The sequence below is a fragment of the Streptomyces sp. NPDC006309 genome, assembly GCF_040613095.1.
GTDB lineage: Bacteria > Actinomycetota > Actinomycetes > Streptomycetales > Streptomycetaceae > Streptomyces.
The window spans coordinates 285,003-342,673 of record NZ_JBEXRO010000001.1 but is presented as its reverse complement, the minus strand read 5'-3'; the positions used below and the strand labels follow the sequence as shown (position 1 = coordinate 342,673).

50 protein-coding genes and 2 tRNA genes (2 of these 52 cut by a window edge) are annotated in these 57,671 nt (G+C 71.4%); 34 read left to right on the top strand and 18 right to left on the bottom strand.

Annotated features, from left to right (window positions below; genetic code table 11):
- The 5 genes in view from ABZ117_RS01550 to ABZ117_RS01530 are tightly spaced (each overlapping or abutting the next) and all read right to left on the bottom strand, a layout consistent with a single transcriptional unit that may run on beyond the window.
- Positions 1–237 carry the start of a DeoR/GlpR family DNA-binding transcription regulator gene (locus ABZ117_RS01550; RefSeq protein WP_356816336.1) on the bottom strand. The gene continues 591 nt to the left of window position 1, outside the view, so 237 of the gene's 828 nt are visible here — the first part of the coding sequence; its start codon is at positions 235–237; the stop codon falls past the left edge of the window.
- Positions 234–1,322: an ABC transporter ATP-binding protein gene (locus ABZ117_RS01545; protein ID WP_356816335.1), complete on the bottom strand. Its 1,089-nt coding sequence runs from the start codon at positions 1,320–1,322 to the stop codon at positions 234–236. Before ABZ117_RS01545 ends, ABZ117_RS01550 begins: the two co-directional genes overlap by 4 nt.
- Positions 1,319–2,143 carry a carbohydrate ABC transporter permease gene (locus ABZ117_RS01540; RefSeq protein WP_356816334.1) on the bottom strand — a complete coding sequence of 275 codons (825 nt, stop codon included), beginning with the start codon at positions 2,141–2,143 and terminating at the stop codon, positions 1,319–1,321. The genes ABZ117_RS01545 and ABZ117_RS01540 overlap by 4 nt, the downstream gene beginning before the upstream one ends.
- The gene (locus ABZ117_RS01535) at positions 2,140–3,024 is read right to left on the bottom strand and encodes a sugar ABC transporter permease (protein WP_356816333.1); all 885 of its coding nucleotides are present in this window, start codon (positions 3,022–3,024) and stop codon (positions 2,140–2,142) included. Before ABZ117_RS01535 ends, ABZ117_RS01540 begins: the two co-directional genes overlap by 4 nt.
- Positions 3,024–4,448, bottom strand: coding sequence for an extracellular solute-binding protein (locus tag ABZ117_RS01530; protein WP_356816332.1), 1,425 nt, complete (start codon positions 4,446–4,448; stop codon positions 3,024–3,026). Before ABZ117_RS01530 ends, ABZ117_RS01535 begins: the two co-directional genes overlap by 1 nt.
- 180 nt (positions 4,449–4,628) lie before the next feature.
- Here ABZ117_RS01530 and ABZ117_RS01525 point away from each other — a divergent pair, with 180 nt between their 5' ends.
- Together ABZ117_RS01525 and ABZ117_RS01520 are read left to right on the top strand one after the other, a co-directional pair.
- A complete protein-coding gene (locus tag ABZ117_RS01525) occupies positions 4,629–6,050 on the top strand; it encodes an FGGY-family carbohydrate kinase (RefSeq protein WP_356816331.1) in 1,422 nt (473 codons plus the stop codon).
- Between the two features lie 45 nt (positions 6,051–6,095).
- A complete protein-coding gene (locus ABZ117_RS01520) occupies positions 6,096–6,707 on the top strand; it encodes a histidine phosphatase family protein (RefSeq protein ID WP_356816330.1) in 612 nt (203 codons plus the stop codon).
- Positions 6,708–6,823: 116 nt separating this feature from the next.
- On the opposite strand, the gene ABZ117_RS01515 is transcribed toward ABZ117_RS01520, so the two are convergent.
- From ABZ117_RS01515 to ABZ117_RS01480, 8 genes are all read right to left on the bottom strand, one after another.
- Positions 6,824–7,471: a superoxide dismutase gene (locus tag ABZ117_RS01515; RefSeq protein ID WP_356816329.1), complete on the bottom strand. Its 648-nt coding sequence runs from the start codon at positions 7,469–7,471 to the stop codon at positions 6,824–6,826.
- Positions 7,472–7,595: 124 nt separating this feature from the next.
- Entirely contained in the window at positions 7,596–8,981 is a 1,386-nt protein-coding gene (locus tag ABZ117_RS01510) for an amino acid permease (RefSeq protein ID WP_356816328.1), read from the bottom strand.
- Between the two features lie 119 nt (positions 8,982–9,100).
- A complete protein-coding gene (locus ABZ117_RS01505) occupies positions 9,101–9,991 on the bottom strand; it encodes a TauD/TfdA family dioxygenase (RefSeq protein WP_356816327.1) in 891 nt (296 codons plus the stop codon).
- 11 nt (positions 9,992–10,002) lie between these two features.
- The gene (locus ABZ117_RS01500) at positions 10,003–11,358 is read right to left on the bottom strand and encodes an LLM class flavin-dependent oxidoreductase (protein ID WP_356816326.1); all 1,356 of its coding nucleotides are present in this window, start codon (positions 11,356–11,358) and stop codon (positions 10,003–10,005) included.
- On the bottom strand, positions 11,355–12,089 hold the full coding sequence (locus tag ABZ117_RS01495) for an ABC transporter ATP-binding protein (RefSeq protein ID WP_356816325.1): 735 nt from the start codon (positions 12,087–12,089) through the stop codon (positions 11,355–11,357). The genes ABZ117_RS01500 and ABZ117_RS01495 overlap by 4 nt, the downstream gene beginning before the upstream one ends.
- Positions 12,065–12,913: an ABC transporter permease gene (locus ABZ117_RS01490; RefSeq protein WP_356816324.1), complete on the bottom strand. Its 849-nt coding sequence runs from the start codon at positions 12,911–12,913 to the stop codon at positions 12,065–12,067. Before ABZ117_RS01490 ends, ABZ117_RS01495 begins: the two co-directional genes overlap by 25 nt.
- The gene (locus tag ABZ117_RS01485; protein WP_356816323.1) at positions 12,910–13,953 is read right to left on the bottom strand and encodes an ABC transporter substrate-binding protein; all 1,044 of its coding nucleotides are present in this window, start codon (positions 13,951–13,953) and stop codon (positions 12,910–12,912) included. The genes ABZ117_RS01490 and ABZ117_RS01485 overlap by 4 nt, the downstream gene beginning before the upstream one ends.
- 204 nt (positions 13,954–14,157) lie before the next feature.
- Positions 14,158–15,357, bottom strand: a complete 1,200-nt coding sequence (locus ABZ117_RS01480; protein WP_356816322.1) for an ROK family transcriptional regulator — start codon at positions 15,355–15,357, stop codon at positions 14,158–14,160.
- 448 nt (positions 15,358–15,805) lie between these two features.
- Here ABZ117_RS01480 and ABZ117_RS01475 point away from each other — a divergent pair, with 448 nt between their 5' ends.
- Positions 15,806–16,387, top strand: coding sequence for a biotin transporter BioY (locus ABZ117_RS01475; protein ID WP_356816321.1), 582 nt, complete (start codon positions 15,806–15,808; stop codon positions 16,385–16,387).
- Positions 16,388–16,462: 75 nt separating this feature from the next.
- Here the strand turns inward: ABZ117_RS01475 and ABZ117_RS01470 are convergent, their stop codons facing one another.
- Positions 16,463–17,881: an amino acid permease gene (locus tag ABZ117_RS01470; protein ID WP_356816320.1), complete on the bottom strand. Its 1,419-nt coding sequence runs from the start codon at positions 17,879–17,881 to the stop codon at positions 16,463–16,465.
- Positions 17,882–18,095: 214 nt separating this feature from the next.
- Here ABZ117_RS01470 and ABZ117_RS01465 point away from each other — a divergent pair, with 214 nt between their 5' ends.
- On the top strand, positions 18,096–18,584 hold the full coding sequence (locus tag ABZ117_RS01465) for a ribose-5-phosphate isomerase (protein WP_356816319.1): 489 nt from the start codon (positions 18,096–18,098) through the stop codon (positions 18,582–18,584).
- 49 nt (positions 18,585–18,633) lie between these two features.
- On the top strand, positions 18,634–19,443 hold the full coding sequence (locus tag ABZ117_RS01460; protein ID WP_356816318.1) for a DNA-formamidopyrimidine glycosylase family protein: 810 nt from the start codon (positions 18,634–18,636) through the stop codon (positions 19,441–19,443).
- Between the two features lie 103 nt (positions 19,444–19,546).
- Here the strand turns inward: ABZ117_RS01460 and ABZ117_RS01455 are convergent, their stop codons facing one another.
- Positions 19,547–20,788 (bottom strand): GNAT family N-acetyltransferase, encoded by a 1,242-nt coding sequence (locus tag ABZ117_RS01455; RefSeq protein WP_356816317.1) that lies wholly within the window; start codon positions 20,786–20,788, stop codon positions 19,547–19,549.
- Between the two features lie 159 nt (positions 20,789–20,947).
- On the opposite strand from ABZ117_RS01455, the gene ABZ117_RS01450 reads away from it, so the two are divergent.
- Together ABZ117_RS01450 and ABZ117_RS01445 are read left to right on the top strand one after the other, a co-directional pair.
- The gene (locus tag ABZ117_RS01450; protein ID WP_356816316.1) at positions 20,948–22,120 is read left to right on the top strand and encodes a PP2C family protein-serine/threonine phosphatase; all 1,173 of its coding nucleotides are present in this window, start codon (positions 20,948–20,950) and stop codon (positions 22,118–22,120) included.
- A gap of 55 nt (positions 22,121–22,175) precedes the next feature.
- The gene (locus ABZ117_RS01445) at positions 22,176–22,706 is read left to right on the top strand and encodes an HD domain-containing protein (RefSeq protein WP_356816315.1); all 531 of its coding nucleotides are present in this window, start codon (positions 22,176–22,178) and stop codon (positions 22,704–22,706) included.
- Positions 22,707–22,751: 45 nt separating this feature from the next.
- On the opposite strand, the gene ABZ117_RS01440 is transcribed toward ABZ117_RS01445, so the two are convergent.
- A complete protein-coding gene (locus ABZ117_RS01440) occupies positions 22,752–23,930 on the bottom strand; it encodes an acyltransferase family protein (RefSeq protein ID WP_356816314.1) in 1,179 nt (392 codons plus the stop codon).
- 438 nt (positions 23,931–24,368) lie between these two features.
- Between ABZ117_RS01440 and ABZ117_RS01435 the strand changes: the two genes are divergently transcribed.
- Entirely contained in the window at positions 24,369–24,563 is a 195-nt protein-coding gene (locus ABZ117_RS01435; RefSeq protein ID WP_356816313.1) for a hypothetical protein, read from the top strand.
- 375 nt (positions 24,564–24,938) lie between these two features.
- Here ABZ117_RS01435 and ABZ117_RS01430 read toward each other — a convergent pair.
- Positions 24,939–25,009: transfer RNA gene (locus ABZ117_RS01430), tRNA-Gly, on the bottom strand.
- A 161-nt stretch (positions 25,010–25,170) separates the two neighbouring features.
- Between ABZ117_RS01430 and ABZ117_RS01425 the strand changes: the two genes are divergently transcribed.
- The 5 genes from ABZ117_RS01425 (at position 25,171) to clpX (ending at position 29,954) form a co-directional block, all read left to right on the top strand.
- Positions 25,171–25,247 (top strand) — tRNA-Pro (locus ABZ117_RS01425).
- A gap of 181 nt (positions 25,248–25,428) precedes the next feature.
- Complete coding sequence (tig, locus tag ABZ117_RS01420) at positions 25,429–26,835, top strand: trigger factor (protein ID WP_356816312.1); 1,407 nt, start codon at positions 25,429–25,431, stop codon at positions 26,833–26,835.
- Between the two features lie 321 nt (positions 26,836–27,156).
- Positions 27,157–27,762 (top strand): ATP-dependent Clp protease proteolytic subunit, encoded by a 606-nt coding sequence (locus ABZ117_RS01415; protein ID WP_356816630.1) that lies wholly within the window; start codon positions 27,157–27,159, stop codon positions 27,760–27,762.
- 69 nt (positions 27,763–27,831) lie between these two features.
- On the top strand, positions 27,832–28,497 hold the full coding sequence (locus ABZ117_RS01410; RefSeq protein ID WP_356816311.1) for an ATP-dependent Clp protease proteolytic subunit: 666 nt from the start codon (positions 27,832–27,834) through the stop codon (positions 28,495–28,497).
- 170 nt (positions 28,498–28,667) lie between these two features.
- On the top strand, positions 28,668–29,954 hold the full coding sequence (gene clpX, locus ABZ117_RS01405; protein ID WP_356816310.1) for an ATP-dependent Clp protease ATP-binding subunit ClpX: 1,287 nt from the start codon (positions 28,668–28,670) through the stop codon (positions 29,952–29,954).
- A 63-nt stretch (positions 29,955–30,017) separates the two neighbouring features.
- Here the strand turns inward: clpX and ABZ117_RS01400 are convergent, their stop codons facing one another.
- Positions 30,018–30,977, bottom strand: coding sequence for a hypothetical protein (locus ABZ117_RS01400; protein WP_356816309.1), 960 nt, complete (start codon positions 30,975–30,977; stop codon positions 30,018–30,020).
- Between the two features lie 137 nt (positions 30,978–31,114).
- Between ABZ117_RS01400 and ABZ117_RS01395 the strand changes: the two genes are divergently transcribed.
- The 21 genes from ABZ117_RS01395 to ABZ117_RS01295 all read left to right on the top strand — a co-directional run.
- Positions 31,115–33,739: a valine--tRNA ligase gene (locus tag ABZ117_RS01395; RefSeq protein ID WP_356816308.1), complete on the top strand. Its 2,625-nt coding sequence runs from the start codon at positions 31,115–31,117 to the stop codon at positions 33,737–33,739.
- 211 nt (positions 33,740–33,950) lie between these two features.
- Positions 33,951–35,468: a folylpolyglutamate synthase/dihydrofolate synthase family protein gene (locus tag ABZ117_RS01390; RefSeq protein WP_356816307.1), complete on the top strand. Its 1,518-nt coding sequence runs from the start codon at positions 33,951–33,953 to the stop codon at positions 35,466–35,468.
- A gap of 7 nt (positions 35,469–35,475) precedes the next feature.
- Positions 35,476–35,838 (top strand): DUF4233 domain-containing protein, encoded by a 363-nt coding sequence (locus tag ABZ117_RS01385; RefSeq protein WP_356816306.1) that lies wholly within the window; start codon positions 35,476–35,478, stop codon positions 35,836–35,838.
- A gap of 65 nt (positions 35,839–35,903) precedes the next feature.
- Positions 35,904–36,317 (top strand): nucleoside-diphosphate kinase, encoded by a 414-nt coding sequence (gene ndk, locus ABZ117_RS01380; protein WP_356816305.1) that lies wholly within the window; start codon positions 35,904–35,906, stop codon positions 36,315–36,317.
- A 222-nt stretch (positions 36,318–36,539) separates the two neighbouring features.
- Positions 36,540–37,559, top strand: coding sequence for a rod shape-determining protein (locus ABZ117_RS01375; protein ID WP_208036593.1), 1,020 nt, complete (start codon positions 36,540–36,542; stop codon positions 37,557–37,559).
- Positions 37,560–37,724: 165 nt separating this feature from the next.
- Positions 37,725–38,663: a rod shape-determining protein MreC gene (mreC, locus tag ABZ117_RS01370; RefSeq protein WP_356816304.1), complete on the top strand. Its 939-nt coding sequence runs from the start codon at positions 37,725–37,727 to the stop codon at positions 38,661–38,663.
- A 12-nt stretch (positions 38,664–38,675) separates the two neighbouring features.
- Positions 38,676–39,353, top strand: a complete 678-nt coding sequence (gene mreD, locus ABZ117_RS01365) for a rod shape-determining protein MreD (protein WP_356816303.1) — start codon at positions 38,676–38,678, stop codon at positions 39,351–39,353.
- Between the two features lie 172 nt (positions 39,354–39,525).
- Entirely contained in the window at positions 39,526–41,784 is a 2,259-nt protein-coding gene (mrdA, locus tag ABZ117_RS01360; RefSeq protein WP_356816302.1) for a penicillin-binding protein 2, read from the top strand.
- Positions 41,781–42,977, top strand: a complete 1,197-nt coding sequence (gene rodA / locus ABZ117_RS01355) for a rod shape-determining protein RodA (protein WP_356816301.1) — start codon at positions 41,781–41,783, stop codon at positions 42,975–42,977. Before mrdA ends, rodA begins: the two co-directional genes overlap by 4 nt.
- Before the next feature lie 51 nt (positions 42,978–43,028).
- Positions 43,029–44,531, top strand: a complete 1,503-nt coding sequence (locus ABZ117_RS01350; protein WP_356816300.1) for a CYTH and CHAD domain-containing protein — start codon at positions 43,029–43,031, stop codon at positions 44,529–44,531.
- A 70-nt stretch (positions 44,532–44,601) separates the two neighbouring features.
- On the top strand, positions 44,602–46,563 hold the full coding sequence (locus tag ABZ117_RS01345) for a TIGR03960 family B12-binding radical SAM protein (protein WP_356816299.1): 1,962 nt from the start codon (positions 44,602–44,604) through the stop codon (positions 46,561–46,563).
- A 597-nt stretch (positions 46,564–47,160) separates the two neighbouring features.
- Positions 47,161–47,586 carry a WXG100 family type VII secretion target gene (locus ABZ117_RS01340; protein WP_356816298.1) on the top strand — a complete coding sequence of 142 codons (426 nt, stop codon included), beginning with the start codon at positions 47,161–47,163 and terminating at the stop codon, positions 47,584–47,586.
- A 58-nt stretch (positions 47,587–47,644) separates the two neighbouring features.
- Positions 47,645–47,956 (top strand): WXG100 family type VII secretion target, encoded by a 312-nt coding sequence (locus ABZ117_RS01335; protein WP_356816297.1) that lies wholly within the window; start codon positions 47,645–47,647, stop codon positions 47,954–47,956.
- On the top strand, positions 47,956–49,650 hold the full coding sequence (locus ABZ117_RS01330; RefSeq protein ID WP_356816296.1) for an RNase A-like domain-containing protein: 1,695 nt from the start codon (positions 47,956–47,958) through the stop codon (positions 49,648–49,650). The genes ABZ117_RS01335 and ABZ117_RS01330 overlap by 1 nt, the downstream gene beginning before the upstream one ends.
- Before the next feature lie 19 nt (positions 49,651–49,669).
- Positions 49,670–50,158, top strand: a complete 489-nt coding sequence (locus tag ABZ117_RS01325; protein WP_356816295.1) for a hypothetical protein — start codon at positions 49,670–49,672, stop codon at positions 50,156–50,158.
- Positions 50,159–50,211: 53 nt separating this feature from the next.
- Complete coding sequence (locus ABZ117_RS01320) at positions 50,212–50,511, top strand: RNase A-like domain-containing protein (protein WP_356816294.1); 300 nt, start codon at positions 50,212–50,214, stop codon at positions 50,509–50,511.
- Positions 50,512–50,532: 21 nt separating this feature from the next.
- On the top strand, positions 50,533–51,210 hold the full coding sequence (locus ABZ117_RS01315; protein WP_356816293.1) for a contact-dependent growth inhibition system immunity protein: 678 nt from the start codon (positions 50,533–50,535) through the stop codon (positions 51,208–51,210).
- Between the two features lie 634 nt (positions 51,211–51,844).
- On the top strand, positions 51,845–52,444 hold the full coding sequence (locus tag ABZ117_RS01310; RefSeq protein WP_356816292.1) for a hypothetical protein: 600 nt from the start codon (positions 51,845–51,847) through the stop codon (positions 52,442–52,444).
- A gap of 37 nt (positions 52,445–52,481) precedes the next feature.
- A complete protein-coding gene (locus tag ABZ117_RS01305; protein ID WP_356816291.1) occupies positions 52,482–53,594 on the top strand; it encodes a hypothetical protein in 1,113 nt (370 codons plus the stop codon).
- A gap of 46 nt (positions 53,595–53,640) precedes the next feature.
- Positions 53,641–54,417 carry a TIGR03936 family radical SAM-associated protein gene (locus ABZ117_RS01300; RefSeq protein WP_356816290.1) on the top strand — a complete coding sequence of 259 codons (777 nt, stop codon included), beginning with the start codon at positions 53,641–53,643 and terminating at the stop codon, positions 54,415–54,417.
- A gap of 262 nt (positions 54,418–54,679) precedes the next feature.
- Positions 54,680–57,671, top strand: the 5' portion of a protein-coding gene (locus ABZ117_RS01295; RefSeq protein ID WP_356816289.1) for an Rne/Rng family ribonuclease. The gene runs 1,886 nt beyond the window's last position; the window shows 2,992 of its 4,878 coding nt (coding positions 1–2,992); its start codon is at positions 54,680–54,682; its stop codon lies off the right edge, out of view.

Below are 57,671 nucleotides of genomic sequence, written 5' to 3'. Positions count from 1 at the left end.
CAGCCGGTACTGCACGTTCGACTCGAACACCCCGGAGGGCTGCGCGGTCACCCCGCCGCGGAACTTCCTTACGATGCCCTGCCGTTCGAGTTCGTCCAGGTCGCGGTGGATGGTCATCAGGCTCACCCCGAACCGTCCGGCCAGTTCGGCCGCGCTCGCCGAGCCCTCGGCGAGGACGCGTTCGGCCAGGGCGGCCTGCCGGGCCGCGGGTCCCTGCTGTGCTCCGGTGCTGCTCATCTCTGCTCTATCCGTCGTCCTGGGCGCTGTGGCCGGTCGGCCTCGAACACCAGCAGGTTCTCAGGCCGGACGGCCGCGCGGACCGGGTCGTCGGGACGCAGCCCGGCCGCCTCGGCGCGGGCCGCGACGAACGACAGGTGCTGGGCGCCGATGCGCACGGTCACCTCCACGGACCGGCCGAGCACCTCGGTGACGTACACGCTTCCGGCGATCCGGTGTCCGCCGCCGGTCAGCGACACGTCCCGGGGCCGCACACCGACCAGCACCCCGGTGCCGGCGGCGGCCCGCACCGGCAGCGGCAGGGTGAGCGCCCCGTCCGCCGACCGGAAGTCCCCGGTCCCGGTGACCACTCCCGGCAGCAGGTTGATCCGGGGCCGGCCGAAGGCCCGTGCGACCTCGGTGTCGTACGGCCGGTACCAGATGTCCTCCCGGGTGCCGGTCTGCACGATCCGGCCGTCGCGGATGACCCCGATCCGGTCGCCCAGCGCCAGCGCCTCCACCCAGTCGTGGGTGACGTACAGGGTGGTGGTGCGCCGGACGGCGCCGATCGCCTTCAGCTCCGCCCGCATCCGCTGGCGCAACTTGGCGTCGAGGTGCGACAGCGGCTCGTCCAGCAGGAACGCGCGGGCCGGGCGGACCAGCACCCGGCCGAGCGCGACCCGCTGCCGCTGCCCGTTGGACAGCTGCCCGGGGGAGCGGTCCAGCAGGCCGCTGATGCCGAGGAGTTCGGCGACGGCACCGACCCGGTCGCGGGCCTCGGACGCGGGCAGCCGGTGGCGCGGGGAGCGCAGCGGCGAGACCAGGTTGTCGTACACGGACCGGTGCGGGTACAGGGCGTAGCTCTCGAAGCACATGGCCACGCCCCGGTCGTACGGCTCCACGTCCCGCATGTCCCGGCCGCCGATCTCGACCGTGCCGGCGTCCGGCCGTTCCAGCCCGGCGACCGTCTTCAGGGTGGTCGTTTTGCCGGCCCCCGACGGCCCGAGCAGGCAGAAGAACTCGCCCTCCCGTACGTCGAGTCCGATCCCGTCCAGGGCGGTGGTCGGTCCGTACGACTTGCGTACGCCGCGCAGGGTGATGCTCATGACTTGACCGCCCCGAACGACAGCCCGCGCACCAGGTAGCGCTGGATGGTCAGCGCCAGCAGCAGCGGCGGGACGACGGAGACGAGGGCGGCGGCGGCCGTGAGGTTGTAGCGGGGGCGGTCGCCGCCGAGGAAGGACAGCGCGCCCACGGTCACCGTCTGGGCCTCGCGGGAGGTGAGGATCAGCGGGAAGACGAAGTTGTTCCAGGCGAAGATGAACGCCAGCAGCGACACGGCGGCGACGCCCGGCCTGACCAGCGGCAGGGCGACCCGGAGGAACGCCTGCCGGCGCGTGTACCCGTCGAGCAGGGCCGCCTGCTCCAGCTCCGGGGTCAGGTCGGCGAAGTACGACCGCATGATCCACACCACCAGCGGCAGGGTGACCAGTTGCAGCACCCACACCATGCCGACGTACGTGTCGAACAGGCCCAGCTTCTGGTAGAGCACGAACAGCGGGATGATGACGGTGAGTTCGGGGGCGAAGCGGAACGACAGCAGCGTGAACATCAGGTTCTCCGAGCCCTTGAACCGCCAGCGCGCCGAGGCGTACGCGGCCGGCAGCCCGACCACCAGCGACAGCGCGACCGCGCCCACCGACACCACCAGGCTGTTGACGAAGAACCGGGTGAACGGGATGCCCTCGCTGTCGCCCAGCACCGTCCGGTACGACTCCAGGGTCGGCGTGAAGGAGAAGTAGGTGCTGAACAGCTGGTCGGCCGGTTTCAGGGACAGGATCACCATCCAGGCGACCGGGAACAGCGCGAAGACGAAGTAGAGGATCAGGGCGGCGTCCGCGAGCCACCCCGGCAGGCGCCTTCTCACCCGGACACCTCCGCCGCCCCGCGCTGGATCCGCCCCAGGCGCCGCACCAGCACCATCGCCGCCAGGTACACCACGGCCCACAGCACGATCGTGTAGCTGATCCCGAACGAGTACCGCTGGAACCGGATCGCCTCCAGATAGGCCCGGATCTGGAGCACCATGGTGGAGTCCCCGGGGCCGCCCTCGGTGAGGGCGTAGATGATGTCGAAGACCTTCAGCGAGTCCATGAACCGGAAGATCACGGCGACCAGGACGTACGGCCACAGCATCGGCAGGGTCAGCCGCCGCAGGGTGTACCACCGGCCGGCCCCGTCCACCGCCGCCGCCTCGAACGGGGAGCCGGGCAGCGACCGCAGCCCCGCCAGCGCGAGGACCGCCACGAACGGGGTGTACACCCACACGTCCACGGCGATCGACGACAGCAGCGCCCCCGCCGGTGTGTCCGTCCACTGCACCCCGCCCAGACCGAACGGCCGCAGCAGATGGTTGACCACCCCCACGGACGGCTGGAGCATCAGCTTCCAGATGATCGCCGCGATCACCGGCGCGATCATCAACGGCAGGATAAGGATCTTCTCCAGGACCCGGCCCACCGGGGAGGAGCGGTGCAGCAGCAGGGCGACGGCCACCCCGAGCACGGTCTCCACTCCGGCCGCGCCGACCGCGTACAGCACGGTCACCCACGCCGAGTTCCAGAAGGCGTCCTGGGTCAGGAGCGTCGCGTAGTTGTGCAGCCGCACCAGGTCCGGCTGCGGCTTCGCCGCCGAGAAGTCGAACAGGGTGTAGTACAGGCCGAGCGCGAACGGGTAGAGGATCCCGCAGGTCAGCAGCAGCGCCGGCAGGACGAGCAGGTACGGCCGCAGCCCGGGGCGACGGCGCATCAGCCGACCTTCGTCCTCAGGTCACCGGCCAGCCCGTCCAGCACGGACCGGGCGTCCTTCCCGCCGTAGATCTCCTGGAGGGCCGCCGCCCAGCTGGTGGCGGTGTCGAAGAACTGCGCCTGCGGGGTGAACTGGATCCGCGTCCGGCCGGCGACCGTCTCGAAGGTCTCCAGGAAGCCGGGCAGGTGCCGCATCCGGTCCTTGTAGGCGCCGTCCTGGCTGACCGACCGGCGCACGGGGTCGATGTGGTTGCCGGTGAGGGCGGCCCTGCGCAGGTGCTCCCGGCCGGTGGCCCACTGGAGGAACAGCCAGGCGGCGCTCTTGCGCCGGCTCCGGGAGTTCATGCCGAGCGACCAGACCCACATGTTGGTGGCGAGCGAGCCGTCCGGCCCCTTCGGCCCCGGATGGAAGGCGATCTGCCCGGAGGCGGGGCTCGCGCCCTTCACGGCCTGGAAGTAGGCGGCCGTGTCGGCGTCGAAGAGCATCCCGGCCTTCTGCGCCCCGAGATCGCTGGAGCACTGGTACCAGGTGTACGACGTCCAGGACGGCGGCCCGCCCCGGCGCACCATGTCCGCCCAGTCCTCGGTGAAGGCGACCGCCCGGGGGGAGTTCATGGCGGGCGTGAGCCTGCGGCCCTCGACGGTGAAGTCGTGCAGGCCGTTGCGGGCGTACATCGTCATGAACCCGGGGTGGACGGTGGCCCAGCTCCGCGACCCGCGCACCGCGATCCCGTACATCCCGTCGTACCCGGCACCGGGTGCCTTCCGCTTGATCACCCCGGCCAGTTCGCGCAGCTCCTCGAAGGTCTCGGCCGGTCTGAGCCCCAGCTTGCGGAAGACCCCGGTGTGGTAGGCGACCACGTTGGTCTCCCAGCCCCACGGCAGCGCGTACTGCCCGCCCCGGCCGAGCGGTTCGCCCGCCTTCAGCGACCACCGGCCGGCCTGGAGGAGGTGGGGGAAGAAGTCCGACCGGTCCCATTCGGCGGCGGTGGCCGAGGAGTTGCGCATCCAGGGCCCGAGGTCCTCCAGCCAGCCCGGCGGCCCGTACTGCCACACCATGTAGGCGCCGAGCATGAACACGTCGTAGGAGGCGCGTCCGCTGGACAGGTCGACGGTGAGCTTGTCGAAGTAGTTGTCCTCGGGGAAGACGTCGTACGTCACCTCGATGCCGGTCTTCTCGGTGAACGACTTCAGGTCGGCGATCAGGGCGTCGGTGTACGGGTGCTTGTTCAGCAGCGCCTTGACGGTGGTGCCCTTCTCCCGCTTCCAGTCGAAGGACCCGGTGACGTCGTCCGCGGCCGAACCGCCGCCCTGGTCCCGCTGGTCGCCGCCGAACCCGGTGCCGCAGGCGGAGAGTACCGGGGCGGCGGCGAGGGTGCCGGTGAGCGCGAGGAAGCGTCGGCGGTCGTGCACGTGCCTGTCCATCCGGGACCTTCCGTCGGTGGGGCGGTGGGGTCGGGCGGTCAACCGTGCGAGGCGGCTCGACAACAGAGCGTGTAACGGGGACGGAAGACCGTCAATCCCTTGCGCACGGGGAAACAAGGGGGAAATCTCGGGGGAGCATGGGAAGTTCACACGGGTGGTCGCTAAGTGCGGGAGGCGGGCATGGCGTCGGCGTGGCTCGGGATCGACCTCGGCACCCAGGGCGTACGGGCCCTGCTCGTGACCGCCGACGGCCGGGTGCTCGGCACCGGATCGGCGCCGCTCGTGCGGGGCCGCCGCGAGGGGGCACGGCACGAGCAGGACCCCGGGGAGTGGTGGGAGGCGGTCCGCACGGCCGCCCGGGCGGCGCTCGACGGGGTGCGGACGCCGGTGGCCGGGGTCGCGGTGTGCGGCACCTCCGGGACCGTGCTGCTCACGGACGACGCGGGCCGCCCGCTGGGGCCCGCGCTGATGTACGACGACCGGCGGGCCGCGGCCGAGGGCGCGCGACTGCGGTCGGCGGGGCTCGCGGTCCAGGACACCTGGGCGCTGCCCAAGGCCCGCTGGCTGGCCGCCCGGCACGGTCCCGGCCGGGTCGCGCACCAGCCGGACGTGATCACCGCCCGGCTGGTCGGGCACCCGGTGCCCAGCGACTCCAGTCACGCCCTGAAAACCGCCTACGACCTGCGGCGCGACGCCTGGCCGGAGCTCACAGGCCTGCCTCCGGGCGCCCTCCCGCCCGTCGTGCGGCCCGGCACCCGGCTGGGCGAGGTCGGCCCGGCCGCCGCCGACGCCACCGGCATCCCCGCCGGCACGCCGGTCATCGCGGGCATGACCGACGGCTGCGCCGCGCAGATCGCCGCCGGGGCGCTGCGCCCGGGCGCCTGGAACTCGGTGCTGGGCACGACACTCGTGCTCAAGGGCGCGGCCACCGAGCCCGTGGCCGACCCGGCCGGCGTGGTCTACAACCATCGCGGCCCGGACGGCACCTGGCTGCCCGGCGGCGCCTCCAGCGTCGGCGCGGGCGTCCTCACCGCCCGTTTCCCGGGCGCCGACCCGGCCGCCCTGGACGCCCGCGCCGCCGCCTTCGAACCCTCGAACGCCGTGGCCTATCCCCTCGTCTCGCCCGGCGAACGCTTCCCCTTCCACGCCCCGCACGCCACCTCGCTGCTGCTCGGCGACCCGGAGTCGGACGCCGACCTGTGGGCGGCCCTCCTCCAGGGCGTCGCCTTCACCGAGCGCCTCTGCCTGGACTACCTCCACCACCTGGGCGCCCCCCTGGACGGCACCCTCGCCCTGACCGGCGGCGGTGCCCGCAGCGCCTACTGGACCCAGCTGCGCGCCGACGTCCTGGGCCGCCCGGTGCGGGTGCCGGCCCGCACCGAACCGGCGCTGGGCATGGCGGCGCTGGCCGCGTACGGCACGGGGGCGGCGCCGACGCTCGCCGAGGTGGCGGAGGGCATGGTGCGGGAGGGTACGACGGTCGAGCCGCGGCCCGGCCGCACGGAGCGCTTCACCGAGCCGTACGCGCGGCTGGTGGCGGAGCTGGAGGCCCGGGGCTGGCTGCCGGGAGCGGTGGCCGGCCACGCGCGGGCCCGGATGTAGCGAGGGGGCGGCGCGCCGGCGGGGGTGACCGCGATACTGGCGGCCATGACCCCCACCACGCTCCTCCTGTCCCGTCACGGCGAGACCGTCTGGCACGCCGAAAACCGGTACGCCGGGGTCAGCGACGTGGCCCTCACCGACACCGGGCGCGCCCAGGCCGAGGCGCTGGGGCGGTGGGCCGCCGCGCATCCGGTGGACGCCGTGTGGACCTCGCCCCTGTCCCGGGCGACCGCCACCGCCGGGCCCGCCTGCCGGGCCCTGGGCGTCACCCCGCACCGCGAACCGGACCTGCGGGAATGCGACTTCGGTGTGGTGGAGGGCCGTACGCTCGCGGAGTTCGCGGCCGAGGACCCGCGGGCGGCGGAGGCGTTCCGGCGGGACCCGGTGGCGCACCCGTTCCCCGGCGCCGAGGACCCCCGCGCGGCGGCCGGGCGCGGCACCGCCGCCCTGCGCCGCATCGCCGCCGCCCACCCCGGCGGGCGGGTCCTGGTGGTCGCCCACAACACCCTGCTGCGGCTCGTCCTGTGCTCCTTGCTGGGCATCCCCCTGGCCGAGTACCGCGGGGTGTTCCCGCGGCTGCGCAACGCGGCGGTGTCCGAGATCCGCGTCGACGGCGACCGGACCGCGCTGCTGTCGCTGAACGTGCCCTGTGACTGACGCGCGACGCACAGGAGGGCCCCCGCGAGTCACGTCCTCGCGGGGGCCCTCCCTTCATCCGCCTGCCGCCGTGAAGGGTGAGAAGACGATCACGAGGCAGGACGATCGGCGGCCGGTCAGGGCGCGAGCAGCAGCACGTCCGCGCGGGACCTGGCGGCCTCGTAACGGCGTGCGACGTCCTGCCAGTTCACGACCTGCCACATGGCCTCGATGAAGTCGACCTTCTGGTTCTTGTACTGGAGGTAGAAGGCGTGCTCCCAGGCGTCGAAGACCAGGATCGGGACGGCGCCCTGGCCGACGTTGCCCTGGTGGTCGTAGACCTGCTCCACGATCAGGCGTCCGCTCAGCGGCTCGTGGGCGAGCACGCCCCAGCCCGAACCCTGGGTGGTGGCCGCGGCCTTGGACAGCTGCGTCCGGAACGCGGCGAACGAACCGAACGACTCCTTGATCGCGTCGGCCAGTTCGCCCACGCCGTCGGCGGCCAGCGGCTCGCCGCCGCCGTCCTTCGGGCCGGTCATGTTCTGCCAGTAGACCGAGTGCAGGATGTGCCCGGACAGATGGAAGGCCAGGTTCTTCTCCAGGCCGTTGACCGAGCCCCACGCCTCCTTCTCCCGTGCCTCGGCGAGCTGCTCCAGGGTGTCGTTGGCGCCCTTCACATAGGCCGCGTGGTGCTTGTCGTGGTGCAGCTCGATGATCTCGGGGCTGATCACGGGGGCCAGCGCGGAGTAGTCGTAGGGCAGCTCGGGCAGCGTGTAGACGGGCATGGGTGATCCCCTCCGGAACCTTATTGCAAGTCGCTTGCAGGTACACGCTAGCAACAAGAACGCCCGGGCAACACAAAGGCCCCCACGTGTCGTCCGTGGGGGCCTGTCGCGCGCGGGGGCCGGATCAGCGGCGGGCGCGCACCCGCTGCCACACATAACCCGCCGCAGCCAGGACGAGCGTCATCGCGCCCGTCGAGTACAGCTGCACCCGGGTGTCCGGCTCCCGGGCCATCAGCACGAAGATCGCGGCCATGCCGGCCAGCGCGGCCCAGGTCAGCCACGGGAACGCCCACATGCGCACGACGAGCTTGTCCGGCGCCTCCCGCTCGATCCGGCGGCGCAGCAGCAGCTGCGAGACCGCGATGAAGATCCAGACCACCAGGATGACCGCGCCGATCATGTTCAGCAGCCAGCGGAAGATGTCGTCCGGACGCCAGTAGTTCAGCATCACGCAGACGAAACCGAGGACGCAGGAGGTGAGCACCGCGATCCGGGGGACCCCGCCGGAGAGCCGCGCCAGTGCCTTCGGGCCCTGGCCCCGCCCGACCAGCGAGTAGGCGATGCGCGAGGAGCCGTAGATGTTGGCGTTCATCGCGGACAGCAGGGCGACCAGGACGACCACGTTCATCAGCTGGCCCGCGCCGGGGATGCCCAGGTGGTCCAGGGTGGCCACGTACGGGCCCTTCTCCACGACCTCCTTGGAGTCCCACGGGACGAGCGTGACCACGACCGCCATGGAGCCGATGTAGAACAGGGCGATGCGCCACATCGCCGTGCGCACGGCGGACGCCACGCCCCGCACCGGGTCCTCCGACTCCGCCGCCGCGATGGTGACCGTCTCCAGGCCGCCGTACGCGAACACCGAGGCGAGCAGTCCGACCAGCAGGCCCTCGTTGCCGTGGGGCAGGAAGTCGGACAGATGCGAGGCGCCGGGGGAGTCCGTGCCCGGCAGCACGCCCGCGATGGCCAGCACGCCCAGGATCAGGAACAGGCTGATCGCGCCGACCTTCAGCGCCGCGAACCAGAACTCGAACTCGCCGAAGTTCTTCACGGCGGCCAGGTTCGCCCCGCAGAACACCACCATGAACAGCGCGACCCAGGCCCACTGCGGGGTGCCCGGCAGCCAGCCCTGCACGATGTGCGCGGCGCCGATGCCCTCCAGGCCGACGGCCGTGCACAGCAGCACCCAGAACGACCAGCCCGCCGCGAAGCCCGCCCACGGGCCGATCGCCCGCTCGGCGTGCGCCGAGAAGGAACCCGAGGACGGGTACACGGCCGACATCTCGCCCAGCATCCGCATCACCAGCATCACCAGGAGGCCGGAGAGGGCGTAGGCGATCACGATGGACGGGCCGGCCGCGGCGATCCCCGCCCCGGAACCGACGAACAGGCCCGCGCCGATGACCCCGCCGAGGGCGATCATCGACAGATGGCGCTGTTTGAGGCCGTGGGAGAGGGAGCCGTCCGTCTGCTGGTCCGGCGGCGTCTTCGTGGTCGTGCTGCTGGGCATGGGCGCGGCTCTCCCGGTCAAGGAAGGACAAAAACCCCGCCAGTCTGGGCGGCCCGTCCGCTTGCGCGAAGGGGCCGCCCACTATCCGGACATCCGCCGCACGCAGCGTGCAGGGACCGTCACGCCGCCACGGGCGTGTAGTGCGAGGCGTCGCCCTCGATCGAGTAGCTCTCCTTGCCCTCGATGCCGGCCGGGATGTCGCCGGCGACGGTCACCCGGTGCAGCCGGCGCGGCTGCCCGTCGTAGTTGTCGATGGCGTAGTGCTGGGTGATGCGGTTGTCGAAGAGGACCAGCTGCCGCTCCGACCAGCGCCAGCGCAGCACGTTCTCCGGGCGGGTGACGTACGACTGGAACAGCTCCAGGATCTTGCGGGACTCGCCGGCCGACAGACCCACGATCCGCTGCGCGAACCCGCCGACGAACAGCCCGCGCTCGCCGGTCAGCCGATGGACGCGGACCACCGGGTGGACGGTGCGGTACGTGATGGAGGTGAACCGGGCGCGCTGGGCGGCCCGCTCCTCGTCGATCTCCTCCTCCGGCACCACGTAGTCGTAGTCGTTGGTGTGCTCGGCCCACAGGGTGTCGGCGAAGCGGCGCAGCGGCTCGGGCAGGTCCCGGTAGGCGGCCGCCGCGTTCGCGATCAGGGTCTCGCCGCCGTACGGCGGGACGGTGATCGAGCGCAGGGTGCTGGCCTGCGGCGGGTTCAGCACGAACGTCACGTCGGTGTGCCAGTGGTTGGCCCGGCCCCGCTCGCTGTCCACGGGCAGCACGTTCGGGGCGCCGTCGACGGCACCGACCGTCGGGTGCGCGGTGGTCAGGTCGCCGAAGTGGCGGGCGAAGGCCTGCTGGCCCTCGTCGTCCAGGTCTCCGGCGTCGAAGACCAGCGCCTTGTGGGCGTTGAGGGCCTCGCGGAGCGCGGCGACCTGCTCCCGGGCGAGCGGCCGGGTGATGTCGACGCCGGTGACCCGGGCGCCGATGCGCGCGGTGACCTTGGTGATCTCCAGGGACATGACGGGTCCTTTCAGACGAGCGCGGGGGCGGGGGAGGAAGCGGCGGTCACGTACTGGTTGGCGGGGCGGGGCAGGCCGTAGCGCTCCCGCAGGGTCTGCCGGGGGCCGTACGCGGTGCGCAGCAGGCCCCGGGCGCGCAGGATCGGCACGACGTGCTCGACGAACGCCTCCAGGCCGGAGGGCAGCACGGCCGGCATGATGTTGAAGCCGTCGGCGGCGCCCTCGGTGAACCAGGTCCCGATCTGGTCGGCGACCTGTTCGGGCGTCCCGGCGAAGGTGAGGTGCCCGCGCCCGCCGCCGAGCCGGCCGATCAGCTGCCGGACGGTCAGCCTGTCGCGCCGGGCCAGCTCCACGACGAGCGTGTACCGGCTCTTGGCGCCCTCGACGGCCGACTCGGGCGGCAGGTCGGCGGGCAGCCGGGCGTCCAGCTCCAGCGTGCCGGGCTCCAGCTGGAGCAGGCTCTCCAGCCGGGCCACCCCGTGGTCGTACACGATGTGGTTCTCGAGGACCTGCTCGTTCGCCCGCGCCTCGGCCTGCGTGGACCCGAGGACGGGGACGATCCCGGGCAGCACCTTGACGTGCCGCGGGTCGCGCCCGGCCCGCTCGGTGCGCGCCTTGAGGTCGCGGTAGAAGGCCTGCGCGTCGGCGAGGGTCTGCTGCGCGGTGAACACGGTCTCCGCGTACCGGGCGGCGAACGCCTTGCCGTCCTCCGAGGAGCCGGCCTGGACCAGCAGCGGATAGCCCTGCGGGGTGCGCGGGACGTTGAGGGCGCCGGCGACGCTGAAGTACGTCCCCCGGTGCCGGGGCGGGTGGATCCTGCTGTCGTCGCCCCAGACACCGGCCGCCTTGTCGGCGACGACCGCGTCGTCCTCCCAGCTGTCCCAGAGTTTCAGGGCCACGTCGAGGAACTCGGCGGCTCGGGCGTACCGCTCGGCGTGCGCGGGCTCGTGCTCCAGCCCGAAGTTGCGGGCGGCCTCCGCGCCGGCGGTGGTGACGATGTTCCAGCCGGCCCGGCCGCCGCTGATGATGTCCAGCGAGGCGAACTTGCGGGCCAGGTTGTAGGGCGAGTTGTAGGAGGTGGAGGCGGTGGCGATCAGCCCGATGTGCTCGGTGGCCGTCGCCAGCGCGGTCAGCAGGGTGAGCGGTTCCAGGGCGCCGGCCGGCCGCTGGGCGAGGTTGCTCCACAGCTGGGGGCCGTCGGCGAGGAAGAGGGAGTCGAAGGTGCCGCGTTCGGCGGTCCGCGCCAGCCTGACGTAGTGGGCGAGGTCGACGTGGGCGTACGGGTCGCTCTCCGGCAGCCGCCACGACGCCTCGTGGTGGCCGGTGTCCATCAGGAACGCGTTCAGGTGGAGCTGTCGGGTGGTCACCGGTGGTCCTCCGTGACACCGAGGGCGGCCAGCAGCCGCTCGCGGTACTCGCCCAGCACCGGCTCCCGGTAGGAGCGCGGGTGGGGACGGTCGATGGTCAGGTCGAGGCCGATCCGGCCCTCGTCCAGGACGAGGACCCGGTCGGCGAGCACGATCGCCTCGTCGACGTCGTGGGTGACGAGCAGTACGGAGGGCCGGTGGCGCTTCCACAGCTCGCGCAGCAGGTGGTGCATCCGGATCCGGGTCAGCGCGTCCAGCGCGCCGAAGGGCTCGTCGGCGAGCAGTAGTTCGGGCTCGCGGACCAGGGAGCGGGCGAGTGCGGCGCGCTGGGCCTCGCCGCCGGACAGCTGGCCCGGCCAGGCCCGCTCGCGGCCCTTCAGCCCGACCTCCGCCAGCGCCGCCCGGCCGCGTTCTTCGGCGTCCTTGCCGTCCAGGCCGAGCAGGACGTTGTCCAGCACCCGGCGCCAGGGCAGCAGCCGGGAGTCCTGGAACACCACCGAGACCCTCTCCGGCGCGGTGAGCCGGCCGCTGCCGGCCACCCCGTGGTCCAGGCCGGCCACCGCCCGCAGCAGGGTGGACTTGCCGGAGCCGCTGTGCCCGAGCAGGGCGGTGAACTGGCCGGCGGGCAGGTCGAGGTCGATGCCGTCCAGGACGGTACGGCCCTCGAACGACCGGGTCAGGCCCCTCAGCCGGACGGCGGGCCGGGTCAGTTGCTCAGTGTGCGGCGCCACGACAGCACCCTCCGTTCGATCAGACGGACCACGCTGTCGGAGACGAGGCCGAAGACGCCGTAGATGAGCAGGCCGACCAGGATGACGTCGGTCCGGCCGTAGTTCTGCGCCTGGAACATCAGGTAGCCGAGCCCGCTGGTGGCGTTGATCTGCTCCAGCACCACCAGACCCAGCCAGGAGCCGGTCACCCCGAGCCGGAGTCCCACGAAGAATCCGGGCAGCGCGCCGGGGACGACCACCTGGCGGACGAAGGCGAGCCGTGACAGGCCCTGCACCTCGGCGAGTTCGACGAAGCGGCTGTCGATGCCGGACAGCGCGGCGTGCGTGTTCAGGTAGATCGGGACGTAGACGACGATCGCGATGATGGCGATCTTGAACGTCTCCCCGATGCCCAGCCAGAGGATGAACAGCGGGATCAGCCCGAGGGTGGGTATCGCCCGGTTGAGCTGCACCGTGCCGTCGATCAGCGCCTCCCCGGTCCGGCTCAGGCCGGCGGCGAGGGCGAGCAGCACCCCGGCGGTCAGTCCGATCGCGAAGCCGTAGCCGGCCCGTTCCAGGGAGGTCAGCACATCGGTGGGCAGCGTGCCGTCGGTCCACAGGTGGCCGGCGGTCCGCAGGACGGTCCAGGGCGCGGGGATCGCGCCCGGGTCGAGCTGCCCGGCGGCCGAGGCGCCGGCCCACAGGGCGAGCACCACCAGCGGTCCGGTCAGCCGGGCGGCGGGCAGCCGGCGGCCGGGGGAGAGGCGGCGGCGCCTGCGGACCTGGGGGAGTTCCCCGGCCGCTGCCGCCGGCGGCGCGGTCGTCGTCGTGGTCACGGTGGTCACCTCCGGTACTCCTCGGGTACGGCCTTGGCGGCGATGGACTCGAAGCGGTGGTCGAAGAGGGAGGACACGTCGAACTTCTTCACGAAGCCGCCCTCGGCGAGCAGGTCGGCGGTCTCCTGCTCCCACTTGACGGCCTCGTCCCAGCTGGGCGGGAAGAGCGGCTTGTTGGCGAGGGCGGTGATGGACCTGGCCTGGTCGAGGCTGAGGTTCTGCGTCTTGACGAAGAACTCCTCGTTCCACACGTCCGGGTGCTCGTACTGCCACACCTGGCCCCTGGCCCACTCGGGGATGTAGGCGGCGATCGCGGCGGCCTTCGCCGGGTCGTCCAGCACGGACTGCGGGGCCCACAGCAGGTTGAGCAGGTCGACGACGTCGGTCTTGATGGCGTGGGCGCCCTTGCCCCCGTACTGCTTCAGGTACGCCGGGGCCTGGTTGTTGGCGAGCGGGGCGATGTCGACCTGGCCGGACTGGAGGGCGGTCAGGAACTGGTTGCTGGTCAGCGGGACCAGTGTCACGTCGTCGTACTTCAGGCCCGCCTGCTTCAGCGCCCGCAGCAGGACGACGCCCTGGGCCTGCCCCTGGGAGAAGGCGAGCCGCTTGCCCCGGAAGCCCGCGACCGTGCGGATGTCGCTGCCCGGCTTGGTGGCGAAGAGGTAGTTGGGCCTGCGGGTGACGTCGATCGCGACGATCTTGGCGTCGAAGCCCTGGTAGTGCGCCTGGATCGGCGGGATGCCCGCGTTGTTGGCGACGTCCAGGGACCTGGCGCGGAAGGCGTTGATGACATCCGGGCCCGCCCCGATGTTCGCCCAGCTCGACACCGTGAACGGCAGCCGGGGCAGCTTCGCCAGCCGGAACTGCAACTGCTGCACGTTCTGGTACGAGGCGATCTTCAGACTGGTGCCGGCCGGAACCTTGCCGGCGAGCGGCTTCGTGGCCGCGCCCCGGGTGGCGGCGGTGGCCTCGCCGTCGGCGCAGCCGCTGAGACCCGCCACGGCGGCGGACGCGCCGAGCAGGGAGGTGAGAAAGACACGACGGTGCATGGGAGCACTCCCTGGGAGGGGGAAAAGAAAAGGCAGAAAGAATTCCGGGCGGGCAGGCCGGAAGAAGGAAAAACACGCAACGGAAACACGCGCTTCATGCGCGGCAATGTGTCAGCAACAGAAGGTGCGACAGCTCGTATGCGTGTCCATGACCAGGATGTTCCCGGTCATGGACGGCCCCTGTCAACATTCCGAGTTTCTGAATTAAATAGCCTCAGGTGACGCGCCCAGCGGATCCCGGAACAAAGTGTCCAGGGCCACCGAACCGCCCGCCGTCGCCAGTACGTGGTCCGGGAAACTCGTCGGCAGGACGTGCGCCGAACGGGTGGTGCCCACCGCCTCCCGCAACGCGCCGAGGCAGCCCTCGACGTGCGTCACCCCGACCTCGGTCACCACGACCGTCTCCGGGTTCAGCACGTCCAGCAGCAGCCCGGCCGCCCGCCCGGTCATCCGCGACCGCTCCACCAGCAGCCGCCGGGCCACCGCGTTCCCGGCCGTCGCCGCGGCCACCACGTGCATGGGATTGGCCGAGTCGGTCACCCCGGCCGCCCGCGCCCGCCGGCACAGCGTCCGCTCGCTCAGCTCGGCCTGGAGGCAGCCGGTACCGCCGCACGCGCACGGCTCGGTGCCGCCCGGCACCGGCAGATGGCCGATCGCCCCGGCCGCCGAACGCGGCCCGTGGTGCACCTCGTCGTTGGTGGCGAAGGCCGCGTCCACCACGTTGCCCACGAACAGGTGCAGCACGCTGCGGCTGCCCCGGGCCCGCCCGAACAGCCGCTCCCCGTTCACCAGCGCCCGCGCGTGCCCGTCCACGTGGACCGGCAGACCCGTGCGGGCGCCGAGCAGCTCCCGCACCGGCACGTCCCGCCAGCCCAGCAGCTCGTGCTCGACCACGGTGCCCGTCTCCCGGTCCACCCAGCCGCCCACCGCCACCCCGACCGCCAGCGGGCGCCGGTCCGGCACGCCGGCGAGCAGCGCCCCGAGTCCCTCGGCGGCCCGCGCCAGCACCCGGCCGGGATCGGTGCGTTCGTGCCTCAGCTCCCGCCGGGCCACCACCCGGCCGCGCAGATCGAGCAGGGCGACCGTGGTGTACGGCACGGCCACGTGCACCCCGGCGACCAGGAAGCGGGCGTCGTCCAGGTCGACGGGGACGTGCGGCCGGCCGACCCCGCCCGAGCGGCGGGGGGCGGCCGACTCGCGGATCAGGCCGAGGCCGGTGAGCCGGGCGCAGTGCTCGGTCACCGACGCGGGTGACAGGCCGGTCAGCCGGGCGATGGTGCTGCGCGCCACCGGGCCGTGCTCCAGGACGGAGCGCAGCACGAGGCTGGCGCTGGTGCGCCGCCGGTCGCTGTCGGCGGCACGCGGAACGGGGGAGACAAGGGTGGATGCCGCACTGCGGGGCATGGAGAACCGTCCTCGGGAACGGGGCCGACACGTCACGGAGGACAGGGGCGTGCCGGGGCCCGTCCCTATCCGGGACGGCGACAGGTGGCCGTGCCCTGGCGTCGCAGGTCGACATAGCGACGCGAGGTGAAGTACCGGGCCTGGGCAACCATGGGAGCGAAGCTAGCAAAACGCCCCCGCGCTGCCCAGACGCCGACCGACGGGCGAGACGGGGACCCCGACGGCTTTTGGTGGATCCCTACAGTCGACGGCCCGGGCGGGCGAGTGAGCGAAGCTGCCCTGCCTCAGTGACCGGTATCACGCCCGCACAGGTGTCGGCGGCCTCCTTTGTGCGAAGCGCACCAAGCGGCCGTTCCTCCCTTTGTCGAGCGCCGACGGTGATCGGCGCGCGGACGCTGGGATAGCGTCGCGGTGTCCCGACATGTCCACACCACCTCGCGGAGTCCCCATGAGCACCGCCACCGCCATCGCCCGCCCCGGCGCAGTCCTCGCCGACCTGCTCCCCGCGTCCCGCGTCCGCGACGCGGCCCTCGTCCTCGGCGGTGCCGCGCTCACCGGCCTCGCGGCCCAGCTGTCGGTCCAGGTGCCCGGCTCCCCGGTGCCGGTGACGGGCCAGACCTTCGCCGCGCTGCTCGTCGGCACCACGCTCGGCGCCCGCCGCGGCTTCCTCTCCCTCGCCCTGTACGCGGTCGCCGGTGTGGCCGGCGTGCCGTGGTTCGCGGGCGGTGCCTCCGGCACGGGCCTGGTCTCCTTCGGCTACGTCCTCGGCATGCTGCTGGCCTCCGCCCTCGTCGGCGCCCTGGCCCGGCGCGGCGCCGACCGCTCCCCGCTGCGCACGGCGGGCACGATGATCCTCGGCGAGGCCGTCATCTACGCCGTCGGCGTGCCGTACCTGGCCCTGGCCGCCCACCTGTCCGCGTCCCAGGCGGTCGCGGCCGGTCTCACCCCGTTCCTCCTCGGTGACGCCCTCAAGGCGGCCCTGGCGATGGGCGCGCTGCCCACCGCCTGGAAGCTCGTCGGCGAGCGCTGAGGCACCGGGAACGCGGCAGGGCCGCACCACCCGGCGCGAACCGGGGGTGCGGCCCTGCCGCTCGTGCTGCCGGGGTCAGCCGACGGACACCTTGTCGGACGGCGCACCGGCCGCCGCGGGCGCGCGGCGCGCGGCGAGCCGCTCCTTCACCAGGGCGATCACCAGCACCACGGCCGCCACCAGCAGCGACAGCAGCACGGTCTCGCGGCCGTCGTGCTCGGTGTCGAACAGCATGTAGATCAGGACACCCACGATCAGCGTGGCCGTCGCCCAGGTCAGGTACGGGTACAGCCACATCCGCACGATGAGCTTCTCCGGCGCCTCCCGCTGGATGATCTTGCGCATCCGCAGCTGCGAGAAGCAGATGACCAGCCACACGAACAGGGCGACCGCGCCGGAGGAGTTGACGAGGAAGAGGAAGATCTTGTCCGGGGACAGGTAGTTGAAGAAGACGGCGACGAAGCCGAACACCACGGACGCGAGGATCGCCGTCAGCGGCACGCCCCGGCTGTTGACCCGCGCGAACGCCTTCGGGGCGTCACCGCGCTCGCCGAGCGAGAAGGCCATCCGGGAGGCCGTGTACAGGCCGGAGTTGAGACAGGACAGCACCGAGGTCAGCACGATGACGTTCATGATCTCGCCGGCGTGCGCGATGCCCAGCGAGTTCAGGGCGGCGACGTAGGAGCCGTCCTTCGCGATGGACGCGTCGTTCCACGGCAGCAGCGTGACCACCATGAGGATCGAGCCGAGGTAGAAGACGCCGATCCGCCAGATGATGCTGTTGGTCGACTTGGTGACCGCCCGCTGCGGGTCCTCGGACTCGCCGGCCGCCAGGGTCGCGATCTCGCTGCCCATGAAGGAGAAGACGACCAGCAGGACACCGGTGAGGATCGCGCCGGGGCCGTGCGGCAGGAAGCCGCCGTGCGAGGTGAGGTTGCCGAAGGATGCCTTGTCGGCGTGGACGCCCGGCAGCACGCCGAACACGGCGAGCAGGCCGATGACGATGAACGCGCCGATCGCCACGACCTTGATGCCGGCGAACCAGAACTCGAACTCGCCGTAGGAGCCGACGGAGACCAGGTTGGTCGCGGTCAGCACGGTCATCACGATGAGTGCCCAGCCCCACTGCGGGACGGCCGGCACCCATCCTTCGAGGATCTTCGCGCCGGCGGTCGCCTCGACGGCGAGCACGACGACCCAGAAGAACCAGTACAGCCAGCCGATGGAGAACCCGGCCCAGCGGCCCAGCGCACGGTCGGCGTGCGCGGAGAACGAGCCGGAGGTCGGATTCGCGGCGGACATTTCGCCGAGCATGCGCATCACCAGCACGACGAGCGTGCCGACGAGGGCGTAGGACAAGAGGATGCCGGGGCCCGCGGTGGCGATACCGGAACTGGAGCCGACGAAGAGGCCGGCTCCGATGACGCCACCGATCGCGATCATCGTCAGGTGGCGGTTCTTGAGTCCTGCTTGGAGGCCCGAACCAGGGGTCATGGACGGATTTCCTTTGCGCCAGGTGGAGCTGCCCGTACGAGCGGTGTACGAGTCGGTCCAGTGAATCTGAGGCCAACCAAATCGGGAACCTCTGAATCCGGATTGTTACCTGAGGTTTCCTTGAGGTTCTATGGTGTCCCTCACAGTTCCGGGCCCTCTTCGCACGCCGGCACCCGGGGCTGCTGCCCCGGAAGGGGCGTGTCACACTCGTGGCATGCGCGTGTACCTCGGCTCCGACCATGCGGGCTACGAACTCAAGAACCACCTCGTCGAGTGGCTGAAGGCCGCCGGCCACGAGCCCGTCGACTGCGGGCCCCACCTCTACGACGCCCAGGACGACTACCCGCCGTTCTGCCTGCGCGCCGCGGAGAAGGCGGCGGCCGACCCGGACGCCCTCGGTGTCGTGATCGGCGGCTCCGGCAACGGCGAGCAGATCGCCGCGAACAAGGTCAAGGGCGTGCGCGCCGCGCTGGCCTGGAGCGAGGAGACGGCGTCGCTCGGCCGCCAGCACAACGACGCCAACGTGGTGGCCGTCGGCGCGCGCATGCACAGCACCGAGGAGGCGACCAGGTTCGTCGAGGTCTTCCTCGCCACCCCGTTCTCCGGCGACGAGCGCCACATCCGCCGCATCGACATGCTGGCGGCGTACGAGACCACGGGCGACCTCCCGCCGATCCCCGCCCACCACCCGCAGCAGGACTGAACGCTCCCCGGGAGCAGGCGGAACCTCAGGAGGGGAAGGAACGGCGACCGTGCCAGAGGGGCACACGATCCACCGGCTGGCACAGGACTACGCCGCCCGCTTCCTGGGCACGGCCCCGCGGGTCACCAGCCCCCAGGGCAAGTTCTCCGACGCCGCCGCCCTCCTGGACCGCACCGGGCTGACCGCCACCGAGGCCCACGGAAAGCACCTCTTCCTGGGCTTCCGGGACGCCGACTGGGTCCACATCCACCTCGGCCTCTTCGGCAAGGTCGGCTTCGGTGACGCTCCCGCGCCCCCGCCCACGGACACCGTCCGGCTCCGGCTCGCGCACGACACGGCCTACGTCGACCTGCGCGGCCCCACCACCTGCGCCCTGATCACGGACGCCGAGAAGCGGGCCGTCCACGACCGGCTCGGCCCCGACCCGCTCCGCGAGGACGCCGGCCCCGGCGCCGCGTACCGGCGGATCTCCCGCAGCCGTACGACGATCGCCGCCCTGCTCATGGACCAGAAGGTGGTCGCCGGCGTCGGCAACGTCTACCGCGCCGAGGTCCTCTTCCGGCACGGCATCGACCCCTACCGGGCCGGCCGGGACATCACCCCGGCCGAGTGGGACGCCCTCTGGGCGGACCTGGCCGCGCTGATGCGCGAGGGGGTACGGAACAACCGGATCGACACCGTCCGTCCGGAGCACACCCCCGAGGCGATGGGCCGCCCGCCCCGCGTGGACGACCACGGCGGCGAGGTGTACGTCTACCGGCGCGCCACTCTGCCCTGCCACGTCTGCGGTGAGCGGATCCGCACCGCCGGCCTCGCCGCCCGCAACCTCTTCTGGTGCCCCGGCTGCCAGCGACGCTGACGTGGGCCGCGCTGCGGCCGGCCGGGGCAGCGCCGCCGGTGACGCCGGCGGCCGTGGGGCGACCCGGGCCCCGCCCTCGCACCGGACACGGGCGCCGGTGCCGTCAGAAGCCGTGCGGCAGCCACGGGGCCACCGCCGAGCCGAACGCCACCGACGCCTCCGCCAGCGCCCCCGCCCGCAGCTCCCGCACCCGCCCGGCCGCCGCCAGCGACAGCAGGCTCACCCCGCCGAGGTAGGCCGCGCCCAGCTCCCGTACGGACAGGGCGAGACCGGCCGCGTCGGCCGTCCGCTCGCAGCTCGCGCCCTTCGCGTCACCCGTCAGCCGCCAACGCCCCGCGTTCCACGGGCAGAAGGCGTCCGCCACCTCGAACACGACATCCACCGGCGCCAGATAGGTGCGCGCCGACAGGGCCGGCCCCACGTCCACCAGCCGCACATAGGCGTCATCACCCAGCCGCGGCTTGCAGCGGCGGGTGTCGGAGACCAGGTACCGCCAGGCGTCGTCCACCGGCCGAGACCGCACCGACAGCGTCGTCATCAGGTCGATGCCGAACAGGAAACGCCACAGCGCGGCCTCGGTCACGGGATCGAGCGCGGCCAGGGCCCGCAGGTGCACCGTGCCGTCGGCACCGCTCTCGTTCCAGCCGCCGCGGGTATGGAAGCGGACGTAACCGCTGGTCCTGCCGTCCCGTTCGGCGACCACGCACCGCAGCGCCGACCCGCCCTCGCGCCTGCTCTCCGGGTCGAGCAGCCCGGCCCGCTCCCAGCCGGGCCGACGGGCCAGCATGCCCGGCCGCCCCGGCACCAGGGCCGCGTACACGGCCTCGCAGGCGTCCAGGACTTCGGCCGGCTCCGCGTACCGCAGCCGCACCGCGTCGGTACCGGCCGGCACGTCCAGCGTCACCCGGCCCGTGTCGATCTCCGCGCCGACCCGGAAGGTCGCCGCGCCGTATCCGAAACGGCCGTAGATGGCCGGCTCCGACGCGGTCAGCACCGCGAGCGGCTCGCCCAGCGCGCGGACGTCGTCCAGCTGGCGGCGCATCATCGAGGTGAGCACCCCGCGCCGGCGGTGGGTGGCCGCCACGCCCACCATCGTCACCCCGGCCGTGGGCACCGCGGCCCCGCCCGGCACGGTCATCCGGAAGCTGAACGCCCCCGCCGTGCCGACGACCGCGTCCCCGTCCCAGACGGCTAGAGAACGGTCGAACTCGGTCAGGGACCGGTCCAGCGCCCGTTCCTCGGCCGGCGCCGGCCCCGCACCGAAGGACCGGTACAAGGCGTCGTACCACCGGTCCCACTCGTCCTCGCGCAGCACCCTCGGCCCGGTCTCGCGGTCAGTCCCCATGGGCCATGCCTATCAGGGCGGTTGGGGACGGGCCAGCGAATATCCCCCGGCACACACCGGTACCCGGTACGCGGCGGACGGCGAAGCGGAGCCTCGCACGGGGGACAAGTGGGACCTCCCGTGCCAAGCGGCCGGTCCGCTGGATAGGGTCCCGGACTAATGGCAGCAGGACGAGCGCGGCGTGCGAAGGCCGAGACGTTCACGGCCCGGTGGAAGATCCAGTGGCACCGGGCCCGCGTCGGGCTGCGCAGAAGCGCCGTGGACTACTTCCGCGGCGACGGCTCCGACTGGATCGCCTTCGCCGGACTGGTCCTGACCGTCCCCCTCCTCGCGGCCATGACCCTGGTCGACTCGGTGTGGTGCTCACCGGCCACCCTGGTGCTGCCCATCGTCGCGGGCGGCCTGCTGCTGCGCCCGGCCAGCCTGCTCGGCCTGTACGCGGCGGCGGCCACCGCGCTGATCGTGGAGTCGGTGCGGCTCGGCCCGTACACCGAGGGACCCTCCCGGGTCACCCCGGGCATAGTCCTGGTGGTCGCCGCCTGCGGCTTCTTCGGGCTGCTCACCGCGCAGTTCCGCAGCCGGGTCGGCGTGCCCTGGCGGCGCGGCGGCACCATGCTGTTCGACCTGCGCGAGCGGATCCGTGTGCAGAGCAAGCTGCCCGAACTGCCGCGTGGCTGGCACCACGAGATGGCGCTGCGCCCGGCCGGCGGCCAGTCCTTCTCCGGTGACTTCGTCGTCGCGGCCCGCACGAACGGCGGCCGGACCCTGGAGGTCGTGCTCACCGACGTGTCCGGCAAGGGCATGGACGCCGGCTCGCGCGCCCTGCTGCTGTCCGGTGCCTTCGGCGGCCTCCTCGGCTCCCTGCCCCCGCACGCCTTCCTCCCGGCCGCCAACGGCTATCTCCTGCGCCAGGACTGGGACGAGGGGTTCGCCACCTCCATCCACCTCGTCCTGGACCTCGACTCGGGGGACTACGAGCTGTACTCCGCCGGCCATCCGCCGGGGCTCCAGCTCAGCGCGGGCAGCGGACGCTGGGAGGAGAAGGCCGCGGAGGGGCCCCTGCTCGGTGTGTACGACGGCGCCCAGTTCGACCCCGTGAAGGGCTCGCTGCGGCCCGGAGACGTGCTGATGCTGTTCACCGACGGGCTGGTGGAGACCTCCGAACGGGACATCGTGGAGGGCATCGACCGCCTCACCGGCGAGGCCGACCGCTATGTCGCAGGCGGCTTCCACGGCGCGGCCTGGCACCTCATCGAGGCGGTCGCCAAGGACGTCAACGACGACCGGGCGCTGCTGCTGATCTGTCACGAGGCCTCGGCGAACGCCCGCTGAGCCCCCGTCGCCGACCCCGGCACCGCCGCGCGCGGACCCGGGGGACACTGGGGCCATGACCCAGCTCACGCCGGCCGAGGTCGAGGCCCTCGCGCGCACCGCCCACCAGGGGCAGACCGACAAGGCGGGGCGGCCGTACGCCGAACACCTCGCGGCCGTCGCCGAGGGCGTACGCGCCCGCGGCGGTGACCCGGAACAGATCGCGGCGGCCTGGCTGCACGACGCCGTGGAGGACGACGCCCTGAGCGAGGAGTGGCTGGCGGACGCCGCGCTCTCCCCGCGGACCAAGGCGATCGTGCGCGCCCTCACCAGGCGGCCGGGAGAGCCGCCGGAGGCCTACGCGCGCCGCGTCCTCGCCACGCCGGGCGCGCGGCTGGTGAAGGAGGCCGACCTGGCGCACAACGCCGACCCCCGCCGCCTCGCGGCCCTCGACGCGCCGACCCGCGCCCGGCTCACCGCCAAGTACGCCCGGATGCGGGCCCTTCTCGGCCCGGACCCGCGGCCGGAAGCCGGGGCCGGACCGGAAGCGGAACGCGAGACGGAGCCGGAAGCGGAGCGGGCGGAGAGGCCGGTGACAAAGCGGTGAGCGGCACCGGGGACGGAACCGCTCAGACGCTGACCGTCCCGGGCGTCAGACGCTGACCGTCTCGCGCCGGCTCTGCCGCTCGCGGGCCTGCGCCGCCGCGTCCTGCCGGAACGCCCACTCCATCTTCGGCTCCATGGCGAAGCGGAACACGCGCCGCACGGGTTGGGTGCACAGCACCGTGACGACGGCGCCGGCGAGCACGGTCACCGCGATCTCACCGAGCGGGCGGTGCAGCCAGGGCTGCTCGAACCAGCCGCGGTACTCGCCGAGTTTCACCAGGAAGCCGTGGAGCAGATAGCCGTAGAGGGTGCCCGCGCCGAGCGTGGTGAACCACGTCGTCCGGCTCGGCACCCATGCGAAGAAGCAGGCCGTCAGCACCAGTGAGCAGCCCATCAGCGCGAGCGTCATCACCGGGCCGCACCACCAGGGGGCGCCCAGCTCCTGCGCGGCGTCACGGTGGTAGAACCAGGCGGTGTTCATCCGCGGCACCGCCCACCAGCCGACCGCCAGCGCCGCCGCGAACACCGGCACCGAGGCGATCCGCACCCAGCGGCGGCGCACCAGGTGGAAGTGCTCGGGCTTCATGCACAGGCCGAGCACGAAGTAGGGCAGGAACTGGAGGACGCGCTGGAGGTCGAGGTCGTCGCCGATGGCCGGGGAGACGGTGGCCAGCATGGCGAGGCCGAGGGCCAGGGGCAGCGGCCAGCGCACCAGCTTCCAGATGGGCGTCGTGAGCCGCCAGACGAACAGGGCGACCAGGAACCAGGTGAGGTACCAGGGATCGAGGAGGGTGATCTCCTCGTGGGAGCCGGTGACGAGGTTCTTGAAGAGCGGGTACGCCGACTCGAACAGGACGTACGGCACGACGACCCCGGTGATCAGCCGCTTCAGCCGGTCGGGGCGCATGTCGAAACTGCGGGAGAAGAAGCCGGAGATGATGATGAACGCCGGCATGTGGAAGGAGTACACGACGGTGTACACGCCCTCCAGGATCCGGCTGTCGCCCTTCAGCGGCTCCCAGGCGTGCCCCATCGCGACCAGCACGATGGCCAGGTACTTGGCGTTGTCGAAGAACGCGTCCCGCTGCCGGCCGGGTCTGTCCGCCCGTGTCCGCCGCTCCTGCGCGCTCACCGGGGTACGCGGGCCGGGCACTCCGTCCGCCGGCGGCTGTGCCGGGGGGAGTGGCCTGCGGTGCTGGCCGTGGGACGAGGCGGCGTCAAACATCTCAGGCACCCTAGCGTCGTCTGCGGCATTCCGTAAAACGCCCGCAGTCATTCGTGGTTATCACCCCCGGGTACCCACTGATTGGCGGAACGTGCCACCCCGGTCCATGTGATGGCTCGCCTGTGGATGCCGGCCGTTCACCCGTGATGTCCCGATTCATGCCGACTAATTGGGGCATACGCGGCCTCGGTGCCCCCAATTCGAATTACCTGCGCACGGAATGTGTGGACACGGAAACGAAGTAGGGGAATTCCGCCGGGAGTCGTGTGCCGGGCCCGGTCGAATTGCCGTACGGGGCGTCGCCCGCGGCGGTTTGCCGCCCGACGTTCTGTCACACGCCGCATAAGAAGGCCGGGTTGGTGGCACGATGGTCCTGGCGGGGGTGCGTGGCCGTACCTCCGGGCCGGGAGAGCGGACCGACCGAGGGTGGGATCAGTTGTGGCCATTTCACTGTCCGTGGTGCTGCTGTTGGCGGTCATCCTCGTGGTGCTGATCCGAGGGGGGAACATCAAGGCCGGCCCCGCCGTCGTCGCGATCCTCTTCGGCTTCTTCCTCGCCTCGACCACCATGGCGCCGTCCATCCGCCACTTCCTGAACTCGATAGCGGAATCGATCAACGCGATCAGATTCTGACCCGCCGGGCCCCGCGGCAGCGCGCGGCCCGGGAAAACGATCACGGCCGGGCGGGGGTCCACCTCCGCCCGGCCCTGAACCGTCCGCCGCCCCGCCCGCGTCACCAGGACTCGGCCTCCAGGAACAGCGTGGTCACCTCCGCGAGGAACCAGACGCAGAACGCCAGACACGCGAGCCACAGCCCCCACAGGACCCAGCGGGCCTCTCGTCGTATTCGCATGAGCGGATCATCCCCCCTCGCGGTCCCGGCCCCACTCGGCCGGCCTGCTCGGTGAGGGGCGGGCGACGGGGGACACGGCGGACCGGACGCCGGCTGCGGAAACGACTGGGGCCAGGCGGAGGAATGATCCTCCGACCTGGCCCTGAGTCATTAAGAGCGGGCGACGGGAATCGAACCCGCGTAGCTAGTTTGGAAGACTAGGGCTCTACCATTGAGCTACGCCCGCAGTGTCGCGCCGCAGGTCGGTGACCTCGGCACTGGAGGCATCGTAGCGGGTCGCCCGCCGCCGAGGCCAACGAGTTGCGCCCCCGGGGTGGCGCGCCCGCCGTCCAGGAGAATACGGCCGCCGGGAGGGGGCCGGGCATGTACCCTACGTGTCGCACCAGACGGGGTGTGGCGCAGCTTGGTAGCGCGTCCGCTTTGGGAGCGGAAGGCCGTGGGTTCAAATCCCGCCACCCCGACCATCAGGCTCTGACGTCGTGATGCCCGCCTTTTGGGGGCGCTGACCGGCTGCGGTTACTATGCAAGCTGCGCGCCCGTGTGTCCCGGCCCACTCGGCCTACGAACTCCTCCGGGCGGCTAGATCCGCCGGGACCAGTCTGGCTCCGGCAGAAACCAAGAAGTCAGCCACAAGGAGACCGAACCGTGAAGAGCGCCGTGGAGACCCTGAACCCGACCCGGGTTCGGCTCACTGTCGAGGTGCCCTTCGAGGAGCTCAAGGACAGCCTCGACGCGGCGTACAAGAAGATCAACCAGCAGGTCACGGTGAAGGGCTTCCGTAAGGGCAAGATCCCGGCCCGCGTGATCGACCAGCGGTTCGGCCGCGGTGCGGTGCTGGAGGAGGCCGTCAACGACGCGCTGCCCAAGTTCTACACCGAGGCGGTCAACGACGCCGACCTGAACCCCCTGGGCCAGCCCGAGGTCGACATCACCGAGCTGAAGGACGGCGAGACGCTGAACTTCACCGCCGAGGTCGACATCCGCCCGGCCCTGGAGATCCCGGACTACTCCGGTATCGAGGTCGAGGTCGACGCCGTCGAGGTCACCGACGAGGACATCGAGAAGTCGGTCGAGCAGCTGCGCGAGCGCTTCGCCTCGACCTCCCCGGTCGAGCGTGCCGCCGAGGAGGGTGACGTCGTCACCATCGACCTGGAGGCCAAGGTCGACGGCGAGGTCCTCGAGGACGGCATCGCCAACGGCGTCTCCTACACCATCGGCTCCGGTGAACTGCTGGACGGTATCGACGACGCCGTGAAGGGCCTGGAGGCCGGTGGCGAGGCCACCTTCACCTCCGAGCTGAAGGGCGGCTCCGCCGCGGGCAAGGAGGCCGAGGTCACCGTCAAGGTCACCCAGGTCGCCGCCCGCGAACTGCCCGAGCTGGACGACGAGTTCGCGCAGCTCGCTTCGGAGTTCGACAACCTGGAGGAGCTGAGGGCCGACAGCCGTAAGCGCCTCGCGAACATGAAGCAGTTCGACCAGGCCACGCAGGCCCAGGAGCGCGTCCTGGAGAAGCTGCTGGAGCTGGTGGAGGTCCCGGTCCCCGAGAAGCTCCTCGAGGACGAGATCAACACCCGCAAGCACAACCTGGAGCACCACCAGCTCGGCCAGATGGGCCTGACCCTCGACAAGTACCTGGAGATCCAGGGCAAGACCGCCGAGGAGTTCGAGACCGAGACCCGCGAGGCCGCGGTCAAGGGCATCAAGACCCAGTTCGTCCTGGACGAGCTGGTCAAGAAGGAGCAGCTCAACGTCAACCAGGAGGAGCTCACCGAGCACCTCATGCGGCGTGCGGCCTCCTCCGGCATGTCCCCCGACCAGTTCGCCCAGGCCGTCGTCGAGGGTGGCCAGGTGCCGCTCCTCGTCGGCGAGGTCGCCCGCGGCAAGGCCCTGGCCGTCGTGGTCGAGTCCGCCACGGTGAAGGACACCAACGGCGAGATCGTCGACCTGGACGACGAGGAGGAGACCGAGGAGGCGCCGGCCGAGGCCGCCGCCACCGAGGCCACCACCGAGGAGAAGGCCGACGAGAAGACCGAGGAGAGCACCGAGGGCTGAGTCCCGCGGCGCCTCTGACGCACGCACGACGGGCCCCGGGGACCTTCCCCGGGGCCCGTCGGCGTACGGGGCCGGCCGCCCGGCCGCGTGCCGCGGCGACGGCCGCGCCACGCCCGGGAACCGCGCCGGTGCCCGGGTGGAGCCTCTACGCCCCCGGCGAACACCCCCATCTCCGGGATTCCCCGGGGGGACCTGAGCGTTAGGGTCCATGAATACGGGGGCAGGGGAGTCTCCTGAAGCCCCCCGCCAAGCCTCCGGCAGGACGACGTGAGACGGCCCGGCGCCGTCGTAAGACGAGCAGGTGGATACGTGACGAATCTGATGCCCTCCGCCGCCGGCGAGCCTTCCTTCGGTGGTGGCCTCGGCGACCAGGTCTACAACCGGCTGCTCAACGAGCGGATCGTCTTCCTCGGCCAGCAGGTCGACGACGACATCGCCAACAAGATCACCGCACAGCTGCTGCTCCTGGCCGCCGACCCGGAGAAGGACATCTACCTCTACATCAACAGCCCCGGTGGCTCGGTGACGGCCGGCATGGCGATCTACGACACCATGCAGTACATCCCGAACGACGTGGTCACGATCGCGATGGGCATGGCGGCCTCGATGGGCCAGTTCCTGCTCACCGGCGGCGCCGCGGGCAAGCGCTTCGCGCTGCCCCACGCCGACATCATGATGCACCAGGGCTCCGCCGGTCTCGGCGGTACGGTCTCCGACATCAAGATCCAGGCCGAGTACCTGCTGCGCACCAAGAGGCGCATGGCCGAGCTGACCGCGCGGCACTCGGGCCAGTCGGTCGAGGCGATCATCCGCGACGGCGACCGCGACCGCTGGTTCACCCCGGAAGAAGCCAAGGAGTACGGTCTCATCGACGAGATCATCACGCACGCCTCGGGTGTTCCGGGAGGCGGCGGCACCGGCGCCTGACCGGCCCGGCCACGCCACGCACCGCCTAGACCCCAGCCCCCAGAACGCCACCAGGACGGTGAACACCCCATGAGCAACTTCCCCGGCGCCGCCAACGGCATGTACGAAGGGCCCCGCCCGGACAACCGTTACGTCATCCCGCGGTTCGTCGAGCGCACCTCCCAGGGCATCCGCGAGTACGACCCGTACGCGAAGCTCTTCGAGGAGCGCGTGATCTTCCTGGGCGTCCAGATCGACGACGCCTCGGCCAATGACGTCATGGCGCAGCTGCTGTGCCTGGAGTCGATGGACCCGGACCGGGACATCTCCATCTACATCAACAGCCCCGGCGGCGACATGACCGCCCTCACGGCGATCTACGACACGATGCAGTTCGTGAAGCCGGACATCCAGACGGTCTGCATGGGCCAGGCGGCGTCCGCCGCGGCCATCCTGCTGGCCGCCGGTACGCCCGGCAAGCGCATGGCGCTGCCGAACTCCCGCGTGCTGATCCACCAGCCGGCCGGCTCCACCGGCCGCGGCCAGCTCTCCGACCTGGAGATCATCGCCAACGAGTTCACCCGGATGCGTGAGCAGCTGGAGGACATGCTGGCCAAGCACACCAGCCGGCCGATCGAGAAGATCCGCGAGGACATCGAGCGCGACAAGATCCTCACGGCCGAGGAGGCGCTGGAGTACGGCATCGTCGACCAGATCATCTCCACCCGCAAGCTGAACAACAGCGAGATCCGCTGAGGCGGAACGCTGCACTCTGAGCCCTCTTGGCACGGTGCACGTCAAAGTGAACCCTGCCAAGGGGGGCCCGAACACCCGGCCCGGCAAGGTACCGTCGGACATAAGGCAGCACCAGGAGTCGCTGGACTCGTAAGCGTCCAGGCGGCTCCCAGGCGAAGGGGAAGCACACCGTGGCACGCATCGGTGACGGCGGCGATCTGCTCAAGTGCTCGTTCTGCGGCAAGAGCCAGAAGCAGGTCAAGAAGCTCATCGCAGGGCCCGGTGTATACATCTGCGACGAGTGCATCGATCTCTGTAACGAGATCATCGAGGAGGAACTCGCCGAGACCAGCGAGGTGCGCTGGGAGGAGCTGCCCAAGCCCCGCGAGATCTACGAGTTCCTCGAGGGCTACGTGGTCGGCCAGGAGGCCGCCAAGAAAGCCCTCTCCGTCGCGGTGTACAACCACTACAAGCGGGTCCAGGCGGGCGAGAACGGCGGCGGGAGCGGCCGGGACGACGCAATCGAGCTGGCGAAGTCCAACATCCTCCTGCTGGGCCCCACGGGCTCCGGCAAGACCCTCCTCGCGCAGACCCTGGCGCGCATGCTGAACGTCCCCTTCGCGATCGCCGACGCGACGGCGCTGACCGAGGCGGGCTACGTCGGCGAGGACGTCGAGAACATCCTGCTGAAGCTGATCCAGGCGGCGGACTACGACGTCAAGAAGGCCGAGACCGGGATCATCTACATCGACGAGATCGACAAGGTCGCCCGCAAGAGCGAGAACCCGTCGATCACCCGGGACGTCTCCGGCGAGGGTGTGCAGCAGGCCCTGCTGAAGATCCTGGAGGGCACCACGGCCTCCGTCCCGCCGCAGGGCGGCCGCAAGCATCCCCACCAGGAGTTCATCCAGATCGACACGACGAACGTGCTGTTCATCGTGGGCGGCGCCTTCGCGGGCCTGGAGAAGATCATCGAGTCCCGGGCCGGCGCCAAGGGCATCGGCTTCGGCGCGACGATCCTGTCCAAGCGCGAGCTGGAGGCGAAGGACGTCTTCGAGGACATCATGCCGGAGGACCTGGTCAAGTTCGGCATGATCCCCGAGTTCATCGGCCGCCTCCCCGTGATCACCAGCGTCCACAACCTGGACCGCGAGGCGCTGCTGAAGATCCTCGTGGAGCCCCGCAACGCGCTCGTCAAGCAGTACGAGCGCCTCTTCGAACTCGACGGTGTGGAGCTGGACTTCGAGCGTGAGGCGCTGGAGGCCATCGCCGACCAGGCCATCCTCCGCCAGACCGGCGCCCGCGGCCTGCGCGCCATCATGGAGGAAGTCCTCCAGGGCGTGATGTACGAGGTCCCGTCCCGCAAGGACGTCGCCCGCGTCGTCATCACCGCCGACGTGGTCCTCTCCAACGTCAACCCGACCCTCATCCCGCGCGACGCCCGGGGCCGGGGCCCGGGGGAGCAGAAGACGGCGTGACCGCTTGCACGCGAAGGGGCCCCGGCGACCGGCCGGGGCCCCTTCGCATGTCCTGCTGCGGCGTCAGGCCTTGACGCGGACCTCGTTGCGGAACTTGGCCGTCAGCTCGGCGTCGGCCGCCGGGTCGCTGCTCCGGCCGGAGGCGAGGGTGGCGATGTCCATCGGCATGACCATGCCGAGCGTGCTCTTGTCGCCCCAGATGCAGACGTCGAACGTCATCTCCTTGGGGCCCCCGGACGAGCTGCTGGGGTTCTGGCCCTTGATCTGCTGGCACTTGAGGACCGCCCCGCCCAGGGCGGCGGGCTTGTACTGCTTCGGCTCGCCCACCAGGCCGACGCCGTCGGCGCTCTCCTTGGTGCTCTCCTTCTTCATGTAGGCGAACATCGCGTCGACGGCCTTCTCGGGATCGTCGATCGAGCCGTACACCCCGCCGAACTTGATCTGCTTCTTGCTCAGCGGGTTGGCCGGGTCACCGGACTCGTAGTCGGCGGTGACGTCCTTGGGGTTGTGCACGCCCCACTTCTCGGCGTCCCTGAGGTCGCTCGACGTCATGCTGTCCGACTGGCTCTTGGCCTTCTTGTACTCGCTCAGCACCGTCGGCGGAGTCGTCAGCTTGTGCGGTCCGTCGTCCGCGACACCGCCGCCGTCCTTGCCGCCCAGCACGAAGTACGCGCCCACCGCCACGGCGGCCACCACGGCCACCGCGCCGATGATCAGGCCCGTCTTCTTCTTCCCCCCGCCCGCCTGCGGCGCCTGCGGCGCGGCGTACGCCGGCTGCTGGCCGTAGGGGGCCTGCTGCTGGCCGTACGCGCCGGGCTGCTGCGGCGCGCCCTGCTGCGGGTAGCCGTAGCCGGGCTGCGGGGCGGGAGGGGCCTGCTGGGGATAGCCGTAGCCGGGCTGCGGAGCCTGCGGCTGCTGGCCGTAGGGGCCCGGCTGGCCGTACGGGCCAGGCTGCCCCGGCTGGCCGTACGGGCCCGGCTGCTGGGGCGGCTGGCCGTACGGGCCCGGCTGGTTGTGGCTCATTGCTGGGGTCCCCTCCAGAAGCTTATGTGTTCACGACATCCTGGCCCAGGCCCGGAATACCCACGGCACCGGGGGCCGCACCGTTACAGAACAAACCCGTTTCGGGACGGCCCCGTGACACCCCTAAACTGAGCCCCGTGACCGAGAACGCTCAGCAGCAGCCACCCGCGCCCGACTCCGAACTGCCGACCCAGTACGCGCCGGCCGATGTAGAGGGGCCGCTGTACGAGCGCTGGGTCGAGCGGGGTTACTTCGAGGCCGACGCGAAGAGCGAGAAGCCGCCGTACACCGTCGTCATCCCGCCGCCGAACGTCACGGGCAGCCTGCACCTCGGGCACGCCTTCGAGCACACCCTCATCGACGCCCTCACCCGCCGTAAGCGGATGCAGGGCTACGAGACGCTGTGGCAGCCCGGGATGGACCACGCCGGTATCGCCACGCAGAACGTCGTCGAGCGGGAGCTGGGCAAGGAAGGCAAGTCCCGGCATGACCTCGGCCGGGAGGCGTTCGTCGAGCGCGTCTGGCAGTGGAAGGCCGAGTCCGGTGGCCAGATCAGCGGTCAGATGCGGCGCCTCGGTGACGGTGTCGCCTGGTCCCGTGAGCGCTTCACCATGGACGAGGGCCTCTCCCAGGCCGTCCAGACGATCTTCAAGAAGCTGTACGACGACGAGCTGATCTACCGCGCCGAGCGCATCATCAACTGGTGTCCGCGCTGTCTGACGGCCATCTCGGACATCGAGGTGGAGTACCAGGACGACGACGGCGAGCTGGTCTCCATCACCTACGGCGAGGGTGACGAGACGCTCGTCGTCGCCACGACCCGCGCCGAGACGATGCTCGGTGACACGGCCGTCGCCGTCCACCCCGACGACGAGCGGTACCGGCACCTGGTCGGCAGGAACATCAGGCTGCCGCTGACCGACCGCTCCATCCCGGTCGTCGCCGACGCGCACGTCGACCCCGAGTTCGGCACGGGCGCCGTCAAGGTCACCCCGGCCCACGACCCGAACGACTTCGAGATCGGCCAGCGGCACGGCCTGCCGTCCATCGCCGTGATGGACGAGCACGCCGTCATCACCGCGCACGGCCCCTTCCAGGGCCTGGACCGGCTGGAGGCCCGCTCGGCCATCGTCGCCGCCCTGCGCGCCGAGGGCCGGATCGTCGCCGAGAAGCGGCCGTACGTCCACTCCGTCGGCCACTGCTCCCGCTGCAAGACCACCATCGAGCCGCGCCTGTCCATGCAGTGGTGGGTCAAGGTCGGCCCGCTCGCGAAGGCCGCCGGGGACGCCGTCCGCGACGGCAAGGTCAAGATCCATCCGCAGGAGATGGAGAAGCGGTACTTCGACTGGGTCGACAACCTCCACGACTGGTGCATCTCGCGCCAGCTGTGGTGGGGCCACCGGATCCCGGTCTGGTACGGCCCGGACGGCGAGGTCGTCTGCGTCGGCCCCGACGACGAGCCGCCCACCGGCGAGGGCTGGCACCAGGACACCGACGTCCTCGACACCTGGTTCTCCTCCGGCCTGTGGCCGTTCTCCACCCTCGGCTGGCCCGGGCAGACCGAGTCGCTCGCGAAGTTCTACCCGAACTCCGTCCTGGTCACCGGCTACGACATCCTCTTCTTCTGGGTCGCCCGGATGATGATGTTCGGCCTGTACGCGATGGACGGCACCCCGCCGTTCCACACCATCGCCCTGCACGGCATGGTCCGCGACCAGTTCGGCAAGAAGATGTCGAAGTCCTTCGGCAACGCGGTCAACCCGCTGGACTGGATGGACAAGTACGGCTCCGACGCCCTGCGCTTCACGCTCGCCCGCGGCGCCAACCCCGGCGTCGACGTCCCGATCGGTGAGGACTGGGTCCAGGGTTCCCGGAACTTCGCCAACAAGATCTGGAACGCCACCCGCTTCGCGCTGATGAACGGTGCGACGGTCCAGGGCCCGCTGCCGGAGCCGTCGGCGATGTCGGCGACGGATCGCTGGATCCTGTCCCGGCTGAACTCGGTGGTCGCCGAAGTCGACGCCCACTACGAGGACTTCCAGTTCGCGAAGCTCTCCGACGCCCTCTTCCACTTCGCCTGGGACGAGGTCTTCGACTGGTACGTCGAGCTGTCCAAGACCGTCTTCCAGGCGGGCGGCGAGCCGGCCGAGGTCAGCAAGCGCGTCCTGGGCGAGGTCCTGGACGTCACCCTCCGGCTGCTGCACCCGGTGGTCCCGTTCGTCACCGACACCCTCTGGACCACCCTCACCGGCGGCGAGTCGGTCGTGATCGCCGAGTGGCCCACGGACTCGGGCTTCCGGGACCGGGCCGCCGAGCGGGAGATCGAGGCGCTCCGGTCCGTCATCACCGAGGTCCGCCGCTTCCGCGCCGACCAGGGCCTCCAGCCCGGTCAGCGGGTCCCGGCCCGGCTGACGCTCGACGGCACGGCCCTCGCCCCGCACGAGGCCGCCATCCGCCAGCTGCTCCGCCTCCAGCCGGAGGGCGACGCCTTCACGGCCACGGCGACCCTCCCGGTCGCCGGCGCCGAGGTCGCCCTCGACCTGTCCGGCACGATCGACGTCGCCGCGGAGCGCAAGCGGCTCGCGAAGGACCTCGCCGCCGCCGAGAAGGAGATGGCCCAGGCGAACGCCAAGCTCGGCAACGAGGCGTTCCTCGCCAAGGCCCCGGAGAACGTGGTCGACAAGATCCGCGGCCGCCTGGCCAAGGCGGAGGAGGACATCGCCCGCCTCCGGTCCCAGCTGGACAGGCTGCCGCAGGCGTAGGCGCCCGTACGCCGTCGAAGGCTCCCGCGGCCGCGAGGCTCCGGGAGCCTTCGCATGCCCCGGGGCCGGGCGCTCCCGCAGGCCGCGCGGATGTCCCGACGGGGCGCGGGCAGCCGCCCCGACCGGCCACGACGCACCCGCGGCCGGCTCACGGGACGAGCCACCCCGTACCTGCGCCCCGGAGCCCGCGCCCGCTCCGTAGACTGGCACCGTGAGCGACCACCCCGGCACCAGTGACACCCCCGACCCCCTCGACGCCTTCGAGGAGCTGATCGCGGAAGAGACCGACCGCGACCCCGACCTCGCGGTGATCGAGGCCGGCAGCCGCACCCTGCGCACCCAGGGCGGCGGCTCCCCGCAGGCCGACGTACCCGGGCGCCCGGAGGACCCGGAGGTCGACAAGGCCCTGCGCGAGGTCGAGACGGAGCTGGCCACCCGCTGGGGCGAGACCAAGCTGGAGCCCTCGGTCGCCAGGATCGCCGCGCTGATGGACGTGCTGGGGGAGCCGCAGCGGGCGTACCCCTCGATCCACATCACGGGCACCAACGGCAAGACCTCCACCGCCCGCATGATCGAGGCCCTGCTCGGCGCCTTCGAGCTGCGCACCGGCCGCTACACCAGCCCGCACGTGCAGTCGGTCACCGAGCGGATCAGCCTGGACGGCGCCCCCGTCTCCGCCGAGCGGTTCGTGGAGACGTACCACGACATCAAGCCCTACGTGGAGATGGTCGACTCCGCCCAGGAGTACCGGCTGTCCTTCTTCGAGGTCCTGACCGGCATGGCGTACGCCGCCTTCGCCGACGCGCCCGTCGACGTCGCCGTGGTCGAGGTCGGCATGGGCGGCTCCTGGGACGCGACGAACGTGATCGACGGCGACGTCGCCGTCATCACCCCCATCGACCTGGACCACACCGACCGCCTCGGCGGGACCCCCGCGGAGATCGCCGTCGAGAAGGGCGGCATCGTCAAGCAGGGCGCGACCGTCATCCTGGCCCAGCAGCCGGTGGACGCGGCGCAGGTGCTGCTGAAGAAGGCCGTCGAGGTGGATGCCACGGTCGCCCGTGAGGGGCTGGAGTTCGGGATCGTCGCCCGGCAGGTCGCCGTCGGCGGGCAGCTGGTCACGCTGCGCGGTCTCGGCGGCGAGTACCCCGAGGTGTTCCTCCCGCTGCACGGTGCCCACCAGGCGCACAACGCGTCCGTCGCGCTCGCCGCCGTCGAGGCGTTCTTCGGCGTCGGCGCGCAGCGCGCCGAACCGCTGGACATCGACACCGTGCGCAAGGCGTTCGCCGCGGTGACCTCGCCGGGCCGTCTGGAGGTCGTACGGCGCTCCCCGACGGTCGTGCTGGACGCCGCGCACAACCCGGCGGGCGCCGAGGCCGCCGCGGAGGCGGTGCGGGAGGCGTTCGACTTCAGCCGGCTGATCGGGGTCGTCGGCGCGAGCGGCGACAAGAACGTGCGGGGGGTGCTGGAGGCCTTCGAGCCGATCTTCGCCGAGGTCGTCGTCACGCAGAACTCCAGCCACCGGGCCATGGACGCGGACGAGCTGGCCGCGATCGCCGTCGAGGTGTTCGGCGACGAGCGGGTCCAGGTCGAGCCGCGGCTGCCCGACGCCCTGGAGGCGGCGATCACGCTGGCCGAGGAGGAGGGCGAGTTCTCCGGCGGCGGTGTGCTGGTCACCGGTTCCGTCATCACGGTCGGCGAGGCCCGGCTGCTGCTGGGAAGGGGCTGAGAATCCCGTGCGTACGCTCTGTGCATCGACGCTGATCGGCGAGTTCTTCATCATCGGCTTCGCCGGGCTCGTCGCCATGAAGGACCCGGACCTGTCCATGACGACCGTGTGGCTGGTCAGCGGCATCGCCATGCTGCTGTGTCTGCTGCTGTGCGGCATGGTCACCCGGCCCGGCGGAGTGGCCCTCGGCTGGGCCCTCCAGATCGCCCTGATCGCCTCCGGCGTCTTCGTCCCGACCATGTATTTCATGGGCGCGGTCTTCGCGGCCCTGTGGTGGGCATCGGTGCACTTCGGGAGAAAGGTGGACGAGGCGAAGGCGCGTTTCGCGGCGGGGGCCGAGTCCGCCTCCTCCCCGGTTGACGCTGCGTGACAGGTGCTCCGACACGCCCTGTAATCTCGTCCCACCGCACCCGTCCGCCGCGTAAGGAGCCCTTCGTGAGCCAGCGCACCCTTGTCCTCCTCAAGCCCGACGCCGTCCGTCGAGGCCTGACCGGCGAGATCATCAGCCGTATCGAGCGCAAGGCCGGCTGGCAGATCACCGCGCTGGAGCTGCGCACCCTGGACCAGGACACGCTGGAGCAGCACTACGGCGAGCACAAGGGCAAGCCGTTCTACGAGCCGCTGGTGGAGTTCATGTCCTCCGGCCCGGTCGTCGCGCTGATCGTCGAGGGTGAGCGGGTCATCGAGGGTGTGCGGCAGCTGGCCGGCCCGACCGACCCGATCGCCGCCGCGCCCGGTTCGATCCGCGGTGACTTCGGCGTGATCGTCCGCGAGAACCTGATCCATGCCTCCGACTCCGAGGAGTCGGCCGAGCGCGAGGTGAAGATCTTCTTCCCGGGCCGCGCGTAACACCCGCGGGCCGGGTACCGGCGATCGAGGGAACGCACGTCCCCGAACGCCCCTCTCCACAAGCGAGGCGGCACGCCATCTGGTGACAATGGCGGAGACCCTCGCGCAGTGTTCGTGCAGGCGCGTTTACGATGGAAGCCTTCACGTCACAGCACCCGCCTCGCCGTCCTGACATGCCCTCAAAAGCTCAGGAAGGCCAGATGAATCCGGATGGGGAACTCAATGTCGTTCATCGGCCGTGACATGGCTGTCGACCTCGGGACCGCCAACACGCTGGTGTACGTCAGGGGACGCGGGATCGTACTGAACGAGCCGTCCGTCGTGGCGATCAACACCAACACGGGTGGGATCCTCGCGGTCGGTGCCGAAGCGAAGAAGATGATCGGCCGGACGCCGGGCAACATCGTGGCCGTCCGCCCGCTGAAGGACGGCGTCATCGCCGACTTCGAGATCACCGAGCGCATGCTCCGCTACTTCATCCTGAAGATCCACAAGCGGCGGTACCTGGCCCGGCCGCGGGTCGTCGTCTGCGTGCCCTCGGGCATCACGGGCGTCGAGCGCCGCGCGGTCATCGAGGCGTCGTCCCAGGCCGGCGCCCGTCAGGTGCACATCATCGAGGAGCCCATGGCCGCCGCCATCGGCTCGGGTCTGCCGGTCCACGAGGCCACCGGCAACATGGTGGTGGACATCGGCGGCGGCACCACGGAGGTCGCCGTCATCTCCCTCGGCGGCATCGTCACCGCCCAGTCGATCCGCGTCGCCGGCGACGAACTGGACAACGCGATCATCCAGTACATCAAGAAGGAGTACAGCCTTCTGCTGGGTGAACGGACGGCGGAACAGATCAAGATCACGATCGGTTCGGCGTACGAACTCGACACCGACGAGCACACCGAGGTCCGCGGCCGGGACCTGGTGTCCGGGCTGCCGAAGACCGTCGTCATCTCGGCCGCCGAGGTCCGCAAGGCGATCGAGGAGCCGGTCAACGCGATCGTCGACGCGGTCAAGACGACCCTCGACAAGTGCCCGCCGGAGCTGTCCGGCGACATCATGGACCGGGGAATCGTCCTGACCGGCGGCGGCGCGCTGCTGCGCGGGCTCGACGAACGGCTGCGCCGCGAGACCGGCATGCCGATCCACATCGCCGAGGACCCGCTGGACAGCGTGGCGCTCGGCTCCGGCAAGTGCGTCGAGGAGTTCGAGGCACTCCAGCAGGTCCTGGACGCCCAGCCGCGCAGATGACGCGACTCCTCCGGTCCGCCGTACGAGATGTTCTCCTCTCGTGCGGCGGATCGTTGACATAGAGGCATAAGCTCCCACGAATGGGCCTCCCGGGCCGACGCCGCGTCACGCGCGTTCCCCAGGGGCCCCAGCATTCCTACTTGAGGAAGGGCACGGCCGCCGCACGTGAGGGACACGAAAGAGAGCCGGCTGCTCCTGGTCCTGCTGGTCGCCATCGCGTTCGCGCTGATCACAGTGGACATCCGCGGGGGCCGCAACTCCCCGGTCGACGGCGCCCGGCAGGCCGCCGCCACGGTGTTCGGCCCGGTCGAGAACGGGTTGTCCTCCGCGGTCGACCCGGTCGGCAACGCGGTCTCCGCGATCCGGGACTCCGGCAGCCGGCACGACCGGCTCGCCGCGCTGGAGAAGGAGAACGCGGCCCTCAAGGCGAAGCTCGGCAGCGACGACCGCAACCGCAGCCGCCTGCGGCAGCTCGACAGCCTGCTGAAGACCGCCGGCGAGGGGCAGTACGGCGTCAAGGGCGCCCAGGTCATCGCCATAGGCTCGGCCCAGGGCTTCTCCTGGACCATCACCATCGACGCCGGCGCCGACGACGGCATCAAACGGGACATGACCGTCCTCAACGGCGACGGCCTGGTCGGCCGGGTTACCACCGTCGGCCCCAGCACCTCCACCGTGCTGCTCGCCAACGACCCCGACTTCACCGTCGGCACCCGCATGGAGGGCGACGACGAACTCGGCTTCGCCTCCGGGCAGGGCGACCGCCCGCTGCGCGTGGAACTCCTCAACGGCAAGGCGGAGGTGAAGAAGGGCGACCGGCTCGTCACCTTCGGCTCGCAGGCCGACAAGCCGTTCGTGCCGGGCGTCCCGGTCGGCGTGGTCTCCCGCGTCGACCCCTCCGGCGGCGGCCTCACCCGCACCCTCTACGTCACCCCGTACGTGAGCTTCACCAAGCTCGACGTCGTCGGAGTGGTCGTGTCGGCCCCGAAGAAGGACCCGCGGGACACCGTGCTCCCGGCCAAGTCCCAGCCGCACCCGACGCCGACGGTGACCGTCACGGTCACCCCGTCCGCCGGCGCTCCCGCCACCGAACAGCAGCAGTAGGAGCTGAATCCCATGCGTGTCAACCGGATCCTGCTCTCCAGCGCACTGGTCGTCGTGGCCCTGGTGATCCAGGTGAGCGTCCTGGCCCGGCTGCACCTGCCGGGCGCCGTCCCCGACCTGCTGCTGCTCACCGTCCTCGGTCTGGCGATGGTGTACGGCCATGTCGGCGGCGCCCTCGTCGGGTTCGGCGCCGGCCTGCTGGCCGACCTGGCGCCCCCCGCCGACCACGCGGCGGGCCGCTACGCGCTCGTGCTCTGCGTCACCGGCTACGCCGCCGGGCTCATCAGGCCGGAGAACGGCCGGCTGAAGTCGGCGACCGGCCCGATGGCCGTCGTGGCCGCCGCCGCCGTCGGCTCCACCCTGCTGTACGCCGGGGTGGGAGCCCTGGTCGGCGACACCGCCGCCCGCCATGTCGGCCTGCCCGGCCTGCTGTTCTCGGCCGCCCTGTACGACCTGCTGCTCGCCCCGTTCGTGGTGCCCGGGGTGATGTGGCTGGCCCGCCGCGCCGACAACGACCCGCTCAACGAGACCGGCCCCGCGGCGACGGCCGGTGACATCTCCTCGGGCTGGCTGTCCTCCGGCACCGGCCTGCGCGTCGGCGGCCGGCGCGGCGGGGTCGGCGCCCTGAAGGCCAAGGCCCGCACGCGGTCCGCCCGGGTCGGCCGCATCAAGGGGGTCAAGCGGCTGTGACCGCCTCGAAGTTCACCCGAACGGGTCAGCTCGCGCGGAACGCCGGCGCAGCGGCCGGCCGTTCCTCATGCGTACACCCGCAGCTGGTCCGCACGGAAGCGCCGCGCGCCCACGCGCCCCGCACCGCGCCCGGCGCCCGCACATCCGCACAGGGAGAGGGGGAGACACCGCAGTGACCAACATCCCCGAGACCGGGAGGACCCCACGGGTCCAGATCCGGCTCGTCGTGATCCAGATCCTCGTCCTCTCCCTCCTCGGCACGCTCGGCGGCCGGCTGTGGTACCTCCAGATCCGGGAGGGCGCGGCGTATCAGAAGGAGGCCTCCGGCAACCACGTCCAGCAGGTCGTCGACCCCGCCGTGCGCGGCGACATCCTGGACGCGCGGGGCGTGCCCCTCGCCGACAACGAGACCCGCCTGGTCGTCTCCGCCTCCCGCACCGACCTGCTGAAGCAGAAGGACGACGGCAAGGCCGTCCTCACCAAGCTGGCCGGCGTCCTCGGCATCACGCCCGCGGAGGTCATGCAGAAGGTCCGGCTGTGCGACGCCAAGACCCCCCAGCCCTGCTGGAACGGCTCGCCCTACCAGCCGATCCCCATCACGGACGAGGCCACCGCCAAGCAGGCCCTCCAGATCCGCGAGCGCTCCGAGGACTTCCCCGGCATCACCGCCGAGCCCGAGGCCGTCCGCCGCTACCCGGCGCCCGGCAAGTCCAACAGCGCGCAGGTCCTCGGGTATCTCTCGCCCGTCACCGACTCCGAGATCCAGCAGGCCCAGCACACCGACTCGCCCTACCTGCGCTCCGACATGGTCGGCCGTTCCGGCCTGGAGCGCCAGTACGACAAGGTGCTGCGCGGCAAGGCCGGCGTCACCCGCTACGAGGTCGACAACCTCGGCCGGGTCATCGGCAAGGCCAAGTCGGACGCGTCCGAGTCCGGTTCGAACCTGGTGACGAGCATCGACTCCCGGGTCCAGCGGGTCGCCGAGTACGAACTCGACAAGGCGATGAAGGTCGCCCGCCAGCAGTACGACAAGATCACCGGCGAGAACTACAAGGCCGACTCCGGTGCCGTCGTCGTGATGGAGGCCAAGACCGGCCGGATCGTCGCGATGGCCTCCGCGCCGACCTACGACCCGAACGTATGGGTCGGCGGCATCTCCGGCAAGGACTACAAGGCCCTCACCGGCAAGGACTCGGACTACCCCCTGCTCAACAGGGCCATACAGGGCCAGGCCGCCCCCGGCTCCACCTTCAAGGTGGTCTCCACGGCCGCCGCGGTCGAGGCGGGCTACGCGTTCGACGGCCGCTACCCCTGCACCAGCTCCTACTCGGTGGGCGGCCAGGTCTTCAAGAACTTCGAGGGCGAGAACTTCGGGCCGATCTCCCTCGGCCGCGCCCTGGAGGTCTCCTGCGACACCGTCTTCTACGGCCTCGCCGACCGGGAGTGGAAGCGCGACGGCGGCATCAACCCCAAGAAGGGCCGGCCGAAGGACTACTTCTTCAAGGCCGCCCACCAGTTCGGCCTCGGCGCCGAGACCGGCGTCGACCTGCCCAACGAGGTCACCGGCCGCGTCCCGGACCGCCAGTGGAAGCTGAACTACTGGAAGGCCAACAAGGACGCCTGGTGCCGGTCCGGCAAGAAGGACGGCTCCTACGTCGAGAAGATCGCCTACGAGAACTGCCTCGAGGGCAACAAGATGCGCGAGGGCGACGAGATCAACTACTCCATCGGCCAGGGCGACACCCTCGTCACGCCGATCCAGGAGGCCGTGATCTACGGCGCCGTCGCCAACGGCGGCACGATGTACCAGCCGACCATCGGCAAGGCGGTCATCAGCGCCGACGGAAAGACCGTCCAGGAGATCAAGCCGAAGAAGCGCGGCAGGCTGCCGGTCAGCCAGGCCACCCTCAAGGGCATGAACGACGCCTTCGCCGGCGTCATCACCCGCGGTACGGCCGCCTGGAAGTTCGGCGGCTGGCCGCAGGACAAGATCCCGCTGCACGGCAAGACCGGCACGGCCGAGGTCTACGGCAAGCAGACCACGTCCTGGCTGGCCACCTACTCCAAGGACTACACGGTGATCATGACGATCGCCCAGGCCGGTACGGGTTCCGGGGCCTCCGGTGAGGCCGTCCGCAACATCTACAGCGCGCTCTACGGCGTCCAGGCCGACGGCACCGTCGACAAGAAGCGCGCGATGCTGCCCGAGCCGCAGCAGGGCCTGCCCAAGGTCCGCCCGGACGGCACCATCGCCGCCCCCAAGGTCACCGGCGACCCGGCGAAGGACGCCGAGGCCGCCCAGAAGAACAACCCCACCAACGGCGGCGACCAACAGCCCGCGGGCACCACCCCGCCCACCACGGGCAACCGCAACACCCGCAGGACCCGCAGACGGTCCCGCGGGACGGGAAGCCGGAGGATGCCCCGATGACCGGCACGAACAGCTTCTCCGTCTCCGGGTACGGCCCCGAGCGGGCCGGCTGGACCAGGATCTTCGCCCGCGACTCGCTGACCCGCCGGCTGGACTGGCCCATACTGCTCGCCGCCACCGCCCTGTCGCTCATGGGCTCGCTGCTGGTGTACTCGGCGACCCGCAACCGCACCGAGCTGAACCAGGGCGACCCGTACTTCTTCCTGTTCCGGCACCTGATGAACCTGGGCATCGGCATCGCCCTGATGATCGCCGTCGTCTGGCTCGGCCACCGGGCCCTGCGCAACGCCGTGCCGGTCCTCTACGGCCTGTCGGTGCTCCTCGCCCTGGTCGTCCTCACCCCGCTCGGCGCCACCATCAACGGCCAGCGCAACTGGCTCGTCATCGGCGGCTTCTCGCTCCAGCCCGCCGAGTTCCTCAAGGTGACGATCATCCTCGGCATGGCCATGCTGCTGGCCACCCGGGTCGACGCCGGTGACAAGCCGTACCCGGACCACCGGACCGCGTTCCAGTCCCTGTGCCTGGCCGCCGTACCGATCCTGATCCTGCTGCTCATGCCGGACCTCGGCTCGGTGCTGGCCATGGTCGCGATCATCCTCGGCGTGCTGCTCGCCTCCGGCGCCTCCAACCGCTGGGTGTTCGGCCTGCTCATCGCCGGGGTGATCGGCTGCATCGCGATCTGGCAGCTGCACATCCTGGACGAGTACCAGATCAACCGGTTCGCGGCGTTCGCCAACCCCGACCTCGACCCGGCGGGCGTCGGCTACAACACCAACCAGGCCCGCATCGCCATCGGCTCCGGCGGGCTCACCGGCGCCGGGCTCTTCCACGGCTCCCAGACCACCGGCCAGTTCGTGCCCGAGCAGCAGACGGACTTCGTCTTCACGGTCGCGGGGGAGGAGCTGGGCTTCGTCGGTGCCGGTCTGATCATCTTCCTGCTCGGGGTCGTCCTGTGGCGCGCCTGCCGGATAGCACGTGACTCCACGGAGCTGTACGGGACGATCGTCGCCGCCGGGATCGTCGCCTGGTTCGCCTTCCAGGCCTTCGAGAACATCGGCATGACCCTCGGCATCATGCCGGTCACCGGTCTGCCGCTGCCGTTCGTGTCCTACGGCGGCTCGTCGATGTTCGCGGTCTGGGTGGCGCTGGGCCTGTTGCAGTCGATCAAGGTGCAGCGGCCGATGTCCGCGTAGGCCCGCGGCGGCCCCCTGCCCCGCCGGCGCCCCGGGCACTAGATTCGAGGCATGGCGGACGCGAAGCGCGAGATCGAGCGCAAGTACGAATCCGACGGCAGCGGCCTCCCCGACCTCACCGGAGTCGCCGGGGTGGCGGCCGTCCTCGACCAGGGCATGGCCGAACTGGACGCCACCTACTACGACACCGCCGACGAACGCCTGGCCGGGGCCTCGCTCACCCTGCGCCGCCGCACCGGCGGCCCGGACGCCGGCTGGCACCTGAAGTTCCCGGTCGCCCCCTCGGTCCGCGACGAGATCCGGGCCCCGCTGTCCGACACCGTCCCCGAGGAGATCGCCGCCCTCGTCCGCTCCCGCGTCCGGGACCGCGAGCTGATCCCCCTCGTCCGGCTGCGCTCCGACCGCGACGTGCGCCACCTGGTCGACGCCGACGGCACCCTGCTGGCCGAGCTGAGCGTCGACGCCGTGACCGCCGAGCGGCTCACCGGCGCGGGCGGGACCGCCCGGTGGACCGAGACAGAGGTGGAACTCGCCGACGGCGGCGACCCCGCCTTCCTCGACCGGGTGGACAAACGGCTGCGCAAGGCGGGCCTACGCCCCTCCGCATCGCCGTCGAAACTGGCCCACGCCCTGGAACGCACCGCCGGTGACCGCCGCGAGCCGAACAACGGGCCCCCGGCGCCCCGGACGGCCGGCGACCACGTCCTCGCCTACCTCCGCGCCCAGCGGGACGCACTGGTCGGGCTGGACCCCGCAGTGCGCCGCGACCTCCCCGACGCGGTGCACCGGATGCGCGTCGCCACCCGGCGCGCCCGCAGCACCCTGCGCTCCTTCGGCGGCGTGCTGGACCGCGACGTCACCGGCCCCGTCGCCGCCGAGCTGAAGTGGCTCGCGGGCGAGCTGGGCGCCGGCCGCGACCAGGAGGTGCTGGCCGACCGGCTGACGACCGCCCTCGGCGCCCTGCCGCCCGGCCTGGTCACCGGCCCCGTCCCCGGACGCCTCGCCGCCTGGGCGGACCCCCGCCGCACCGGCACCCACGCCCACGTGACCGGCGTCCTGGACTCCCGCCGCTACCTCACCCTGCTGGACGGCCTGGACGCCCTCCTCGCCGACCCGCCGCTGCTGAGGGCGGCCGGGAGGAAACCGGCGAAGACGCTCGCCAAGGCCGTGCACAAGGACGAGAAGAAGCTGACCCGGGCCATGCGGCACGCGCTGCGCCTGCCGCCCGGCGAGGAACGCGACCTCGCCCTGCACGAGGCCCGCAAGAAGGCCAAACGCACCCGCTACGCGGCCGAGGCGGCCACCGCGGCCCTCGGCGCGCCCGCCCGCACCCTGACCAAGGACATGAAGTCCCTCACCACCCTCCTCGGCGGCCACCAGGACAGCGTCATGGCCCGCCGCGCCCTGCGCGAGCTGGCCGCGGTGGCGCACGCGGCGGGGGAGAGCACGTTCACGTACGGGGTGCTGTACGGCAGGGAGGAGGCACGGGCGGCCGCGGCCCAGGCGGAGCTGCCCGCGCGGTGGCGCGGGACCGGGAGGGGGGCGCTCGGCTGAGCGTTCGGGGGGAGCCGCCGGCCGGGTTACGCTGAAGGGTCCCCCCTGTCAGCTCATGAAGGTTCGCGAGATGCCTGTCGAGTCGGTTTTCCCGCAGCTCGAAGCTCTGCTCCCGCACGTGCAGAAGCCGATCCAGTACGTCGGCGGCGAGCTCAACTCCACGGTCAAGCCGTGGGACGAGTGCGATGTCCGCTGGGCGCTCATGTACCCCGACGCGTACGAGGTCGGTCTGCCCAACCAGGGCGTCATGATCCTCTACGAGGTCCTCAACGAGCAGAAGGGCGTCCTCGCCGAGCGCACCTACAGCGTGTGGCCGGACCTGGAGGCGCTGATGCGCGAGCACCGGGTCCCGCAGTTCACGGTGGACAGCCACCGCCCGGTGAAGGCCTTCGACGTGTTCGGCATCAGCTTCTCCACGGAGCTGGGCTACACCAACATGCTCACCGCCCTCGACCTGGCCGGGATCCCGCTGGAGTCCCGGGACCGCACGGTCGACGACCCGATCGTCCTGGCCGGCGGCCACGCGGCCTTCAACCCGGAGCCGATCGCCGACTTCATCGACGCGGCCGTGATCGGCGACGGCGAGCAGGCCGTGCTCGACATGACCCGGATCATCCGCGAGTGGAAGGCGGAGGGCCGCCCCGGCGGGCGCGAGGAGGTCCTGTTCCGCCTGGCGAGGACCGGCGGGGTGTACATCCCGGCGTTCTACGACGTCGAGTACCTCCCCGACGGCCGTATCGCCCGCGTCGTACCGAACCGGAGCGGTGTGCCCTGGCGCGTGTCCAAGCACACCGTCATGGACCTCGACGAGTGGCCCTACCCCAAGCAGCCCCTCGTGCCGCTGGCCGAGACGGTCCACGAGCGGATGTCGGTGGAGATCTTCCGCGGCTGCACCCGCGGCTGCCGCTTCTGCCAGGCCGGCATGATCACCCGCCCCGTCCGGGAACGCTCCATCACGGGCATCGGCGACATGGTCGACAAGGGCCTGAAGGCCACCGGTTTCGAGGAGGTGGGCCTGCTCTCCCTGTCCTCCGCGGACCACTCGGAGATCGGTGACATCGCCAAGGGCCTGGCGGACCGCTACACCGACGACAAGATCGGCCTCTCCCTGCCCTCCACCCGCGTCGACGCCTTCAACGTCGACCTGGCGAACGAGCTGACCCGCAACGGCCGCCGCTCCGGTCTGACGTTCGCCCCCGAGGGCGGCTCGGAACGCATGCGCAAGGTCATCAACAAGATGGTCTCGGAAGAGGACCTGATCAGGACCGTCGCCACCGCCTACGGCAACGGCTGGCGCCAGGTGAAGCTGTACTTCATGTGCGGCCTGCCGACGGAGACGGACGAGGACGTCCTCCAGATCGCCGACATGGCGATGCACGTCATCCAGAAGGGCCGCGAGGTCTCGGGCGCCAACGACATCCGCTGCACGGTGTCCATCGGCGGCTTCGTGCCCAAGCCGCACACCCCGTTCCAGTGGGCGCCGCAGCTGTCGGCGGAGGAGACGGACGCGCGCCTGGAGAAGCTGCGCAACAAGATCCGCGGCGACAAGAAGTACGGCCGCTCGATCGGCTTCCGCTACCACGACGGCAAGCCCGGCATCGTCGAGGGCCTGCTCTCCCGCGGCGACCGCCGGACCGGCGCGGTCATCCGCGCCGTCTACGACGACGGCGGCCGCTTCGACGGCTGGCGCGAGCACTTCTCCTACGACCGCTGGATGGCCTGCGCGGACAAGGCGCTGGCCCCCTTCGGCGTCGACGTCGACTGGTACACCACCCGCGAGCGCACCTACGAGGAGGTCCTGCCCTGGGACCACCTGGACTCCGGCCTGGACAAGGACTGGCTCTGGGAGGACTGGCAGGACTCCCTCGACGAGACCGAGGTCGAGGACTGCCGCTGGACCCCGTGCTTCGACTGCGGCGTGTGCCCGCAGATGGACACGGCCATACAAATCGGCCCGACCGGCAAGAAGCTCCTGCCACTGACGGTCAAGAACGCGGCACCGACACCGGCTTCGGGCGGCCACACGCACTGAGGTGAGCGAGGACGAGGCGGCCGCTGCGCCGGCTGCGGTCGGCGCGTCGCCCCCTCACCCGTCGGCGCCGCCCCGCCGGAAGCCGTTGCGCGGGCGATGGAAGTGCCCCGCACATCGTCTCCGAGGTTGAGCGGGTCTGAGGCTCATTGCAGGCAGTTCCTCCGACCGCCTTTGACAGGTCGCTGTCTGGGCCCGACCGGCCTTCGGGCATGCTCGCCTAGCCTCTCTGTGCGACGGGCGCAGTTGGCGTTGCTGGAGGTGCGATGAGGGAGTTGCTCTACCTGTCCAGTGCGAAGCTCGGAGAGTTTCTGCCGGAGGGCAGCGGCGGATTCATCAAGCGGGCGCTAGAGGCAGAACTATCGGCCTTCGGACCGGGGTACGTCTAACGGCGGGCGGCCCCGGCCGCTGAGGAGTCGCGCGGGCAGCGATTAGAGCGCCTCGTGGACCGTCTCGGCGGCCCGGAACGCGACAACTGCCCCTGCCGACGACAGGAGCCGGCCCCATCCGGGTCGCCCGCAGCCCTGCGCCTCGGTGAGTCTTTCGTATGATCCTGGAGTCAGTTGAGAGGTGAGATGCCGACATGGTGGGGGGTACGGCATGGGGGCACCAGGCACGAGCGTGGGTGAGAACGGCGGCCCCGACCTGCGGGTGTCGTCCGAGGGCCTGACCAAGCTCGCCGATGACCTCGGCGAGATGCAGGACCACCTGGACAAACAGATCAAGCGCATGGATGAACTCGTCGACCGTATCGAGGCCGGCTGGCGGGGGCCGGCGGCGACGGCGTACCGGGAGTTCCATCGTGCTGCCGCGGGCGACGCCGTACGTATCCGGGAGGTGGTGAAGGGCCTGGAGCAAGCTGTTCGGATGAGTCGTGACGGCTTCAGCGCCGACGATCTGCATGTGCTCGAACAGATGCGTCGGATCCACGTGGATGTCGACAGCGAGGTCGACAAGCTCTCCACGCCGAATGCGGGAGCGGGCGACGATCTGGTTCGTCCGCGCAGCAACCTGGACGGTTTCTGACGCTCGCAGCGCCACGTGCCGGCCTGGCAAGCACTGTCACCGACTTCAGGGGGGAATTATGTCGACTGGTGCCGACGGTGACCACATCTCTGTCTCGTTCGCCACGTTGCATGAACTGGCCGTCGAGCTGGAAGACATCCTCAAACAGCTCAGCGGCAAGCTGGACGACCTCTATGAACGCGTCGAACCGGTTGTCCTGTCCTGGAAGGGTGAAGCCCGCGAGGTCTTCGTCGAGAAGCTCGACGAGTGGGACCGCTCTGCGCAGGACTTGCAGGCGGCACAGAAGTGGCTGCACCAGTACGTCACCACCGGCCACGCCAATTACGCGGCAGCGCACAGAGCGGTCCTGCGCGGCTGGGGAGCCGCGTGATGGCCACCTCGGCGGCCCCCGGGCAGGGGAAGATCGATGTGACGCCGTCGGTCCTCTACCAGGTCTCCTCGAACGTGGCCGGCCAACAGGACCCTCTCGACCGGGGGATCAAGGCGTTTGTCGATGAGTTGGCACGGTACCCCGACGGCGGCGGCAATGGCTCGGCCATGAAGGACTTCACCCAGGCCTACGTGAAAGTCGCCAATCGATTCCTCGAGGTGTGGGCCAAGGCCGTGGTGAGCGTCGGTGGTGCCGGCGTCGGATTCACCAGCACTGCCAACAACTACGCCGCGGCTGACGCCGCCACACACCCTTCACCAACTGGCCATGCGACCCAGCGCCCCCTTCCGCAGGTGATCGACACACCACCCAGGTACGGGCCGGTCACCGATTTCAAGTGGGGGGACTTCGACGCCGGCCAAGACTTCGCACAAAAAGCCCTGGAAGGGCTGGAAGCCGTGGTGCTCGCCATCCTGCGCCCTCTGCTGGAACACGAGTGCCGTTGGGGCAAGGCGGCGAGGATCCTCCCACTGCCCAATCACCTGCGGCTGTACAAGGTCTCTGAGGCGTGGAGGATGCCGCAGACCACGCTCAGCATGGTGGACGGGATGCTGACCAGCTTCATTGGCGGCATCACCGACCAGTCCAACCAGGAGTGGTACGACGCCATGCGGCAGTTCTGCAGCACGCTGTGGGGCACGTCCGCCTGGGGACAGAACCGAGACGGCTACGACTGGGCGAACGACGGCGCGCGCAAGAGAGGCACCAGCCACCCGGTCTTCGCCGTCCTGTTCGACACCTGTGAGGCCATGGTCGATGCCGTGTACAACGTGGCCCAAGCGGCGGAAGACGTTCGCGACGACCTGCACCGGATCTATCGACAGGCCGTGCTGGACAGCATCAAGCAGCTCGATCCGCGAGAATTGGACGTCACGGACGCCAAGAGCCTGGTGAAGGGACTGTGGCACGCGGGAAAGGGCCTGGTCGCGGATGTATCGGTCGGTATCGTCCTGAACATCGACGAAGGCGCCATGAATGACGCCGTCGCCGCCTACGACAACCGGGTTCACCGTCAGGTTCGAGGCATCAAGGACCTGATGTCGGCGCTGGACGAGGCGTACACGAGCGCCCCGACGTTCATCGCGGAATCCGCCCGCGCCGAGGCGTTCGGCGCGCGGGCCCTGACCGACTTCAAAGGAAACCCGCTGTACACCGTGCCGGGCGACAGCGAGGCCAACCACGCGTATCCAATCGACCTGGCGAGTCAAGAGGCGATTCACGGCAGCCACGTCATCGATAAACACGTAGGCAAGACCGATGAGCAGTTGGCGCAGCGACTCAGGGATCAGTCATCAATTCCCGCTGCTTCAAGCTTCACCGACCTGGCGGGCGCCCAGAAATACACGCAAGACACGGTGGAATATGTGGGCCCGTCGGCTAATTCGGGCCGGCAGAACGAAGGTGTGGACAATCAGGCAAAAATCAAGAAATGGCTTTCAAGGCCGCGCGCCGACAATTCTATTCTGAAGCTGGATCCGGTGCAGTTCAATTCTGTGACCGGGCGTACCGTTACGTCGGCGGACCCGAGGGCGGGTGCGGCGCAGGATGCGCATTCGGTGGAGGTCGTACTCAAGTACAAGAACGGCCTTCACCCGCCCTATGTGGTCTACACGTCCATGCCGAGGCTTCCGTGAGAACACCAGGGGAGGAGCTGTGACGAAAAGGAAGATGGATCTGCCGGCGTGCGTACGGGGGCGTTTTGACGAACGTCAGGCCTTCGTCGCGCTCGGGGCCCGCGGTGGCGCGGACTGGCACGACACGGTGATGGAAGTGATTCAGGGGAATCCCGTACTCCGGCAGGTCGACCGTCAGGAGTTGCGGGACAGTCTCCTCGAGGTCTCACCCGGCCAGGCCATGGAGCTAGCCGGGCTGATTTCGGTTGGATCTCTTCTGTACGGCCCTTGTACATCCCTTCGCGCACCGGATGAGAAACGCGACGCCTGCCTGCGGGAACTCTTGAGGGCGGCGGGGAATGGCGCACGTTTCTTCACCAATCATGGGCACGCGGAAGACGGTGAGGAGGGTGACTTCTTGGCCTCGTCCTTTCACGCCAACGTCCTCGCCGGGACCACCATCGACATCTGCCTGGTCGGCGTATCGGACGAGGACGTCCTGGTTCTCTGGCGTTTCGAGGACGACTAGCCGTTCGCAGTCATCCGACCGCCGCCGTCACAGCTCCCAGGAGAGGACCGAAGATGCGCACCCGTTCCGCGACATACCCCGACCGTGAGACCGCGCAGTGGGCCACCCAGCAGGTCGTCACCGCCAATGAGCAGCTGGTCCACCGCTGGCTGGCCCAGTCGACACGCTCGCGCCTGACCATCGAGGCATCCTGGCCGTCCCGGTCCGAGCCGGTCGGACGCGTCCTGCTGCAGGCGATGATGCTGGCCGGGCGGGAGCCCGTCGATGTTCGGGCCGCCCGCGTCACTCTGAAGCGGGATGCCTCCCTCCCGCACGGCTTCGCCGTCCATGCCACCTTTCCCATTTATGTGTAGCGATCGCAGAGGCTGACCACCGTGCCCCTGAGCCCTCTCGAACACGACCGCCGCTATGGCGAGCTCGACCAGGTCATGCGCGCCTACCTCGGACATCCGGCGGACGACACACCGGACAGGCCCGGCGCGGCCCTGACCGCGTACCTCCGGCAGACCTGGCACAGCCGACCGTGGGCTCTGGCCATCGCCGAGCGACAGTTGCGTGACTACGCCGAGAGGCCGCCGGGGCGGCTGCGGTTGCGACTCGGGGAGTTCTACGCAATCCCTGATGTCGGCCTTGCCGAGGGGGAGATCCAACAGTGGCTCTTCTGCCTCGCCGACCACATCAAGCGCAGCATCGAGGCGGGCGAGGTCCCGCCGCCGGCCATCCCTGCCACCCACTGGGAGTGGCAAGCCCGTTTTCCCGAGCTGGGCCAGTTCCTCGGTGGCTGGTTCTCGCAGGACATGCCCGACGAGTTCACCGACCACGCCGCGGCCGTCGAGGACTACCGCGGCTCGACAGACCCGCATGTCGTCGCCCGGCTGATCGGGGAACTGCACGAACTCCTCGCGCTCGATCTCGACGAGTCCGACTACGCCGTCGCTGTCGCCGAGCTGGGCATGGAGGTCGATCCCCCGGTCCCGTACTCACCGGATGCCTGGCTCGCACTCGTCGCCGACCTGCTCAGCGGGCCGGGCTCGCCGGACGTCGCCGGGTAAGAGCGCTGCGGCCCTCTTGTTCGAACAAGGCGGGGCCCAGCGGCTCGCAGTGCAGGTGTGCGCCCTCCTCCTCGGTGAAGGGGACCAGCCGCTTCGGGCCGGGCAGGAGGTCGTACAGCTCCTGTGCGGTGCCCGGCCAGAGGTGTTCGCCGTCCGGGTCGGTGATCAGGGGCGCCGTGGTGATCCGGTGGGCGACGGGGGTGACGTCGTAGCGGGAGACCTCTGTGAGCAGGCCGAACGGTGAGTCGATGCCGTACGGCCGGGCCCGCCAGTGCCAGGTCGCGGCCAGGGCCGGTCGACGCCGGCCAGGGCGAGCCGCTGGGGGGGCGGTGCCGGGGCGGGCGAGAAGGAAGTCGGTGACCGGGGTGGCTCTTCCAGTCGGGCCGGAAGGGCATCCCCCGGTCGAAGAGCATCGACTGCCGGCCCGGGCCGTCGAAGAGCAGGACGTGGTAGCCGCGGGCGACCGTCGGCGCGCCCAGCAGCGTCCGGACCGAACTGACCGGGCCGTCGCTGCCGTTGTCGGCGATGTCACGCCAGGGCGCCCTTGTCCGGGCCGCACGACGGGCGGTTCGGGGTTGGGTGACGGCACGATGGAGTGGAGGGGGTGGCCGCGGATCTGACGGGAGGAGCTCCCATGGCTCAGCAGACGGCGGCGAAGGCCCCGCCGAAGAAACCCGTGAGCACCGGCGGCGTCTTCTTCTCGTTCGCGCCGTGGATCATCTTCGGCGTGGTCGCCAGCCCTTCCACCTGGGAGTACGCGGCCCTCGCCGCGCTGATCGCCGCGATCGTCCTGTCGGGGCGGGACATACTGCACGGCAGGCTCCGGCCCCTCGACATCACCGGCATCGTGTTCTTCGCGGTGCTCTCGGTGCTGGCGCTGGCCCTGGACCGCGGGCAGCTCGTCTGGCTGGAGACGTACGCCCAGGTCATCTCCAACGGACTGGTGGCCCTCGTGGCGCTCGGATCACTGTTCGCCGACCCGTTCACCGCGCAGTACGCCCGCGAGTCGTCGCCCCGGGCCGTGTGGGACTCGCCCGTGTTCCAGCACATCAACCGGGTGCTGACGGCGGTGTGGGGCGCGGTCTTCGCCCTGATGACGGTCTCGACCTGGCTGGCCGTCCGGTACCCGGCGCAGGACGACTGGTTCAACTGGGTCGTCCCCATCGCCCTGCTGGTCGTGGCCGTGAAGTTCACCGAGCACTATCCCGAGGCGTACAAAGCGCGGGTGCTGTAGCCGGATCCGGACGGGCGGCCCCGGCGTCTATCCGGGTATGGAACTCCGTGAGCCGCCCGCTGAGCAGTCGCAGCCCGAAGGATGCCTCGTCGTCGCCGTCCGCCTGCCGGTGCGGATCGTCGTGCTGGTCCTGGTCGTGCCGGTGCGCATGGTGTGGGACGTCCTCGTGGCCGCCGGGCGGCTGCTGCGGGACACCCTGCTCAGGCCGTTCGGGCGGGCCCTGCTGTGGCTGGGCAGCGCGGTGTTCGTGTGGCCGTCCGTGGGGTTGTGGCGCTATGTCGCGGTGCCCGCCGGCCGCGCGCTGGCCTGGCTCGCGGCGGTCCTCGTCGGCGTACCGGCGGTGTGGCTGTACCGCTGGGTCCTCACCCCCGTGGGACGTGCCCTCGCCCGGCTCGCGCGCGGGGCCGGCGCCGTGCTGGCGTGGGTGTACGCGCGCGTGCTCAGCCCGGTCGGGCATGGGCTGGCCCGGCTGCTGACCGGCGTCGGCGCGGTGCTCGCCGTCCTCGGGACCGGGACGTACACGGCCGTCGCCTGGCTGGCGCGCCACCTGTTGGTCGTACCGGCCCGGTGGCTGTACACCTGGGTCCTCGCCCCCGCCGGCCGGGCCGTCGCCTGGTGTGTACGGGGTCTGGGGTGGCTGCTGGGACTGCTCGTCACCGGTGCCGGTCTGGCCCTGTACTGGACCGCCCGCGTGCTGCTGGTCCTGCCCGCCCTGGCGCTGTGGCGTTGGGTGCTCGCGCCCGTCGGGCGGTTCCTCACTGTCGTCGCCCGCGAGGTGGGGGACGCCCTCGGGCACGCCTGGCGGATCGCCGGGCGGATCTCCCGGGCCGTCGGACGGGCGCTCGGGACCCTCTTCCGGTGGATCTTCGTGGAGCCGGCGCGCTGGGTGTACCGCAGCGTTCTCACCCCGGTCGGGCACGTCGTCCGGGACGCCGTCCTGCGGCCCGTCGCCGACGGCGTGCGCGCCGTGGGCCGGGCCGGCCGGGAGGCCCTGGCCACGGCCCGCGCCACCGTGCGGCAGGCCCGCGCGGAGGCCCGCCGGATGCTGTTCGGGGGACCCGGCCGGCCGCTTCCGGCGGACCGGCGGGAACCCTCGGGCGCCGCGGCACGTAGTCTTGGTAACAGTACGACCGCTCTCACGAAGGACTAGGACACTGGGCAAGCGACAGCCCGAAGGCCCGCCGCCCGCACCCGCGGTGCAGCGCATCCGACTGCGCTACACCAAGCGCGGCCGCCTGAGGTTCACCAGCCACCGAGACTTCCAGCGCGCCTTCGAGCGTGCGTTGCGCCGCGCCGAGGTGCCCATGGCGTACTCGGCGGGGTTCACGCCGCATCCGAAGGTGTCGTACGCCAATGCCGCACCCACCGGCACGGGCAGTGAGGCGGAGTACCTGGAGATCGCGCTCACCCAGGCGCGCGACCCGGAGACCCTGCGCGTCCTCCTCGACGAGTCGCTGCCCGCCGGGCTCGACGTCATCGACGCGGTGGAGGCGCGGACCCCTGGTCTCGCCGACCGGCTGACGGCCTCCGTATGGGAGCTGCGGCTGGACGGGGTCGACCCGGCCGACGCGGAACGCGCGGTCGCGGCCTTCGCCGCGGCCGACGCCGTCGAGGTGCAGCGCACGACCAAGAACGGCGTCCGTACCTTCGACGCCCGCCCCGCCGTGGTGAGCCTGGACACGCACGGATCGCCGGCTGATAGGCCGACCGACCTGCCCTGTGCGATACTGCGGCTGGTTGTTCGGCACGTGACGCCTGCCGTGCGACCCGACGACGTCCTGTCCGGTCTCCGCGCCGTGGCCGACCTGGCGCCGCCGGTCCCCGCTGCGGTGACCAGGCTGGCGCAGGGGCTGCTCGATGAAGAGACCGGCACGGTGACCGACCCGCTCGCGCCCGACCGCGAGGCAGCCCAGGCCCTGACGGCCGCACCGGTTGCCGCCGCGACGGCGCCGACGCCGGAAGGTTCCGCGTAGGGACGGACGTCGTAGCGCCGCCCTCGTACTCGGGAGCCACCTGGGTCGGGCAGCGCACCGACCATAAGACTTTCGCCAGGCCGTACCGACAAGGCGTACGGAACCGGCGAGACAGGACACAGAGTGCTCCCGTGCGGCGCCCGCGCCCCGGACGGCGGCCACCGCGTATCGCGCGGGCCGCGGACGTCAACGGCGGACGGTCCCCAGAGACCGCCGGCGGACCAGGTGCGGCGCCCGGGAGCCTGACGGGAGAAACGCCCGCATGCTCGAGCCGACCGAACCCACCGAGGGTTCCGAACTCAACACCCCCAGCGACACCCTGCCGCCGCGCAGGCGTCGCCGTGCCGCTTCCCGCCCGGCGGGCCCGCCCGCCGGGCCCGCGGAGGCGTCCGCCGAGGTCACCGTGCCGGCCATACCGGCCGCGGACGAGGTGACCGCGGTGACCGAGAGCACCGAGGACACCCCGGACACCGAACAGCTGCCCGGGGCTGCCGCCGCCGCGCAGGCGCCCGCCGCCGAGGAGGCCGCACCGGCGCGTCCGCGCCGCCGGGCCACCCGCCGGGCGTCCGCGCCCGTGGGTTCCCCGGCGCCCGCCGAGACCGCTGAGACCGTCGTACCGGCCGCGTCCGCGGACGCCGCCGTCGCCGAGGCCGGTGTGGTCGTCGTCGGCGAGGAAGCCGCTCCGCGCCGCACCCGCCGCCGGGCCACGCGCAGCGTTGCTACGCCGACCGACGGCGTGACCGGCGCGCCGGAGATCGCCGGGGCCGTCGAGTCCACCAAGTCCGTTGACACCGCTGTTGCGGAGGAGCCCTCCGTGACGGAACAGCCTGCCGGGGAAGCCGCTCCGCGCCGCACCCGCCGCCGGGCCACGCGCAGCGTTGCTACGCCGACCGACGGCGTGACCGGCGTGACCGGCGCGCCGGAGACTGCCGGGGCCGTCGAGCCCACCAAGTCCGTTGACACCGCTGTTGCGGAGGAGCCCTCCGTGACGGAACAGCCTGCCGAGGAAGCCGCTCCGCGCCGCACCCGCCGCCGGGCCACGCGCAGCGTGTCGACGGCCGCCGAAGGCGCCTCGGGTGCCGCGGAGATCTCCGGGACCGCGCAGACCGCTGAGGCCGCCGAGCCCGCTGTCGAGGCGGAGCCCGCCGAGGAAGCCCCCGCCGGGCGCCCGCGCCGTCGCGCGACCCGTCGTGTGTCTGCGCCCACCGCCGCGCCCCCGTCCGCCGAGGCCGCGCCCGCCGAGACCGTGGTCCCGGCCGCCGCCCCCGCCCCGGCCGCCGACGCCGAGACTGCGCAGCAGCCCGCCGAGGCCGACGCTCCCGCCGCGCGTCCGCGGCGCCGGGCCACCCGTCGGGTGTCCGCGCCCGCCGGTGCGCCGCAGGGTGCCGAGGAGACCGCGGCCGTGGTCGAGGCCGCTCCCGTCGCGCAGGAGGCGCCCGAGGCGCCGCAGGTGCCGGCCGCCGAGACGGCCCAGGAGCCGGCCGAGGCCGACGCTCCCGCCGCGCGTCCGCGGCGCCGGGCCACCCGTCGGGTGTCCGCGCCCGCCGGTGCCCCGCAGGGTGCCGAGGAGACCGCGGCCGTGGTCGAGGCCGCTCCCGTCGCACAGGAGACGCCCGAGGCGCCCCAGGTGCCGGCCGCCGAGGAGGGCGACCAGGACGTTGCCGAGGAGGCCGCTCCGCGCCGTACGCGCCGCCGGGCCGCTCGCCGGGTGTCCACGCCCACCGGTACGCCGGTGAGCGAGGAGGCCGAGCAGGCCGACCAGGCGGAGGAGCCCGCAGTGCACAGCCAGGCCCCGCAGGTCCCCGAGACCGCGCAGACCGCCGAGCCCGCCCGGGCGGCGCAGGCCCCCGCGCCGGCCGCCGAGGGTGGGACCCAGCGCCGCGGCCGCCGCCGGGGCGAGCGCGCCGAGCGCGCCGCGTCCGGGTTCGCCGAGCCCGCCCGTCCGGCCGCGGCCCGGTCCGCCGAGGACGCCGACGGCCCGCGCCGGCCCGCCCGCCCCGCCGTCGCCGTCTTCCAGGCGCCGGTGTTCACCGAGCCCAGGTTCCAGACCCCGGAGCGGGCCGCCGCCGAGGCCGCGGCCGAGGCCGCCGGTACGGAGGAGACCGACGAGTACGCGGAGGAGCGGGCGGAGGAGCGCGCCGAGACCGGTTCGCGCCGCCGCCGGCGCCGCCGCGGGGCCGCCCCCGAGGAGACCCGGCCGGTGCGGGCCGTGGCCGAGGACGAGGACGAGGAAGCGGAGGAGCCCGAGGACGCCGACGAGGCTCCGGAGGCTGCCGAGGACCTCGCCGAGAACGAAGCCGACGAAGCCGACGACGCCGAGGACACCGACGGCTTCGAGGAGTCCGGCTCGCGCCGCCGTCGCCGCCGTGGCGGACGCCGCCGCCGCCGCGGTGACGCGTCCGACGGTGAGGGCGCCGACGCCGAGGGCGACGACGTAGCCGCCGAGCAGGCCGCGCAGGACGCCGAGGACACCGCCGAGCAGGAGGACGAGGACGACGACGCCGACGACGTCCGGGGCGACGACTCCGCCGGTTCCAGTTCCAGCAGCCGTCGCCGGCGCCGCCGCCGTCGCCGGGCCGGTGACACGGCTGCCGAACCCGAGCCGTCCGTCGACGACCCGGAGCGCACGGTCGTCAAGGTCCGCGAGCCGCGCAAGCCCAGCGAGCCGTCCGACGAGGTGCAGTCCATCAAGGGCTCGACCCGTCTGGAGGCCAAGAAGCAGCGCCGCCGGGAAGGCCGCGAGCAGGGCCGCCGCCGGGTCCCGATCATCACCGAGGCCGAGTTCCTGGCCCGCCGCGAGGCCGTCGAGCGGGTGATGGTCGTCCGCCAGCACGGCGAGCGCACCCAGATCGGCGTGCTCGAGGACGGTGTGCTCGTCGAGCACTACGTCAACAAGGAGCAGTCGACCTCGTACGTCGGCAACGTCTACCTGGGCAAGGTCCAGAACGTGCTGCCGTCGATGGAGGCCGCCTTCATCGACATCGGCAAGGGCCGCAACGCGGTGCTGTACGCCGGTGAGGTCAACTTCGGTGCGCTGGGCATGGCCAACGGGCCGCGCCGCATCGAGTCCGCCCTGAAGTCCGGGCAGCCCGTGCTCGTGCAGGTCACCAAGGACCCGATCGGCCACAAGGGCGCGCGTCTGACCAGCCAGGTCTCCCTGCCCGGCCGCTACCTGGTGTACGTGCCCGAGGGCTCGATGACCGGCATCAGCCGCAAGCTGCCCGACACCGAGCGGGCCCGGCTGAAGACCATCC

What these genes read in the sequence shown, in the direction of transcription:
- ABZ117_RS01545 (WP_356816335.1), bottom strand. Translation starts at nt 1,322, where the DNA reads ATGAGCATCACCCTGCGCGGCGTACGCAAGTCGTACGGACCGACCACC.
- ABZ117_RS01535 (WP_356816333.1), bottom strand. Translation starts at nt 3,024, where the DNA reads ATGCGCCGTCGCCCCGGGCTGCGGCCGTACCTGCTCGTCCTGCCGGCG.
- ABZ117_RS01530 (WP_356816332.1), bottom strand. Translation starts at nt 4,448, where the DNA reads ATGGACAGGCACGTGCACGACCGCCGACGCTTCCTCGCGCTCACCGGC.
- ABZ117_RS01525 (WP_356816331.1), top strand. Translation starts at nt 4,629, where the DNA reads ATGGCGTCGGCGTGGCTCGGGATCGACCTCGGCACCCAGGGCGTACGG.
- ABZ117_RS01520 (WP_356816330.1), top strand. Translation starts at nt 6,096, where the DNA reads ATGACCCCCACCACGCTCCTCCTGTCCCGTCACGGCGAGACCGTCTGG.
- ABZ117_RS01515 (WP_356816329.1), bottom strand. Translation starts at nt 7,471, where the DNA reads ATGCCCGTCTACACGCTGCCCGAGCTGCCCTACGACTACTCCGCGCTG.
- ABZ117_RS01510 (WP_356816328.1), bottom strand. Translation starts at nt 8,981, where the DNA reads ATGCCCAGCAGCACGACCACGAAGACGCCGCCGGACCAGCAGACGGAC.
- ABZ117_RS01505 (WP_356816327.1), bottom strand. Translation starts at nt 9,991, where the DNA reads ATGTCCCTGGAGATCACCAAGGTCACCGCGCGCATCGGCGCCCGGGTC.
- ABZ117_RS01485 (WP_356816323.1), bottom strand. Translation starts at nt 13,953, where the DNA reads ATGCACCGTCGTGTCTTTCTCACCTCCCTGCTCGGCGCGTCCGCCGCC.
- ABZ117_RS01480 (WP_356816322.1), bottom strand. Translation starts at nt 15,357, where the DNA reads ATGCCCCGCAGTGCGGCATCCACCCTTGTCTCCCCCGTTCCGCGTGCC.
- ABZ117_RS01475 (WP_356816321.1), top strand. Translation starts at nt 15,806, where the DNA reads ATGAGCACCGCCACCGCCATCGCCCGCCCCGGCGCAGTCCTCGCCGAC.
- ABZ117_RS01470 (WP_356816320.1), bottom strand. Translation starts at nt 17,881, where the DNA reads ATGACCCCTGGTTCGGGCCTCCAAGCAGGACTCAAGAACCGCCACCTG.
- ABZ117_RS01465 (WP_356816319.1), top strand. Translation starts at nt 18,096, where the DNA reads ATGCGCGTGTACCTCGGCTCCGACCATGCGGGCTACGAACTCAAGAAC.
- ABZ117_RS01455 (WP_356816317.1), bottom strand. Translation starts at nt 20,788, where the DNA reads ATGGGGACTGACCGCGAGACCGGGCCGAGGGTGCTGCGCGAGGACGAG.
- ABZ117_RS01450 (WP_356816316.1), top strand. Translation starts at nt 20,948, where the DNA reads ATGGCAGCAGGACGAGCGCGGCGTGCGAAGGCCGAGACGTTCACGGCC.
- ABZ117_RS01445 (WP_356816315.1), top strand. Translation starts at nt 22,176, where the DNA reads ATGACCCAGCTCACGCCGGCCGAGGTCGAGGCCCTCGCGCGCACCGCC.
- ABZ117_RS01440 (WP_356816314.1), bottom strand. Translation starts at nt 23,930, where the DNA reads ATGTTTGACGCCGCCTCGTCCCACGGCCAGCACCGCAGGCCACTCCCC.
- ABZ117_RS01415 (WP_356816630.1), top strand. Translation starts at nt 27,157, where the DNA reads ATGCCCTCCGCCGCCGGCGAGCCTTCCTTCGGTGGTGGCCTCGGCGAC.
- ABZ117_RS01410 (WP_356816311.1), top strand. Translation starts at nt 27,832, where the DNA reads ATGAGCAACTTCCCCGGCGCCGCCAACGGCATGTACGAAGGGCCCCGC.
- ABZ117_RS01400 (WP_356816309.1), bottom strand. Translation starts at nt 30,977, where the DNA reads ATGAGCCACAACCAGCCGGGCCCGTACGGCCAGCCGCCCCAGCAGCCG.
- ABZ117_RS01375 (WP_208036593.1), top strand. Translation starts at nt 36,540, where the DNA reads ATGTCGTTCATCGGCCGTGACATGGCTGTCGACCTCGGGACCGCCAAC.
- mreD (WP_356816303.1), top strand. Translation starts at nt 38,676, where the DNA reads ATGCGTGTCAACCGGATCCTGCTCTCCAGCGCACTGGTCGTCGTGGCC.
- rodA (WP_356816301.1), top strand. Translation starts at nt 41,781, where the DNA reads ATGACCGGCACGAACAGCTTCTCCGTCTCCGGGTACGGCCCCGAGCGG.
- ABZ117_RS01350 (WP_356816300.1), top strand. Translation starts at nt 43,029, where the DNA reads ATGGCGGACGCGAAGCGCGAGATCGAGCGCAAGTACGAATCCGACGGC.
- ABZ117_RS01345 (WP_356816299.1), top strand. Translation starts at nt 44,602, where the DNA reads ATGCCTGTCGAGTCGGTTTTCCCGCAGCTCGAAGCTCTGCTCCCGCAC.
- ABZ117_RS01340 (WP_356816298.1), top strand. Translation starts at nt 47,161, where the DNA reads ATGGGGGCACCAGGCACGAGCGTGGGTGAGAACGGCGGCCCCGACCTG.
- ABZ117_RS01335 (WP_356816297.1), top strand. Translation starts at nt 47,645, where the DNA reads ATGTCGACTGGTGCCGACGGTGACCACATCTCTGTCTCGTTCGCCACG.
- ABZ117_RS01330 (WP_356816296.1), top strand. Translation starts at nt 47,956, where the DNA reads ATGGCCACCTCGGCGGCCCCCGGGCAGGGGAAGATCGATGTGACGCCG.
- ABZ117_RS01320 (WP_356816294.1), top strand. Translation starts at nt 50,212, where the DNA reads ATGCGCACCCGTTCCGCGACATACCCCGACCGTGAGACCGCGCAGTGG.
- ABZ117_RS01310 (WP_356816292.1), top strand. Translation starts at nt 51,845, where the DNA reads ATGGCTCAGCAGACGGCGGCGAAGGCCCCGCCGAAGAAACCCGTGAGC.
- ABZ117_RS01305 (WP_356816291.1), top strand. Translation starts at nt 52,482, where the DNA reads ATGGAACTCCGTGAGCCGCCCGCTGAGCAGTCGCAGCCCGAAGGATGC.